We start from the raw sequence: 57671 nt of genomic DNA, 5'->3' as shown, positions 1-57671 counted from the left end.
AAGGAGACGATCGCGTCGGTGCTGGCGCAGAAATACCGTGTGCTGAAAACGGATGCGAACTTTAACAATGAGCTGGGACTGTCACTTACTGTTTTCCGCCTGCGCGAGGAGGATGAGATGGCGGTTCTCGAGATGGGAATCGACGATTTCGGCCAGATGCACCGTCTGGCGAAGATCGCGCGCCCGGAGACTGCAGTCATCACGAATATCGGCTGGTGCCATCTGGAAAATCTGAAGACGCGAGATGGTATTTTACAGGCAAAAACCGAGATCTTTGATCATCTGCGTGAGAACGGGCACATTATCATCAATGGGGACGATGATAAGCTGTCTACTGTTGGAACGGTTCACGGCATCAAGCCGGTTCATTTCGGATTGGATGAAAAGAACGAATATTATGCCGATGAGATCGAGAGCCAGGGCTTCCGCGGCATTTCCTGCCGGATTCATACCCCGCAGGGGAGCTTTTCTGCACTGATTCCGATTCCGGGACGCCATATGGTTTACAATGCGCTGGCCGGAACCGCAGTCGGATGCACGTACGGGCTGACGCTGGAGCAGATCAAACAGGGAATCGAGACACTGCAGTCGGTGAGCGGAAGATTCCACATCATCGAGACAGGAAAATACACCGTTGTCGATGACTGCTACAACGCAAACCCGGTTTCGATGAAGGCATCTCTCGATGTTCTGAAAGAGGCGAAGGGAAGAAAAGTGGCTGTACTCGGCGATATGGGCGAGCTTGGAACCGATGAGGCAGCACTTCACGCCGAAGTCGGCACACACGCCGGAACCTGCGGCATTGACGCCCTCTACTGTGCGGGACCGCTCTGCGAGCATCTTGCAAAAGCGGCAAAAGAGGCAGACCCGAAACTGGAAATCCGCCATTTCGCAGACCGCGAGAGCCTGATGGCAGAACTGCCGAAGCTCTTACAGGACGGCGATCAGATTCTGGTAAAGGCATCGCATTTTATGGAATATGGAAAGATTGTGGAGATGCTTGAAACAGCACAGAAATTATGATAAAATTTTAAACTGGAAAGTACCCATGACAGGGTGGTAGCCTCCCGAGCTAATGAATACATAGGAAGGGAGGTGGCGTAAATGACAGCATACGAAATTATTATGGTTTTTCTGGGAATCTTAGCTTTACTGATTTCCTTCGGAGGCTTCATCATTGCGTTGCTTACCTTTCTCGATAAGAGAAATAAGCGAAAATAAAAATGCCTACCCCGTCGGCAAACGGGATAGGCGGTGTTCGTAAGAACATTTAACCCTTTTCTCGAGAGCATCCACTTTGGAGTGGGTGCTTTCTTTTTATATATTTATTATATCGCAGGGGTCTGGCATTTTCAAGCATTTTCTTTCAATTGTTCTAATAGAATGTTTTTCGTATAATTTCCAATCTCTTTTTTCTCTTCCTTCGTAAGCTCGCCCGGAATGATCGGCTTGCCGTACGTTACGGTAACGTGGGTACCGCGGATCTTCGGGAAATGTGCTTCCAGAATTTCTCTGGATCCGGAAATCGAAAGCGGAATGATCGGGCAGCCGGTTTTCGTTGCCATCTTGAATGAACCGTTGTGGAACTCGCCGAGCTCCAGCTCGCTCTCCGTCTTGCCGCGGGTACCCTCCGGGAAGATACAGATGGAAGTGCCGCTCTTGATCTCCTCACATCCGGAGAGAATCATCTGCAGACCCTGCTTGATGTCGGAACGGTCGAGAAACAGGCAGTGGATGAGTTCCATCCAGTTCTTTAACAGCGGAATGCGTGAAAGTTCTTTTTTGGCGACAAATCCGCAGGAACCCGGAACCGTTGTATAGGTTACAAGGATATCGAAATAGCTGCGGTGATTGCCGATGTATAGAACAGCCCGGTCCTTCGGAATATTTTCCTGACCTTTTACGGTGATCTTCGTGCCGGAAAAAAACAGAATTACGCGAAAAATCCAGCGGATCAGGGAGCGGCTTACCTTGTCACAGACCTCCGGCTTTTTCTTCCGGATCAGAAGCAGAACAAGAAGCACCGGGATCGACAGAATCAGATACAGAAAAGCGGTCAGAATGACCAGAATAAAACGAATCATGAATCTTTTTCTCCTCTTGGTAAAAATAGTGATATTCAGTTATTGCGTACTTTTCAGTATACGTCATATATGGGGCGGGTTGCAATAACTTTCGTCTTTTTCGGAAAAAGATTTTGCGTCATAGAAGACTGCGGCCCGTCATACAATGGATAGAAAGAGCGGGAAGCGGCGTTTGGAATGATGAAGAAAAAGAGACGGGGAAGAGTTCTTCTGGCGGCGGTGATCCTGATGCTCCTAGCATCGTGCCGGATCACAGATGTGAGCGAGGGCGAGCGGAAAGAACTGTCGTATGCGATTGTAAAGCCGGGCGATTTTCCGCCGGAAATCGATCAGATTTTGCGTAAGAAAAAAGAATCCGCGTTCCAGATGGCGTACGAGAGCGGGGACGATCTCTACATACTGCGCGGCTACGGAAAGCAGAAAAGCGGAGGCTTTTCCATACAGATCGAAGAAGTATCGAAATCGGAAAACGCCGTTTTCGTGCGGACAAAACTCGTCGGACCTGCCGCAAAGGAGGAGCAGAAAGGCGCCGCCTCCTGCCCTTACGTCGTGCTGAAAACGAAAGCGGCGGCGGGAATCTCAGTCGTATTTGAGGATTAGAGTGGGAGGAGCCTTATGGATTTTGTAAAAAAGATTCTGCATCAGATCAGCAGAAAAAGCGAAGCGGTGTCACAGATTACGTTTGATGAGGACTACAATGTGCCGGACGCACGGCCCGATGTGGGGCGGATGATTCAGAAAAAAGGCGAGGTGACGATCGGGGATGTGCAGATTTCGGAAGGAAAAGCGCGTGTATTCGGCGGCCTCACCTTTCATCTGCTGTACGTCTCCGACGGCGAACGGCGCCGGATCTGCCAGCTCTCCGGCGAGCTTCCGATCGACGAGACGATCCATCTCGATGGTCTGACAGGGGGCGACAAGGTCTGCATCACCTGGGAAGTGGAAGATCTGAACCTGCATCTCATCAACTCGCGGAAGCTGGGCGTGCGCGCGATCGTCACGCTGCACGCGTGGATCGAGGAACTGTGCGACCTTGCCGTGCCGATGGAAATCCGCGGGGAGAGCGACGTCGCGGTAAAAAGGCAGGAATACCGCGTGGTTGAGCTTGCAGTGCAGAAAAAAGATGTGCTGCGTGTCAAAAAGGAGCTTACGATTCCGTCCGGCAAGCCGGAATTGCACGAGATTCTCTGGCAGGATCTGGAAGTGCGCGGTCTCGATCTCCGCTCTGAGGAGGGGCGGGTCAGTGCGCAGGGAGAACTCTTTGTCTTCTGTCTGTACAGCGACGGCGAGGAGGATCACCCGCTGCAGTGGGTGGAGCAGGCGCTCCCGTTCCAGGCAGAAGTGGAATGCCAGGGCTGCATCTCCGAGATGATCCCGCGGATCGAAAGCACACTCGGCCAGACCACACTCGAAATCCAGCCCGATTCCGACGGCGAGGAGCGGGTCCTGCAGGCGGAGGCCGTACTCGAACTTGACATCTGTCTGTATCAGGAAGAAACCGTATCACTTCTGCAGGACGTTTACCATCCGCACCGAGAATGCATTCCAAAAGTGCAGGAGGAGACTTTGGAGAGCCTTCTGATCCGCAATTCCTCCAAATGCCGCCTGACCGACAAACTGCAGATGCGCGTGCCGAAAAATAAAATTCTGCAGATCTGCCACAGCGACGGCAAAATCAAGATCGACGAGGAAAGAATCGTAGAAAACGGCATCGAAGTAACCGGCGTGGTGGAACTCAGGGCGCTCTACGTGGTCAGTGACGACGAAATGCCGTTCTACGCCGCCGAAACCGCCATACCCTTCCGCCACACCATCGAAGTCCCGGGAATCGGACCGGACTGCCGCTACGAACTCCAGTCCTCCATTGACCAGCTCTCCACAACCATGCCGGACAGCAGCGACATCGAAGCCAAAGTCGTACTGAACCTGAACGCCCTCGTCTTCCGCCGCAGAAAAGAGATGGTAATGCAGTACGTCGAAGAAAAAGACCGAGATCCGGAAGAACTGCAGAGCCTCCCGGGCATCACCTGCTACTTCGTCAAGCCGGGGGATACCCTGTGGGATATCGCAAAGAAATTCTATACGACGACAGATAAGATCAGGGAATTAAATGAACTGAAAACCGAAACACTCACACCGATGCAGCAGCTATTAGTGGAGCGGGTATAGCGGAAAAGACAGCCTACTGCCTTAAGAATGGAGTCAATCCATCAGGCAGCAGGCTGTCTTTTTGCGAGTTCCATGCCGATCTGCATTGCAGAAAGAACAGGTACACTTTTGTGCCGGGAAGAAAAGCAGGAATTACAACCTTGCTTCTCAAAGAAATCAACAATAACGGAAAGAAACTGTCCTTTACTTATGACGCAGTAGGAAATATTGTTACGATTTCCGAGAATGGTGTTCAGAAAGTAAAATATATGTATAATGCTTTGAGTGAACTGACCCGTGTGGATTCTGCATGGGAAAATAAGAGTATTACGTATACCTACGATGCCGGAATGAATATGACGTCCAGAAAAGAGTATTCCTATACAACGGGAACACTGGGCAATGCGGTAAAGACAGATCTGCTTACCTACCGTGCTTCAGGATGGAAAGATCAGCTTATTTCCTATAATGGCAGCAGCATTTCCTATGATGCGGTCGGCAACATTACAGCTTATCAGGGAAGAACACTGACCTGGTACAGAGGAAGCCTGCTGCAGAGTCTGACCTTAAACGGAAAGAAAGCAGTTTACCATTACGACAGCGAAGGATACAGAGTCCAGTGGAAAGACCTGAACGGAATCAGCCATAAGAACTACTGGTGCGGAAACAAACTGATGGGAACGAAGTATGGAGATGTACTGGTTCAGTTTGTTTACGGTGCGGATAAATCCCCGCTGATGCTGAAAAAGGGAGAAAAAGAGTATTATTACTTGTACAACAGCCAGAATGATGTCATAGGACTGATTGACAGCGATGGAAAACAGGTAGTAAACTATTCTTACGATGCATGGGGAAAACAGACTGGTCTGACCGATATCAGCGGAGAAAATATCGGAAAACTAAACCCATTCCGTTATCGTGCTTACTGCTACGATGACGATACCAAACTCTATGTCACCGCCAGCCGTTATTATGATCCGGAATTGTGCAGATTCCTTTGTGCGGACAACTTTGATGCTGTAAAAGCGAAAATGTTTAGCATGAATGGAAAGAACCTTTATGTGTACTGTTGCAACAATCCGGTGAATGCGGTAGATGATGATGGTGATTTTGGAATTTTAATGCTGGCATTCCCAGGAATCGATCCCAGAAAAGTAGCATGGAATATCTTAAAAGATGTATTTGTATATGCGGTACAGTGCGGAATGGCGAATGAGAAAGTAACCTTAGAAGGAATTGCAGAGGTGGCCATAGAAAGTGCAATCAGTAGTGTTTTGGGAGATAGCCAAGGAATTATCTTTTCAGTAGTAGTAAGTGGTTTGAAAGGAGGATATTTAGAGTATCAGGAATCAGGAGATATGGCAAGAGCAATGGGGGCAGGATTTTACGATGCTATAATGACCTTGTTAGAACCTAAAACGTATAACGCATATGTAAAAAATGAAACTATTGAGAATGCATTGGGTGCTTTTACAGACTTTTTTCAGTCTCCATTACTGAGCTATCCCAAAAGCGGTGTTTTGGATGGAGTGTTTGGAAAACCCAAGAAACAGGCAAATAAAAATGGATCAACACTTAAGAAAAACAGCAACATCAACTTTAGTACAAAAAAAGTTGGGGGGAAAAAGAAGAACTGGCAGAGTAATAAGCCTGCAATTTCCAGAAAAATGCAAAATATAGGACTTCCAGCGCTTAGATAGAAAAGTTTTAAGATGCCTTTGCGCGAAGAAAAATAGTTTTGTACAAAGGCAAAGCGTAAGAAATAACGAGGAGAAGATTGTATGAAAGTAGTATGGGGAAAATTTGGTACCGGCGTAGACCTGATTGTGTGTGCTATTAGTAGTTATTGGTGGGTGAGCCTGTGGGTAAATGAAAAAGATGCGTTCCACGCCTATTCATTAAAAACAAGTATCATAGTGTTTCTAGGAATAATGTTCTTTTTAAGCATAGCAGCTTATGGAACTGTGACATTTCTACTAAAACGAATTTATATTTATGAATGGGGAATAATGTTATCTTTTTGGGGCTATGAAAAAAAGATAGAATGGGAAGATTTTACTGTGATACAAAGATACAATGATCATTTTTTCTTCAACATATCGAAACAGAAAGATGACAGTTTGTTCTGGTGTACCTATCACCCATTTACCAGTATCATGATATTCGACAAGTTCCGCGGACCGGGCTGGGGAATCATACCGCTCAGCGCCGACGAATTTTGTGAACTCCTCACTTCATACGGTGTCAAGTATACGGAAAGTAAATAACATACAAAAAGAGTGGAAGTGGCCGTAAGATCCACGAATTACCAGCCACTTCCCTTTTTATATGCAAATTTAGAAAAAGAAAGAAGGAAATGCCAATGAAATCAATTTATCGCACGATCCTTGCCGTAGCAGGCAGCTTCCTTGCGGCACAGTTTGGAGGCTGGGATGCTGCGCTGGAAACGCTGGTCTGCTTCATGGCAATTGACTGGATCACAGGAGGTGTTCTGCTTCCTGTTGTTTTTAAAAAGAGTCCGAAATCTGAAAACGGAACGTTGGAGAGCCGTGCGGGATGGAAAGGACTTTGCAGAAAAGGGATGATGCTGTTCTTTGTGCTGGTTGCAGAAAAACTGGATCGGTTTACACAGACGAATTACCTGCGGGATGCCGTCTGCATTGGATCTATTTTAAATGAAGCAGTTTCAATTCTGGAAAATGCAGGGCTGATGGGTGTGAAAATCCCTGAGATTCTGCGGTCAAGGATTGATGTGCTGAGAAAGGAGGAGCAGAGTAAATGAGGATTGACAGAAGCTATTGCAGTAACCAGAATACCTGGCCGGAAAATCATCCGCAGTGTATTGTGGTACACAATACAGACAATTTTGCCGCCGGAGCCGATGCCCGCGCGCATGCAAGAGCGCAGTACCAGGGAAATTTTCAGATTATGTCGGCGCATTATTACGTAGATGACGGGGAGATCGCTTATCAGGCTGCGCCGCACAGCAGAGGATGCTGGCATGTCGGGAGAAATTATGGAAGTAAAAATCTATTCGGCAGATATGGAAACCGGAACAGCATCGCGGTTGAGATGTGCGTGCAGAAAGGATATGATTACGAAACCGCATTTTTACATACGGTGGAGCTGGTGAAAAACCTGATGAACGAGACGGGGATTCCATCAGATGCAGTTTACCGGCATTACGACATCTGCAGCAAAAACTGCCCGTCCCAGATTCAGAAGCGGGGAGACTGGGAGCGGTTCCAGCGTCTGATTCGGGAAACAGAAGACGGCAGTGAGAAAAGTGAATACAATCCCGGCATCTACCGTGTAACAGACCCGGCGCTCAACATCCGCACAGGTCCCGGAGTAGAATACCCGGTGGTGGGAGTCATCAAAGACCAGGGAAGCTATACGATCACAGAAATCAGAAACAAAAGCTGGGGCAGACTGCTGTCGGGAGCGGGATGGATCAACTGCCATAAAGCATATTGTTTTTACGGGGGAAGAGTATAAAATCCCATCTTTGCAAAACGATGTCATCGGACGGATTGACAGCGATGGAAAGCAGGGAGTAAACTATTCTTACGATGCAGGGGGAGAACTGGTAAATACCATGGATACAAGTGGTGCGAATATTGCACAGTCGAAAGAAATAACGAGGAGAAAATTGTATGAAAGTAATATGGGGAAAATTTGGTACAGGTGTAGATTTGATTCTGTGTGTTATTGTTAATTACTATGTGGTGAGTATATGGGTAAATGGAAAAGATGAGTTTCATGCATATTCATTAAAAACAAGTATTATATTTCTAATAGAGGTAATGCTCGTTTTAAATATGGGGAAAACAGACCGGTCTGACCGATACCAGCGGAGAAAATATCGGAAAGCTCAATCCATTCCGCTATCGTGCTTACTGCTACGATGACGACACCAAGCTCTATGTCACCGCCAGCCGCTATTACGATCTGGAATTGTGCAGATTCCTTTGCGCAGACAACTTTGATGTTGCAAAAGCGGAAATGTTCAAAAAGTTAAATTAGTAGGTGGCAAATATGAAGGCAGGATATCGTAAATTTTATAAATATTTTAGTATATTGGTATTTATGGGCTGCGGATACCTTATGCTGAATTTTTGGGAAGAGGGAAAAGGTCAAATTAGTTCTTATAACATGCAAGATAAAGCACTTATGATATTGTGGTTTATGATTTATACTTTTGGTACGGCTGCTGGAATTATAAATACTTTAACCAGTATTTACATTTATGAATGGGGAATGCAGATCTCATTTTTGAAATATAAGAAAAAAATCGAATGGGAAGAATTTTCTGTTATACGAAGATATCATAATCATTTTTTCTTCAATATGTCAAAACAAAAAGATGCAGGTCCGTATTGGGCAATGTTTCATCCCTTTACCAGTTTTGTAATATTCGATAATTCGCGAAATCGTTCTGTTCATACCATGCCGCTTAACGCCGACGAATTTTGTGAACTGCTCACTTCATATGGTGTTCAGTACACGGAAAGAAAATAAAGATCGAAGGAATTAAAGAGAAAATATGAGAGCAGGATATCGTAAGTTTTTTATGTTTGCACAAGTTGCTACATTAATAGGCATCGGGTATCTTATGACAAGATTTTGGGAAGATGCAAAAAATCAATGTGAATTATATAATTTGCCTCAAAAGCTTTGGGTAATATTTGGAATAATGTTTATTTGTGGGATAGTGTCATGGGGAAGTGTAGATGCTTTAACACGTATTTACATCCATAAGTGGGGAATGGAACTTGCCTTTTTGGGATATAAGAAAAAAATTGTATGGGAGGATTTTTCCGTTATACAAAGATATAAAAATCATTTTTTCTTTAACGTATCAAAACAAAAAGATAGTGGTCTGTTTTTTTCAACATATCATCCATTTACTAGCTTTGTGATATTTGATAAGTCACAATTTAGTTGTGTCCGTACTATGCCAATCAGTGCCGACGAATTTTGTGATCTCCTCACTTCATACGGTGTCAAGTATACGGAAAGTAAATAAAGTATGAGAAGAGTGGAAATGGCGGTAAGATCCTATGAATTACCAGCCACTTCCCTTTTTATACGCAAATTTGGAAAAAGAAAGAAGGAAATGTTTTAGAATTACAGTTCGTTGATACCAGTGAACTATAACAGAAAGTGTTCTGCTTCCCTGTTGTTTTTACGGAGAAAAGAGTGTAAAATAAATACAGACATCATTACATTGGTGGAGGATAAACAGTTGCTTGAATGGATTAATGTCTTTAAAGTGAACCGGAAAATTAAATCCCGTCTCTGGCCGTGGATCAAGATTATTTTAAGCATTGTTCTTTTCTTTGCGGTATTTTACGGTGACATCTATGTTCATATTCTGGATGGAACAAATCTGGGACGAATTGTGGAAGCAATGATTCTGGTTGTGTTTTCGTTTCTGGACTATCTGATCTGCTTTATTTCCGTAGCCGAAATGGACTGCCTGAAAGACCGGCGGTATGCGGCGGCGAAAGAGAGCGGTGAATTTTACACGATTTCCCAAATCGAAAGCTCCCTGTTCAACTACGTGCCGCGTACCTATACGATTTATTACCAGCGGGGAAGCAGAAGACTTACCTTCGGCGTACGGACAAGAACGACAGGAAATCTGCTGGAAATGGGCAGCAGAGAATATTTCATAGGACCGACAGGAAAGCGCGAGCAGATTGTGAAAGACCTCGATACGCTGATGAAAGAAGTAAAAAAATACGCAAGATTTGACAAAGTCCTGGTACAGGCAATCAATGGAGAACCGGTAAAGAAATGATGCCGGTTCTTCTTGCTTTTACGTAAAAATGCAGGTAAGATAAAAACAGCATGAGTGTAATACACATGCGTGAAAAATCATCAACAGAGAAGGTATGAAAATGGAGGAAACAAAAGATGAATTATCTGAAGGAACGGGATGGTGACCTGTTCTCCAATGCGGATCTGAAACGGCTGATTGTGCCGCTTCTGATTGAACAGCTTCTTGCCATCGCAGTCGGCATGGCGGATTCAATTATGGTATCCAGTGTCGGCGAGGCGGCGGTGTCGAGTGTGTCGCTGATTGATACAATCTTTATTCTGCTGATCAACATGTTCACCGCGATTGCAACCGGCGGAGCGTCGTGTGCGGCCAGTATATCGGAAAGAAGCGGCCACACAAAGCATGTGAGGCAGCTGACCAGCTTCTGCTGGTGACAACGGCGCTGTCAGTTGTGATCATGGCGGCGGTCTATCTTTTAAAGCCGTTTATTCTGCATGTTGTGTTTGGAAACATTACGGCAGAGGTAGAAAGAAACTGCAATATTTATCTGATGATCGTAGCGGCCTCCATTCCGTTTCTGGCGGTTTACAACGGCTGTGCGGCCATTTTCCGTGCGCAGGGTGATTCGAAAACGCCGATGAAAATATCCATCGTCATGAACCTGATCAATATTTCGGGAAATGCGCTTCTGGTCTATGCGCTGAAATTCGGCGTGGACGGCGTTGCGATTCCGACGCTGCTTTCACGTATGTACGCGGCTGCGGCAGCATTTGTTCTCGTACATAATAAGCGGTATCCAGTGCGGTGCTCTTATCCGGTGAAATTAAAACCGGATTTCCATATGCTGAAAAAAATCCTTGGCATCGGCATTCCGAACGGCCTCGAGAACAGTATGTTCCAGCTCGGCAAAATTATGGTCTTAAGTATGATCACACAGTTCGGAACAGCGTCGATCGCGGCAAATGCGGTGTCCAACACGATTGCTGTCTTCCAGACACTGCCCGGTATGGCGATCGGAAATGCAGTGCTGACCGTAAGCGCACAGTGCGCGGGAGCGGGAGACTATGAGCAGGTAAAATACTATGCGAAAAAGCTGCACATCATCATTTATGGCCTGATGATCGTCTGCTGTCTCGGTGTCATCGCGGCACTTCCGGCGGTGCTTCACGTTTACAGTCTGTCTGCGGAGGCAACAGCCATGACGGAAGATATCATCGTTTACCACGGCATCTGCTGTATGATAATCTGGCCAATTGCCTTCAATCTGCCGAATGTACTCCGCGCGTCCAATGATGTGGCATTTTGCATGATTCTCTCGATTCTTTCCATGTGGATCTGCAGAATCGGCATGAGCTATGTGCTCGGTGTGCGTATGGGATTCGGCGTCTTCGGTGTCTGGGTCGCCATGACGATGGACTGGGTTGTTCGTGCCATTTTCTTTGTCCTTCGCTATCGAAGCGGGAAGTGGCAGCATCAGACGTGATGAAAAATACGGAATGTTTTGGGGAGAGAGAAAGAAAAAACGATACATCTGGAGGAAGTTATTATTATGAAAAACGCAAAGAAACTGATTCCCGGAGCGGCGATTGCGCTGGTGATTGCCGCTGCGGCGAAATTCCTGGAAAGCCTGGAGGAGAGCGCCGGACTGCACTTTATCGGGGCATCGGTCATCGCCATGTTTATCGGTATGATTGTGAATGCCTTTTACAAGCCGAACAGCGTGACAGCGCCGGGAATTAAATTTACATCGAAGAAGATCCTGAAATTTGCGATTATTCTGCTCGGTGCGAGCCTGAATATCCGCACGGTGCTGACGGTCGGAAGATTTTCCCTGACGGTTATGGTATTTACCCTGGCAACGTGCTTTGGCCTCGGCGCACTGATCGGAAAAGCACTTGGACTGAACTGGAAGACGAGCAGCCTCATCAACGCCGGCACGGGTATCTGCGGCGGTTCCGCGATCGCGGCAATCGCGCCGGTCATCGAGGCGACCGATATGGACATTGCCTATGGCCTCTCCGCAACGTTTTTATTTGATACGGTCATGATTGTCGTATTCCCGATCCTCGGTCACTGGATGGGCCTTTCGGATGCCGCGTTTGGCCTCTGGGCCGGAACTGCGGTCAACGACACATCAAGCGTCGTTGCCACCGGTTACGCATTCAGCGAGGCCGCCGGTGATTTCGCAACCATGGTAAAATTGACACGGACCCTCGCCATCATTCCGGCTGTTCTGGCATTCGCCGCCATCAACGTACATCTGAAACGGAAGGCGCAGGCAGCAGAAGGAACCGCCGTAAAGGTAAGCATCAAATCCATTTTTCCATGGTTTATCTTAGGTTTTCTCGCCATGTCAGCACTGACCTCCTTAGGTCTTATCCCGGCAGGCACAGCAGCCGCATTAAAAACCATCAGCAAATTTCTGATGGTGGCCGCCCTTGCGGCCATCGGCCTGAACACCGATTTCAAATCCCTCTGCCGCTCCGGCGCAAAGCCGATGCTGCACGGATTCATCATTTCGCTGCTGGTAGTCCTGGTAGCGATTGCAGTCGAATTTGCGATCGGCATTGCGCCGCATGGGGTACTGTAAAGAAACAGAGAATTAAAAATCCAGGCATCCGTATAGGATGCCTGGATTTTTTAAATCAAAACGGGTTTGTCGTTTCCTTCAAAAACGTTTTCAAAACCTGCAGCACCCCGTTCTCCCAGTACGGCGGGCAGGTGTGTTTTGCTGAGGCGATGACTTCCGCTCGGGCGTTGGAGACGGCGTAGCTTTCGCCGGCGTTCTGAAGCATCTCGATGTCGTTTAGGTTGTCGCCGAAGCAGCAGACTTCGTCTGGGGTAAGGCCAAAGTAGTTCATCAGAAATGAGAGACCGGTCCATTTGCTGACGCCGCGGGCGTTGCAGTCCAACCATTCCTTACCGGCGACAGCGAGTTTTGCCTGATGTTTCCACGCCGGGATGAAATTTGGGGAGCAAAGCTCTTCACAGGAGGTTGGATGGTAGATCGTGAATTTGATAATGTCCTCGTTTTCTACCTTCGACAGATCCGGTACTTCGCGGACATCGAAGCCGTAGGAGTCGCGGAGCCAGTGAAACATGCGGCTTCCGGCATCTTCGGCGAGGCAGTAGTCCGGGGTGGCGGCAAAGCAGTCGCAGGACGGAAGTTCGTCGTGTACCATGCGGCACATGGATTTCCAGAGTGCCGTTTCCATCGGATATGTTTTCAGAATCTTTTCCGGTGTGCGCACGACAGTTCCGCCATCGGAGATGTAGAGCAGGCGGTCCTTGATCGGAGCGAAAAGCTTCTGTTCACTGGAAAACTGGCGGCCGGAACAGACAACAAAATGGATGCCCTGGTCGACAAGCCTGGAAACAACAGTCATATATTCCGGGTCGATCAGAAGTGTGCCGTCTTTGACGAGCGTTCCATCGACATCGGTTGCGATCAACTTTATCATAATAGAAAATCTCCTTATCTTGTCACAGAAAAAATTCAAACTATAGCAAGACCAGAAAATAACGCAAAAAAGGCAGTGCTGCAGGGCGCGAATTACAAGGAACGGATTTGAAGGCGTACCGGGGTACGACGAAAATCCGTGACGCAGTAATTCACGTTCTGCAGTGCTGAATTTTTTGCATTATTTTCTGGGATTGCTATAAACATGATTATATCGTGAATTGCTTCGGGGTGCAAGCCGGAACCGGAGGAACGCAAAACTCCACGTTGACGAAACGCAGAAATAAGGCGTAAAATAAAGAAAAATATATATCCACAGGGGGATTTTTATTATGGCATTTATTCAGGTAAGCTTCATGTCAAAAACTTTAATGCGCACCGTACCGCTGCAGGTTATTCTGCCGGTCGACAAATTTACCTTTGGGCAGCCGGAGCGCGAGGAAAAACCGTTTAAAACGCTGTATTTGCTGCATGGCATTTTTGGAAATGAGACAGACTGGGTTCATGGAACCAGAATCCAAAGATGGGCAGAGGAGAAAAACCTTGCCGTTGTCATGCCGGCCGGCGAGAATGCGTTTTATGTGGATCAGCCGTCCATCGGTGCCATGCACGGACAGTTTATCGGAGAAGAACTGGTTGAGATTACAAGAAAAATGTTTCCACTGTCCAGAAAAAGAGAAGACACCTTTATCGGAGGCCTTTCCATGGGTGGTTTTGGCGCACTCAGAAATGGCCTGAAATATCACGATACCTTCGGGGCTGTGATCTGCCTGTCCGGTGCACTTCATGTGCTGGAAAATCCGGAAGAGAGCAGAGCGGACAGCTTTGCACATGAAGAAGGTTATTTCGGAAATCTGGTCGAAGCAGCAAAGAGTGACAAAAACCCGGCTGTTCTTATCGAGCAGTTAAAGGAAGCACGGAAAAAAGATCCGTCTGTCAATGTGCCGACCGTATTCCAGGCGTGCGGAACAGAGGACGGACTTCTGGAAGTAAACCGTCTCTACCATAAACGGATGGAAGAGAGCGGCATGGACATTGTCTACTATGAGAGCAAGGGTGGCCATGAATGGGATTTCTGGGATGAGTGGATCAAAAAGGCACTGGACTGGCTGCCACTTGAGGAAAAGACGGAAGGCCTGAACAGCGGAAACGTAAATGTTTAAAGAAAAAGAAAAATCCGGCGGATCAGACCGTATATACAAAAAAAGGGAGACAGGCAATGCCAGAGACGAGAAATGACGAATTGTACCGTGCGTTAAAACACAACGGTTACCCGGACGACTTCTGCCGGGAAATTGCATACCGCCAGATGAACACCGATTTTACCGCCACGCGGATGCTCGGCTATCTCTACCGCGTCACAAGCCCGCGCGCCGAGGACGTTGTCGATGAGATGCTGGCTATTTTGAGTGACCGCAAAGCATGGATTGAGAAAAAACAGTCCGAGGAAGCCCAGGCGGCAATCAGCAGAATGTATCGGGAAGGCCTGTAACCTGGGCGGGCGTTTATGCAGAAAAAGCAGAAGGAACGGGCTTGCATTCTTTTCCGGTTTCTGCTACAATCAGTGCAGTGAAAAAGCGACGAAAAGAAACAGTAGCGACAGAGCGCATTCAGAGAGAAAGCGGCAGGTGAAAGCTTTTTGCAGAATCTATCGTGAACCGGTCTTGGAGCTGTGCACCGAAGAGAAGAAAATCCATCAGGGAAAATTTATTTCGTAGGCTGCACCGGGATCTCCCGTTACAGAGAAGGTACAGAGAGCAGAGATCACGCGTATTACAAAATACAAAAATCGTGGGGTACAAATGCTTTGTGTCAGAGTGCAGGAGTTTTCCTGAATTTAGGTGGTACCGCGGATAAAAAAATTCGCCCTAAACTGCAGCTTGCGGTTTAGGGCTTTTTTCTGTTTGAAAACTGCGCATCGCATTCTCGTTGCTTCAGTGATGAGTTAGATGCGCAAAATGTTGAATAAAAGCTTAAAATCGGACAGGCTGGAATGTTCTCGCGTCTGGAAGACTTCAGATGTTGAAAACCCAAAGAATAAGGAGGAAATCAGAAAATGAAACTTGAAAAATTAGTAGGAGAGCGCTTCAAAGAAAGACCTGCTGACTGTGTCATCGACAGCCATGCTATTATGGTAAAAGGCGGATACATCAAATATATGGCAAACGGAATCTATTCTTCCTATCTGCCGCTGCGCCGCATTGTGCGCAAAATCGAGCAGATCCTGCGCGAGGAAATGGACAAAATCGACGGCCAGGAAGTGCAGTTCCCGGTTGTCATGCCGGCTTCTCTGTGGGATGAGTCCGGCCGTTACGATAGCATCGGCGATGAACTGCTGCGTTTCACCGACCGCAACAATGCCAAAATGGTACTCGGCATGACCCACGAGGAGGCAGCCGTACACCTTGTACGCGAGTATGCACAGAGCTACACCAAATATCCGTTTATGATCTATCAGATCCAGACAAAATTCCGTGATGAGGCCCGTCCGAGAGCCGGACTGATCCGTGTGCGTGAGTTTACGATGAAGGATGCTTACTCCTTCCATACCAGCCAGGAAGATCTGGAGCAGTATTACGAGAAATGCCACGCAGCATACGAGCGTATCTTTGAGCGTGTCGGCGTGCCGGAGGTGGTATCTGTCAAATCCGATTCCGGTATGATGGGCGGAAACATTTCCCATGAGTTCATGCTTCTGACTCCGGTCGGAGAGGATTCCATCGTTCTGTGTGATTCCTGCGATTACAGAGCCAACATGGAGGCAGCTGAGAACATTTCCGATATCGCAAGAGACGCAGAATCCGCTGCACTCGAAAAGGTTTATACACCGAACGTCCACACCATTGAAGACGTCTGCAATTTCTTCGGAGACGAGACAAAGAACTCCTGCAAAGCCGTTGTTTATCAGCAGAATGTTGATGATAAATACGTTGTCCTTTTCATCCGCGGCGATCTCGAAGTCAACGAGACGAAGCTGGTCAACTTCCTCGGCGAGCAGGTTCACGCAGCCGTGATCACCGAAGAATGCGGACTGAACGCAGGCTATATCGGACCTGTGGACCTGAAGGTGAACGGAGATGCCGTTGTTCTCTATGATAAATCCCTCGAGGGAAGAAACAACCTTCCTGCGGAGCCAACGAAGCAGAGCATCATTACAAAGGACTCGACATGGAGCGCGACGTTCCGAATGCCGAGTATCACGATTTTGCAAAAATCCAGGAGGGCGGCATCTGCCCGAAATGCGGCAAAAAGACCGTAAAGATCTCCAGAGGTATCGAGGTCGGAAACATTTTCCAGCTTGGAACCAAATATACAAAATCCATGAATATGACCTATGTCGATGCAAACGGCGAGAGCAAGACCCCGATCATGGGATGCTACGGTATCGGTGTCGGCCGTCTGGCAGCATCGGTCTGCGAGGCACATCACGATGAGTACGGCCCGATCTGGCCGAAAGCTATCGCTCCGTGGCAGGTACACCTCTGTGCGGTCCGCGTCGATGACGAGGAAGTAAGAGCATACGCGGACAAGCTGTACGAGGATCTGCAGAACGCAGGCATCGAAGTGATCTACGACGACAGAAGCGTCAGAGCCGGCGTAATGTTTGCCGATGCCGACCTGCTCGGTATTCCGCTGCGCATCATCGTAAGCCCGAAAAATATGAAACAGGGCGTTGTCGAGGTTGCATCCCGCGATAAGACTCTGAAAACACAGATTCCGCTGGAAAATGTGATGGAAGAGATTAAACAGTATCTGTAATGATTCAGAACCATGCGAAAGGGAAGAAAAATCGCGATGGGGTTCGGAAGAAGTTCGACAGGAGAAAACACGATATGGAACTCTGGGATATCTATGATGAAAACAAACAGCCGACCGGCCGCACGATGAAGCGGAATGACTGGCATATGAAGCCGGACGAGTTTCACCTGACGGTGCTCGGCGTAATCGCAAGACCGGACGGAACCTTCCTTATCACAAAACGTGTCATGACGAAAGCCTGGGCACCGGGCTGGTGGGAGGTTTCCGGCGGCGCGGCACAGGCAGGAGAGAGCTCGTTGGAGGCCGTGCGCCGTGAGGTCAGAGAGGAAACCGGACTCGATGTGAGCAAGGCAGACGGCGGCTACCTCTTCACTTACCGGCGTATCAACCCGGATGAGGGAGACAACTACTTTGTCGATGTCTATCGCTTCGTGATGGATGTCAAAGACGAGGATCTTCACCTTCAGGAGGAAGAAACGGACGGCTACCGTTTTGCTACGCTGGACGAAATCAAAGGATACGCCGCAGAAGGCAAATTCCTGCATTACGACAGCATCCGCCAGGCATTTGAACTGTAACAGAGAAATGAGATAAGAAAAACGCGTTCCCGCCGGAAACCACAGAGGTTTCCGAAAACGGGAACGCGTTTTTATCATTTACAGGATTCTTTCTTGCCGTAGGCATGCCTGAAAAAGGCTTTTCGTAAGCGTTTGACCGTAAGCGCGCAAGCGGTTCCTTGCGGTTAATCGCGATTGAATACTTCGCGGTTGAGCGCCTTTTCCTGATGGCTGACAATCGTTGTGCAGACAGCATCGCCTGTGATGTTGACTGCGGTGCGCAGCATATCGAGAATACGGTCGATACCCATGATAAGAGCGATACCCTCCGTTGGCAGTCCGACGGAATTCAGTACCATAGCCAGGGTGACAAGTCCGACGCTTGGGATACCGGCGGTACCGATGGAAGCCAGTGTTGCGGTAACAACAACCGTTGCGAGGTTTGCCGGAGTCAGATGAATACCGTACGCCTCTGCGATGAAGATGACAGCGACACCCTGCATAATGGAGGTACCATCCATGTTGATGGTTGCGCCGAGCGGAATGGTGAATGAAGAGATCTGTTTCGAGACACCCATCTTTTTGTTCAGCGTATCAATCGACATCGGGATTGTCGCGTTGGAGGTTGCGGTGGAAAATGCAAATCCCATAACCGGAAGGAATTTTTTCACGAATTTAATCGGATTCAGCCGTGTGAATACGAACAGAAGAACCTGATAAATGATGAAGCACTGCAGTGCCAGCGCCAGTGTTACATTTCCCATGTATTTCAGCATCGGTGCGAACGCAGAAAAGCCGACCGTTGCAAAGGTACGTGCAATCAGACAGAAAACGCCGACCGGGGCCACCTTCATGACCGTCATGGTCATTTCCATCATGACATCGTTAAACTGGCTGATAAAGTTGGAAACGACCGAAGCGCGGTTTCCGAGCTTTGCCAGCATTACGCCGACAAACAGGGCGAATACGATGATGGGAAGCATATCGCCGTTTGCCATGGAACCAATCGGGTTCTTCGGGATGATGTTGAGCAGTGTATCCACCAGGCTGACGCTGGAATCTGCTGCTGTCGAGGACAGGTTGGCTTTCTGAACCGCACTCATGTTAAGTCCGAGACCCGGGTGAATGAGCAGGGCGGTTCCAAGTGCGATGCAGACGGCAAGTGCTGTGGTAACAAGGTAAAAGCCGATCGTTTTTACGCCGACCTTTCCGAGGGTTTTGCTGTCTCCGATGGACATACTTCCGCAGACGAGGGAGCAGAAGACAAGCGGTACGACAAGCATCTGCATCAGGCGGATAAAGCCCTGTCCGATGACATACAGCACACCTTCTACGATGACGGTGTCCTTGATATAGCTGGACGGGATCCAATAGTGAATCACCACGCCGAGCAGCGCACCGGCCAGCAGGGCAATAAAAATCTGGGTGGAAAGCCCGGGCTTCTTTTTTGACTTTTCCGTTGTTTCTTTTCTGTTTCGGACCATTATTCGATTCCTCCGGTTTCTTCGAGATATTCTTTCAGTGCCGTTTTCCAGTCGAGCGGCTCAGGAATACCGGTCAGGCGGAGCATCATGTTGTCCAGAACAGAATAGGTCGGGCGGACATCATTGCGTGCGACAACCGGGTAGAGATCAAGGTCACCGGTTTTTCCGGTATACTCGAGGATGGTTCTTGCAAACTCATAGCGGCTGCAGCTTCCGGGGCAGACAACGTGGTACAGACCATACTCCTCGCTGTCGATAAAGTGGCAGATCACGCGCGCAAGCTCAAAAGCACTGGTCGGAGCCGCATACTGGTTGTTTGGAACCTCCATCGTGCCGCCTTTTGCCGCATTGCGGAGTACTTCATCCACAAAATCGCGGCCGATCCCGTAAATCCAGGAGCTTCGGATGATGACAAAGCGGTTCAAAAGCTGTGTCAGGATTTTCTCTCCGGCCTCTTTTGATTTTCCGTAGATCGTACGCGGATGCACGGTATCAAACTCGTTGTACGGGATGCGGGATTCCTTGTCGAAAACATCATCCGTTGAGATCTGAATAACCTTTGCGTCGATATCATTGGCGGCAAGCGCTACGTTGCGCACACCGATGGCATTGACACGATAGGCTTCGTCGATGTTTTTTTCACACTCGGCAACGTCGGTCATACCGGCACAGTTGATGATAACGTCGGGACGGTTGACATAAACGAACTGTGTGACTTCATCGATTTTGGTAATATCAACCTCGTGAATATCCGTCGGAAGAAGCTGATATTCCACACCCTCCAGCAGTTCCAGAAGGGCAGTACCGATGTGGCCTTCGGCACCTGTAATCCATATTTTTTTCATAGGTTCTCTCCTGTCCTTGATTTATATACAGAAAAACTGTAATTGTATTTATTTTACCTGTGGACTTTACAGAAGTCAATAAATTATGGAAAGTCTCTGTGCAGAACCGGAAAAAAGTGGTATCATTTCTGTATATGTCTGCAGTGTAAGACTGCATATCTGCTACAAAAGAAGGAGGAGTATTTTTGAAAAAGAACAAATATGAAATCGACATGTGCAACGGCACGATTATGGATAAGCTGATTTCCTTTTCGCTGCCGCTGATGGTGTCGGGAATTTTACAGCTCATGTTCAATGCGGTTGATATTATTGTAGTCGGACGGTTCAGCGGAAGCCAGGCGCTTGCGGCTGTCGGATCGACAACGGCACTCATCAACGTGTTCATCAACCTGTTTATGGGAATTTCACTCGGTGCGAATGTACTGGCGGCGCGGTATTATGCGGCGGGGCGCGACCGGGAGATGTCGGAAACGGTACATACATCGATCATGCTGGCGCTGATCAGCGGCGTTGTGATGGCGTTTGTGGGCGTATTTTTTGCAAAAGGCGCGCTGGAGCTGATGGATACACCGGCGGATGTCATTGATCAGTCGGCATTGTATATGAGAATTTACTTTATGGGAATGCCGTTTTTCATGCTGTACAACTACGGTGCGGCGATTCTGCGTGCCGTCGGCGACACGAAGCGGCCGCTGTATTTCCTGATTGTATCGGGTGTGATCAACGCTGGTCTGAATATGTTCCTCGTGATCGTGTTCAGTCTCGGCGTGGCAGGTGTGGCGATTGCAACGGTGGTTTCGCAGGCGATCTCCTGCGTGCTGGTTCTGCGGTGCCTCTATAAGAGCGAGGGAAGTTATCAGCTCCGGTTCTCGAAGCTGTGCCTGAAAAAGGATTACATCATCCCGATTTTCCAGGTCGGCATCCCGGCGGGTATTCAGAGTACCGTCATCAACTTCTCGAACGTGCTGCTGCAGTCATCCGTCAATTCCTTCGGTTCGATTGCAATGGCAGGCTACACGGCGGCCAACAATGTGCTGGGATTTTTATACACCTCAGTCAACTCCGTCACCCAGGCGTGCATGAGCTTCACAAGCCAGAACTATGGTGTCGGAAAATACAAACGAATGGATAAGGTGCTGATCGACTGCCTGATTCTCTCCAGCGGCATCGCACTGGTGATGGGTGGCGGCGCGTATCTGTTCGGTACGGAAATCCTGCAGATTTACACCGGGGCCCCGGAGGTTATCCGCTGCGGTATGGAAATTCTGTCGATCACGACGGTTCCGTATTTCCTCTGCGGCATCATGGACCTCTTCCCGGGAGCCCTGCGCGGTATGGGATGCTCGGCGGTGCCGATGATTCTGTCCGTCATCGGAACGGTCGGAACGCGAATCGTGTGGATCTTCGGCATTTTCCCGCAGCACCGCTCGCTGTATGTGCTGTTCATTTCGTATCCGGGATCGTGGATCATCACGATTATCCTGCAGGTGATCTGCTATCTGATTGTGCGGAAGAAAGTCCACAGCCGGGCAGCAGCCGTATAAAAAAGAGAAAAAAGACAAAAAGCCAGAAAAACCGCGGATAAATCCATTTTTAGGTGGAATTATCCGCGGTTGTGTGATAAGATGGCCGTATGCGAAGAGGCAGGTAGAAGATACAGGGACACCTGCCTCTTACTCTGTGAAAAAGGAGAGAAGAGAGAACATATGAAAAAGTTTTATGCATGGTATCAGAAGCATATTACAGGTGCGATCTTTACCGGACTGATTCTCGGTATCTTAACCGGACTTCTTCTGGCGGACCGCTTTACGCCGATTCTGACCGTAACCGGCGTCATCGGCGGCATCTACATGAACGCCTTGAATATGATGATTTTCCCGATGGTATTCTGCTCAATTGTCATGGGCATCTGCAGCATCGGAAATGCAAAAACGACAGGTAAGATCACCGGCTACTCGATGATTTTCTTCCTGTGTACCACCGCGATTGCAAGTGCAGTCGGCATTATCATTCCAAGACTGATCCGCCTCGGAAAGGGAGTCCATTTTGAGATGGCAACTTCCGATATCCAGGCGACCGAGATGACCAGCATCCTCGACACGATCAAAAACCTGATCCCGTCCAACCCGGTGAAAGCATTTGCGGAGGGCAACATGCTCCAGGTACTCGTGTTCGCTGTCGTTGTCGGCTTTACGCTGATTGCGGTCGGAGAGAAGGGACAGCCGCTCTTAAACGTGATCGACTCCCTGAATGAGGTCTGCTTAAAAGTCATCAGCACCGTTATGTACTTCACCCCGATCGGTGTCTTCTGTACGATCGTGCCGGTTGTCGAGGCAAACGGAACCAAAACCATCGTTTCCCTGGCAACCCAGCTCATCATTCTGTATGTGGCATTCTATGGATTTGCGATCGTCGTCTACGGCGGCGCTGTAAAACTCATCGGAAAGACGAGTCCGGTCAAGTTCTTTAAGGCGATCATGCCGGCAGCCCTGAATGCATTCGGAACATGTTCCAGTTCCGCGACGATCCCAATCAGCAAGCGCTGTGTCGAGAAAGAACTCGGCGTTTCGAACCAGATCAGCAGTATCGCAATCCCGCTCGGTGCCACTGTCAACATGGATGCGGTATCGATCCTGATGTCGTTTATGATCATGTTCTTCGCAAATGCCTGCGGCATCAACGTCAGCATTTCGATGATGGTGATCATTCTGCTTGCCAACGTCCTGCTTTCTGTCGGAACACCGGGTATCCCGGGCGGCGCGATCGCATCATTCGCAGCACTCGCCACGATGGCAGGTCTTCCGGCCGGCGTCATGGGCGTTTACATCAGCATCAACACACTGTGTGACATGGGTGCCACCTGCGTCAACGTCATCGGCGATATGGCAGGCTGCGTTGTGCTGCAGGAGAAAATCAAACTGGAAGAAAACTAAAAAATGTTACATAGAAAAAGAGGGATTCCTTTCACGGGAGTCCCTCTTTTGCAATGCGTAAAATAAATTAAATATAGTCCGAAACATATGGAATATGGTGGAAGAGCAGGTCGTCCAGGCATTCCACAGTCTGCGGCGTTGTTTCGATGCGCGCCATCTCATACAGCTTGGAAGCCGTCTTGTAGCCGAGCAGCAGTGTCGTGAGCGATGCGATCGTCATTTTCATCACATGGTCCGGCTCGCGGTCGGTCGGCACACAGTGTCCTTTTTCAAAGAAGAATGTGAAGCTGTCATTGTTCCACGGAAGCAGCTCATCCTCGATCTCAAAACGGATACACACATCCGGCTCGTCCGGGTCGCAGGCGTAATGTTCCATAAACTGCACGACATCGATGATACGCCCCATCGAGTACGGGCGAATCGTTTCTTTGATATCGCTGTCCTCAAGCTCGAACGCGATGGGTTCACTGTAGTAGTTATTTCCTTTGACCTCATCGATCATGGAATCGTGCGCATGAATATACTCCCAGAGTCCCAGCTGCGCCTCACGGTTCAGATAGATCATCTCTTTGATATGCATGATATCGGAGCTGATCAGATAGACCATGTAGCCGTACGGCACATCATCAGCGGAATAGTAGATCGCAACGACGGTATCATCCTCATCCCAGCGGAAATATTCTTCCCACGCCAGATTGTTGCGGTAGAGGCAGCCGTGCGTCTTCGAAGCAAATTTGGTATGTAGTTCCTTAAAATCCTTGTCATCCCATGCCACGCGGCGCACATAGCCAGGGGCTTTGAGTTTCCGCGGCACCTGCGTGTCCTTGATGGTGTACGTCATCTTATTGGAAATGATTTCCCATCCGAGATTCCGGTAGAGCGGAATAGAGTAGGGATAGAGAAGCGCAAAGGAACGGTGGTTTTCCCGCATGCGCGTGAGACTCCGGATCATCAGCTTTTTCATGATGCCCTGGCCGGTGTATTCCGGGTAGGTGCAGACGCTGGTGACAAAACCGACGGGATAGCGGACACCGTAGATATTCATGTCCAGCGGATAAACCGCGAACTGTGATACCAGATCCTCCTCGCAGAAACAGCCGAGCACATCGGCACGGACGAGAACCGGGAATTTGGACTGCTTGATTTCATCGTCTTTCCATCCGCTTTCGGAAAGCTCCTGCTCTGTAACCTGAAAGGCGTAGCGCAGAAGTGCATTGTACTGCTCTGCGTCGTCGATGGTCAGCGGGCGGAAGGTTAAGTTCGAATCTTTCGTTTGAATCATGGATTACTCCCTCATTTTATTGTGAATCAAAGTATAGTGAATCAGATACTTTATTTTTTCGTAAATATTCTATCATAAGAAATGGAATTTGTGCAGTTAAAAATAAAGCCCATTCCGCAAATTTGGTAAAAAGATCAAAATAGTGTTAGAAATCGGATAAAAACTTCAAGAAACAGACAAAAAAATCTAATAAAATGAAAAACATACAGGGATAGTCTGCGCGAAAAAGTAGACATACGATTTCCAGGGTGACTGCGTTGAGATCGACGTGTTCAATCCGGAGACAAGAAAATATGTCTGGGACGTATGCAAGAAGAACTACTACGATTACGGCATCAATGCTTTCTGGCTGGATAACTCCGAGCCGGATTACGGTGTTTACGATTTCGATCATTACCGCTATATTGAAGGACCGGCGCTCTCCTGCAGCAACATCTATCCGCAGTTATACAGCCGTGTCTTCCATGATAAGAAGAAAAAACCGACCGCGTAAAACCGGTCGGTTTTTTTGAATAAATTTCCATTACAGGACGGTTTTTGTACACTTTTTTCTTGACGAAACGGGAAACAATCGTTACACTATTATGTATAACTGTAATTAGAATGGGAAAATGTAGCAAAACGCGGAAGCACACAAAGGGGTAATGAAGTTTTGTGTGTACCGGGGAGAAGAGAGGGAAACAGATGAATCAGACCGAATTGCCGGAATGTGAAAAAATAAATAAGAAAGAGCCTTCTAAGGATGTTCAGATGACACAGGAACAGGCAGAACGTCTGGTGGAACATCTGAAGAATATTTTCATGTATGTGCGGGTTCTCCGTCCGGATGAGATCGGAGATTTTATTATCGATGAAGAGAATGGCAAGCTGTGTGAATGCTACGCAGTATGGAACAAAGCGATGCCGTGCCTTAACTGTATTTCCGAAAAAGCCCTGCGGGAGAAATCGCAGAAATCAAAACTGGAATGCATTGCGTCGAATGTGTATCAGGTCATTGCAAGATACGTGGAGATCGAAGGAGAACCATGCGTGATCGAGATGATCAACCGTCTCGACGATGAAACACTGATGGACTCCGAAGGACGCCAGAATCTGGTAAGCAAGCTGAACAGCTACAGCGAAGAGCTGTATCGTGACGCGCTGACCGGAGTATTCAACCGCCGCTACTTCGAAGACCAGATCCGGGACGCCAGCTTTTGCTGCGGCGTAGCCATGATCGATCTCGATGATTTCAAATTATACAACGATACATACGGCCACAATGCCGGAGATATGGCGCTTGACACCATTGTAAAGACCGTCAACCGCTGCACCCGACGTACCGACCGTCTGATCCGCTTAGGAGGGGACGAATTTCTGCTGGTTCTGCCGGAGATGGATGAGGAAAACTTTGTACAGAAATTAAAACAGATTCAGTCACAGATCCATGAGGCACAGGTGCCGGGCTACTCGAAGATGCGTCTTTCCGTCAGCGTAGGAGGTGTTCTGACAAGAGATGAGACGATCGGCGAAGCTGCGATGCGTGCCGACCAGCTGATGTATCTTGCAAAACAACGGAAAAACATGGTTGTCACCGAGAAAGACCAGATCCTGGGTTGTCAGGACGATGTTGTCCGTCAGGAAAACCGCAGAGAAAAACAGCGCATCCTGATCGTGGATGATTCCGAGATGAACCGTATCATCCTCTCGGAGATTCTGCAGGATGAATACGATATCATCGAGGCTTCCACCGGCGAAGAGTGCCTGCGTCTGCTGGAAGAATACGGAACAGGCCTTGCGCTGATCCTTCTGGATATCGTCATGCCGGGCATGGACGGTTTCGGAGTGCTTGACTACATGAACCGCAACCACTGGATCGAAGAGGTTCCGGTCATCATGATATCGAGCGAGGATTCCACCGCATTTGTGCGCCGTGCGTATGAGCAGGGCGTATCCGATTATATCAGTCGTCCGTTTGATGCAAAAGTTGTTTACCAGCGTGTCTTCAACACGATCAAATTATATGCAAAACAGCGCCGTCTCGTGACGCTCGTCACCGAGCAGATTTACGAAAAAGAGAAAAACAATCAGATGATGATCAGTATCCTGAGCCATATCATGGAATTCCGGAATGGCGAGAGCGGACTTCATGTCCACCACATCAACGTTCTGACCAGTATGCTCCTCGAGCGTCTGGTACAGAAGACAGACCGCTACCACTTAAGCTGGTCCGATCAGCTGATGATCACAACGGCATCCGCGCTGCACGATATCGGAAAGATGGGCATTGACGAGAACATTTTAAATAAGCCGGGAAGGCTGACGAAAGAAGAGTTCGAGGAGATGAAGAAACATACCCTGATCGGAGCGTCCATGCTGAAGAGCCTGGAACTGTATCAGGACGAGAAGCTGGTACAGATTGCGTACCAGATCTGTCGCTGGCATCATGAGCGGTACGACGGAAAGGGTTACCCGGACGGCTTAAAAGGTGAGGAGATCCCGATTGCAGCCCAGGTTGTATCGATTGCCGATGTTTACGATGCGCTGACAAGCGAGCGTGTCTACAAATCGGCATACACGCACGAGAAAGCCATCGAGATGATCCTGAACGGCGAGTGCGGTACCTTCAGCCCGCTGATGCTCGAGTGTCTGCTCGATATCAAAGATGCCATCTGCGAGGAGCTGAACAACATATCCGAAGAAAAACAGACTTCGATTCAGATTGAAAAGCTGAAAAAGAATCTGAAATCGGGGGGGGGGCAGAGCTGAGTTTTCTGAACTCTGATGAGAAGTTATCCACAGAAGATGCCTGGGAGAACAGGTATCATGCGGATTCGAAAGACGATCTTAAATAAAAATATACCAAAACCCATGGATTTCTGAAAAGATTCCATGGGCTTTTCGCACCTTTGTGCAAATTTTTGTTGTGATTCCGGAGGACAACTGCTATAATAACAGAAAATGTCAAAAAATACGACAAAAATACCGGAAGAGGGCTGTGCGAACAAGTACACACAAGTCTGGAAAGGATAAAAACATGAATCAGTTGGAAGTATTACGAGAGAGCCTCGGACAGTGCGATGAGATTATTCTGGATGCGCTGCTGATGAGAAACCGTATTGTCGAGGACATTATGGTATATAAAGAAGCAAATAACGTGCCGATTCTCCAGCCGGAGCAGGAAGCAAAACAGAAGGAATGGCTGGAACGCCGGATGCAGGAAAAACGCCATAAAAACGAAGTGGCGGATGTTTTCGAGAGCATCACAAGAAACAGTAAAAAGATTCAGGCAAGAAAGCTGTTCAATTATAATATTGTACTGATTGGCTTCATGGGAGCCGGAAAGAGCACCATTTCCGATTATCTCAAAACCGTGTTTGCCATGGATATCATCGAGATGGATCAGATCATCGCAGAGCGTGCCGGTATGAGCATCTCCGATATTTTTGAGACTTACGGCGAACAGTATTTCCGTGACTGCGAGACGAATCTTCTGATTGAAATGCAGTCGAGAACAAACGTTGTCATTTCGTGCGGCGGCGGAACTCCGATGCGTGAGTGCAACGTTGCGGAGATGAAAAAGAACGGCCGCGTTGTTCTTCTGACTGCAAAGCCGGAGACGATTTTAGACCGTGTCAAAGACAGCCACGACAGACCGCTGATCGAGAACAACAAAACCGTTCCGTTTATCGCAGATCTGATGAGCAAGCGCCGTGAGAAATATGAGGCCGCAGCCGACATTATCATCGAGACGGACGGAAAGAGCGAGCTGGAGATCTGTGAGGAGCTGATCCACAGCCTGCGGCAGATGGATGCAAAAGCGGAATAAAAGAGAAAAAGCAAAGAAAAAGAAGAAGCAAGAAAAAGCAAGAAAAAGAAAGAAAAAGAAAGAAAAAGAAAGGAAAAGAAGAAGGAGAATGCTGTGTGCGACGGCAGCCTCCTTCTTTTCCTTTTGATACCGAATTGTTGCGCACTTAAAAAATACAAAATGTGTAGGAAAAAAGATTGACAAAAAAGATATTTTTCGATATTCTGATAAAAGTTGGGCTAAAATCACGTGAAAAGATTGAAAAAACAAGGTATTATTTCGTGCTATTGTCCGAATAAGAGAAAAAATTCAGGATAATTATATGAAAAACAATGGCCCGTGTGCAGACATAGCCGGATCAGCCGGGGAGGGTCTGCGGAAAACAAAGGAGGAACACCAATGAGAAAAAGAAACAAAGTCGTTTCTCTGCTTTTGGCAGGATGCATGGCAGCCGGTCTTCTGGCCGGATGCGGAAGCAGCGGAGAGGCACAGGTAGCAACTGCTGACAATGCTACAGCGGCATCAACCAGTACTGGAGCAGCGGATTCAGCAGCACCGGAGACTGCAGGTGAAGTGGACGGACAGATCAATCTTCGCGCGGTATCCTTTGGAAACAATTTCGATGTGCAGGATATGGGATGGCGCTGGATGATGGCGGAGTGCTATGAAGGACTGATGCGTGACGTGGCAGATGAAAACGGAGACCGTTTCGAGTATGCCGGTGCAGAATCCATGGACGTATCCGATGACGGACTGGTTTATACCTTCCATCTGAGAAAGGATGCAAAATGGTCCGACGGACAGCCGGTTACCGCAGCAGATTATGAGTACGGCTGGAAACGTCTGTTAAATCCGGAATACGGATATTCCTATTCTTTCTTCCTGTTCAACGTAGTAGGAGCAGAGGAGTATTATAACGGACAGGGTTCTGCCGATGAGATCGGAATCAAAGCAGTTGACGATTACACCTTCGAGGTTACCTTAAAGGTAGCGGATCCGACCTTCCAGTCCAAGCTGGTAGCAACTCCGCTTTACCCGACCCGTCAGGATGTCGCAGAGGCAGCCGGAGACCAGTGGGGAAAAGACTGGACAAAATGTGTCTACAACGGACCGTTTGCCATGACAAACCTGGTAGAAAATAACTCCATGACATGGGTGAAGAATGACCAGTACTGGGATAAGGACAACGTAAAACTGAATCAGGTAAACTGGTACTGTGTAGCAGAGAACGCAACAGCAGCAACCATGTTCGATAACGGACAGCTGGACGTTTTCGATGCAGCAGGCGATTACATTGCAAAATATGACAAAGAAGTAGAAGCAGGCAATATGCAGACCATGACCACCGAGTACCCGGGAACTATGGTTCTGTGCTACGAGCAGTCTGAGGGCGGAAAATCCGGTCTGATGAAAAACGTAAACATCCGCAAGGCAATTTCCTACTCCATCAACCGTGAGGAGATGGTATCAGCTGTTTACGGAAGATACACCGCAGCTTACGGCTTCGTTTCCCCGGCGATCACGCTCGACGGAACTTCCTACCGCAAGCAGGCGTCGGAGACCATGAAAGAGGAATATGAGCAGTATGCAGGAGATGCAGACAAGTTAAAAGCACTGTTCCAGAAAGGCCTTGATGAGCTTGGTATCACCGACAAACCGGAAGACATCACCATTACACTGCTGTCCCAGGGTTCTGCTACCGAGAATCAGCTCGAGAGAGAGTACCTGCAGCAGTCCATTTCCCAGAATCTGGGCGTAAAGGTAGAGCTGAACACCGTTGGCGATTACCAGATGTTTGCAAACGAGCGCGATAACAAGAACTACGATATCTTTGTAGGCGGATGGTTCAGCGATTACAACGATCCGCTGGATTTCCTGAACGTCATGAAGACAGGCGTTTATGATTCCTACGGCCTCTATAGCAACAGCGAGTACGACAGCCTGATCGATTCTCTGACCGGAGAGAACGACAACGCAAAACGCCTTGAGATTTACCAGAAGCTGGAAGATCTGCTGGTTGCACAGGATTGTGGTGTTGCACCGCTGTACTACTCTGATAAACATTACTATTATCAGAACTGGGTAAAAGATTTCTACACATCCTCCTTCGGCGCAAGCCAGGAGCTTTACAGAGCATCTGTACAGAAATAAAAAAGCAGCAAAACAGAAGAAATGAGGGAAGAAGGGCTTATGAAACAATAGGCTCTTCTTTCGCTATCATAATAAAAATTCCGGTCGGAAAAGACCGGACAGGGAGAGGATTTTTATGCCAAAATATTTACTGCGCCGTTTTGCAGAAATGCTGATCACACTGTTTCTGATTGCAACGGCCACGTTTTTCCTTCTGGAAGCGGTTCCGGGAGATCCGCTGACGGAGCGTGCGAGCAAGCTCTCGCCGACCGTAAAGGAAAACCTCTATAAGCGCTACGGCCTCGACAAGCCGATGATGGAGCGCTATGTGATCACAATGAAGGGAATCTGCAAGGGAGAGTTCGGGGAATCTGTTGTCTATGCGGGACAGACGGTACAGAAGCTGATTCATGACCGTCTTCCGGTATCCGCCCGCCTTGGTATCCAGCAGGTGCTGGTCGGTATCACGATCGGTCTGCTGCTTGGAATTCTTGCGGCAATGAGGAGGGGAAGCTTCTGGGACTATATGGTGATCGCCCTGTCGGTCCTCTTGATTTCCATTCCGAACCTGATCTTTGGTCTGATGCTTCAGAAAATTTTCGCAGGTAACCTGAAGGTTCTGCCGACGATCGGCTGGCCTGCGGGAAAGGATCTGTGGTTCGGAGGATGGGAATACACGATTCTTCCGACCCTGACAGGATGCTTTTCTTATATTGCAACGTATGCGCGTCTGCTGAAAACCTCGATGCTCGATGTGATCAATCAGGATTACGTGCTGACTGCTGAATCGAAGGGCTTAAGCCGCGGACAGATTATCCGCCGCCATATCCTTCGGAACTCGTTTATCCCGGTTATCACACAGCTTCCGATGTCGGTTGCCATGTGTATCACAGGCTCCTTCTTCATCGAGAGCATCTTTTCCATCCCGGGAATCGGACAGTATTATGTGACGGCGGTCAATAACCAGGATCTTTCCATTATCATGGGAGAGACGGTTATTATCGCAGCACTTTACATCGGTGTTCTCTTTATCACGGACCTGCTGTACGTGGTCGTTGACCCGAGAATCAGTCTGACAGGAAAGAGCAGATAAGGAGGATATTATGGCAGCATTAACACCGGAAAAATTTAAAGTAATAGGATACACCGAGGAAGATGCGAACCGGATTGACCGCCCGACCATTTCCTACTGGCAGGACGCCTGGAGACGGCTCCGCAAAAATCCGATCGCAATGGGATCTCTTGTTGTGCTCGGCATTCTGCTTGTCATGGTCATCATCGGACCGCATATCAAAGGATATGATTATGTATCCATGAATATCGCCGAGAAAAACCAGGGCGTATCGTCAAAATACTGGTTTGGAACCGACAACCTGGGACGTGACCTCTTCTCAAGAGTCTGGGTCGGCGCGCGGGCATCACTGATCATCGCGATCGTTGCAACGGCAATCAAACTCATCATCGGAACGGTATATGGCGCGCTGATGGCACATTTCGGCGGCTGGGTCGATGAGGTTCTGATGCGGATCATCGAGGTTATCAACTCGATTCCGTCTCTGCTTCTTACGATTCTGATCATGATGATTCTTGGAAATAACCTGTTTGCACTTCTGGTCGCGCTTAGTGTCACCGCATGGTGTAACACGGCACGTCAGGTGCGCGGTATGATCAAACAGCTCCGTGAGACGGAATACGTTTACGCGGCGGAGGTGCTCGGTGCAAAACCGCTCCGCATCATCTTAAAACACTATGTACCGAATATGCTGGGTATCCTGATTCTGGATACGGCGACGGCAATCCCGATGTTTATTTTTACGGAGGCAGGTCTTAGCTTCCTCGGCATCGGCCTCAAGGCACCATCGATCAGCCTTGGTGTCCTGATTTCGATGGGACAGCAGAACATGGATTTCTATCCGTCACAGCTTCTGTTCCCATGTCTCGTGCTCTGTATCATCGTTATGGCATTCAACCTTCTGGGAGACGGCCTTCGCGATGCCCTTGATCCGAGACTTCGCCAGTAATAAGTGGAGATAACGATATGAACGAACAAAACAATCCGATTCTGGAAGTAAAAAACTTAAGAGTCTCTTATCACACCTATGCCGGTGAAGTAAAGGCAGTCCGCGGTGTACAGTTTTCTCTCGAGAAAGGTCAGGCGCTCGCAATTGTGGGCGAATCCGGCTGCGGAAAATCTGTAACGGCGAAATCCATCATGGGCCTCATCAAGGCCCCGCAGGGTGAGATTAAAGAGAACAGTGAAATTCTCTATCATGGAGAGAATATTCTGAAATACAACAAAAAACAGTGGCAGCATTACAAAGGCGGCGAGTGTGCAATCGTTTTCCAGGATGCGCTGGCTTCCTTAAATCCGACGATGCGTGTCGGAAAACAGATTATGGAAAATCTGATGGGCCACAAAAACATGACAAAACAGGAAGCGGCAAAGGAGGCTGTCGAGATGCTGCGCATGGTCGGCATCCCGGAGCCGGAAAAACGTGTCAGACAGTATCCGCACGAATTTTCCGGCGGTATGCGTCAGCGTGTTATGATCGCGATTGCATTTGCCTGTGATCCGAAAATTCTGATCTGTGACGAGCCGACGACCGCGCTCGATGTGACAATTCAGGGACAGATTCTCGATATTATCAAGAATCTGCAGAAGAAAAATCAGACATCCGTCATCATGATCACACATGATCTCGGTGTTGTGGCAAATATCGCACAGAAGATTGCTGTCATGTATTCCGGCATCATCGTGGAGAGCGGAACGTGTGAGGACATTTTCTATCGTCCGCGTCACCCGTATACCTGGGCGCTGATCCGTTCCGTACCGCGTCTGGATCTGAAAAACAAGCAGGAACTCGCGACAATTCCGGGAACTCCGCCGGATCTTTTAAACCCGCCGGTCGGATGTCCGTTCTGCACGCGGTGCAGCTACTGTATGCCGATCTGTAAGGAAGAGATGCCGGAGGTAACGGAATTCGGCGGCGAGCATAAGGCTGCCTGCTGGCTCCATCACCCGATGGCACCAAAAGTAGAAATGCCAAATCTGGAAGGAGGAGAACTGTAATGGAAAATAACGAAAAAGAAGTGCTTTTTTCCGTTTCCCATCTGAAAAAATATTTTCAGGTCGGAAACCATGCGACCTTAAAGGCCGTGGATGATGTCTCCTTCGAAATTTACAAGGGTGAGACACTTGGAATGGTTGGCGAGTCCGGATGTGGAAAGACGACGTGCGGCCGTACCTGCATCGGCCTGTATGACAAGACCGACGGACAGGTGCTCTACAAGGGAACCGATGTCCATGCATTAAACGGAAAAGAGCGGTTTGCCTTCAAAAAACAGGTGCAGATGGTGTTCCAGGATCCGTATGGATCGCTCGACCCGCGTATGACCGTTGCCGATATCATCGGTGAGGGAATCGATATCCATCATCTTGCGAAGAATAAAAAAGAGCGCCAGGAGATGATCTACAAATATCTGGAGCTGGTCGGACTGAACCGCGAGCATGCGAACCGTTTCGTGCACGAGTTTTCCGGCGGACAGCGCCAGCGAATCGGTATCGCGCGTGCGCTTGCCGTGCAGCCGGAGTTCATCGTTCTCGATGAGCCGATCTCCGCACTCGACGTTTCGATTCAGGCGCAGATCGTCAACCTGCTTGTGGACTTACAGAAGAAGATGGGTCTGACCTATCTTTTCGTTGCGCATGATCTGTCGATGGTCAAACATATTTCCGACCGTGTGGCGGTTCTGTATCTGGGAACGCTCGTCGAGCTGACGACATCCGAGGAGCTGTACGCCAACCCGCGCCACCCGTACACACAGGCACTGCTCTCCGCGATTCCGATTCCGGACCCGAAAGTAGAGGCAGAGCGCGACCGCAAAAAAATCCGCCTCGAAGGCGAGGTGCCGAGCCCGATCAACACGAAGCCGGGCTGCAAATTCCAGGGAAGATGCAAGTACGCAAAGGACATCTGCCGACAGCAGATGCCGGAATTAAAAGACGTGGGCAACAATCACTTTGTGGCATGTCATTTCTGCGATGCGTTAGAAGAAAATAAGGAATTATAAAACATGGAAAAGATAAAGAACATCTGCCGTGATCTCGGCAAAGCATTTACAATCGGCCTGCTCTCCGGCGGCGCTGCGGCAGCTGTGCTGCTGCTGGGAGGATTCCTCTTTGGGGGATTCACGTTCCGCGCTGCCCTTGAGGCGGCGAAAGACGGCCTGCTGCTGATCGCGGCCCTCGGCATGTTCGTGATCGCTGGAATGCTGATGGTAAAAGGCAAAAACCCGGAGAAATTCACGCAGAAGGAAAAATGGCGCGTCCACTTTGCCGTGCTCGGATATAAGAGTGTGTTCGCAGTTCTCTGCGTTTCCTGGGTGCTGTGGGCGGCAGCGGCGGATTATCTTTTGTATCGGATGTGAAAATAGTTTCTATAAATAAAAAGAGAATTTTGCAGACTGTAAAAATGAGGTCCGGCAAAATTCTCTTTTTTCGTTTAGTCGTTATTCGTCTTCGAGACGGGAGATAACCATCTCCATGGATTTCTGATATTCTTCATCCGAAGAATTGTAGAACAGCATCAGATCGAGGCAGCTGCTCATTTTCTTCAGTGCTTCCGGGATGGAGTAGTCGATCGTTTTCACATATTCATCCCAGTGCTCCAGCTTCCACGTATCGCGCACGGAGTTGCGGTCGATCATGCGCTGGTGGCAGATCTCCGGTTTTGTGACAACCCAGATCACAACAAGCTTTGCCCCATGGTCAGCGAGCTTTTTGGAGAAGTCTTTCAGGAACTTCTCATCATGCACTTCGCGTGTGAATGGTGCGTTGATCAGCACAATATCGTCATACTCGAGTGCTTCCAGTCCGAAATTGACCGTTACTTCATATTCATAATCGCGGATATTCTCCTCGAAGAAATCAGAACTGCGGTTGATTTCCTGTCCGCCCGCTTTGAAAACGCGGTTCGACAGCGGAATGACCGTATCCTTGTCGAGATAAACAACGTGTTTCAGCTCCTTGGCGAGCTGTTTTGAAATGTATGTCTTTCCGCACGCCGGCGGCGAGGTTACGAGGATCATCTTTTTCATCATTTGTATGTCTTCCTTTCCAGTTGAATCAAAAAAAATCACTCCTAGTATTATAGAAAATTTGGGAAAAAATTGCAAGAGAAAAGACGGTTGTGCCGGAGAAAAAATTGTCTTATAATAAAATAAGATTTTTATGCCATCACGGAGAAAATAAATGGAGGAAAGACAATGAGCAGAGCAAATACACGAGTTGTGAAAATCGGCGACCGAGTCATCGGAGGCGGAAATCCGATTCTGATCCAGTCCATGACGAATACCAAAACAGAAGATGTGGAGGCAACCGTAAAGCAGATCCAGGCGCTCACGGAAGCCGGATGTGACATTATCCGATGCGCCGTCCCGACCATGGAGGCAGCCAAGGCGCTGTCCGAGATCAAAAAGCAGATCTCGATTCCGCTTGTAGCAGATATTCATTTTGACTATCGATTGGCGATCGCCGCGATCGAAAACGGAGCCGATAAAATCCGCATCAACCCGGGCAACATCGGCAGCCGCGACCGGATCCAGGCGGTTGTAGATGCAGCAAAAGAACGCCAGATTCCGATCCGCGTCGGCGTCAACAGCGGTTCACTCGAAAAAGAGCTGGTGGAAAAATACAACGGCGTAACGGCAGAGGGCCTGGTGGAGAGCGCGCTCGACAAAGTGCGGATCATCGAGGAGATGGGCTATGACAATCTCGTCATCAGCATCAAATCGTCTGATGTGATGATGTGTGCAAAAGCGCATGAGCTGATCACGAACCAGACGGATCATCCGCTTCATGTCGGCATTACGGAGGCAGGAACGCTGTATTCCGGCAACATCAAATCGGCAGTGGGACTCGGTATTATTTTATATCAGGGCATCGGAGATACGATCCGTGTTTCCCTGACCGGCGATCCGCTCGAGGAAATCAAATCCGCAAAACGGATCTTAAAGACCCTGGGACTTCGAAAAGGCGGCATTGAGGTCGTATCGTGTCCGACCTGCGGACGGACCCAGATTGACCTGATCGGACTGGCAAACCAGGTGGAAACACTGGTGCAGGGCTACGATCTTGATATCAAGGTTGCCGTCATGGGCTGCGTGGTCAACGGACCGGGCGAGGCAAAAGAGGCGGATCTTGGTGTTGCAGGCGGAAAAGGCGTCGGCATTTTAATTAAAAAAGGTGAAATCGTGAAAAAAGTACCGGAGAGCGAGCTGCTGTCCGTCTTAAAGGACGAGCTGGATCACTGGAGCAAGTAGAAAAGAAAGCAGGAATAGGAATGGAAAAACAGTTTCAGGAAGTATTTCCGGATTTGAGAATCGAAGGGGGCATGGCAGAGCTTCTCGATACCGTGGAGGTTTCACGGGTATCGATCAATAAGAAAAAAGATCTGCTGCGGATCTATGTGGTCAGCCATCAGTGGATTCACAAAAAATATATTTATCAGCTTGAGCGCCAGATCGAGGAGCAGCTCTTTTCCAACGTGCCGCTGCGCGTGAAGATTATTGAGCGGTTCTATCTGTCGCGCCAGTATACGCCGGAAAACTTTCTGGAGGTGTACCGTCCGAGTATCCTGCTCGAGCTGAAAAACCACAGTGTCTTTCTGAATCATCTGTTTTCGACTGCCGAGATTACCTTCCCGGAGACGAACAAAATGCACCTGGTGCTCGTGGATTCCGTTGTGGCAAAGGAGCGCGAGGAGGAGCTGGTCCACATTCTCGAGAAAATCTTCTGTGAGCGGTGCGGCTTCGACCTGATCGTGGAAACCGAGATGAGAAAGCCGGAGGGCGAGAGCAGCGCCATGAGAAATTCCGAGCTCCGCATCCGGGAGGAAGTGCGCCACGTTCTGGCGCATACCCATTACGGTGAGATGCTCGGCGAAAAAGAGCAGAACCGGATGGAAGAGCAGGCGGAAGCAGCAGGCGAACAGCCAAAAGCATCCGCAGCAGCCAAGGACGGCGAGGCGAAAAAAGAAAAAGCAGCAGACGGCGGAAGGGGAAAAGGTTTTTCCGGCGGTGGACGCGGTTCCTTCAAAAAAGGCAAGGGCAGTTTCGGCCGGAATGCGGACAATCAGCCGCGCAAATCCTCCAATCCGGATGTGCTGTACGGAAGAGATTTCGAGGATGAGAGCGTGGAGATTCTGAAAATCGGCGATGAGATCGGTGATGTTGTCATCCGAGGAAGAGTCCAGAGTGTGGATATGCGCGAGATCCGGAATGAGCGTACGATTTTCATGTTCACGATCACCGACTTTACGGATACCATCGGCGTCAAGATTTTCGTCCAGAACGCGGAAGTGCCGGAATTAAAGGATGCGATCAAAAAAGGCGCATTCATTAAAGTAAAAGGAAAAACGACGGTTGATGCGTTCGACCACGATCTGACGGTTATGTCTGTCTGGGGCATCAAGAAGATCACCGATTTCCGTACCGGCCGTCAGGATACGAGTCCGGTGAAGCGTGTGGAGCTGCACTGCCATACAAAGATGAGCGATATGGACGGTGTCACCGATGCTGCCCGTCTGGTACAGCGTGCCTATGAGTGGGGCCATCCGGCGATCGCGATCACCGATCACGGCGTGGTGCAGTCCTTCCCGGAGGCAAACCATGCGATCGAGGCGATCGACGGCGCTTACCGGAAAAAATACCAGGCAGAGCACCCGGATGCGACAAAAGATGAGCTGAAAAAAGTTTCGGCTCCGTTCAAGGTCATCTACGGCATGGAGGCTTATCTCGTCGACGACTTGAAAGATATCGTTGTCAACAGCAAAGGACAGGATATCCACGGAAGCTACGTTGTTTTCGATATCGAGACGACGGGATTTTCCCCGGTTGTCAACAAAATCATTGAGATCGGTGCCGTCCGTGTGGAAAACGGAGCGATTGTCGATAAGTTTTCCACCTTCGTCAACCCGAAAGTCCCGATCCCGTTCCGGATTGAGAACCTGACCGGCATCAACGACAACATGGTTCTTGACGCGCCGGACATCGAAACGGTGCTGCCGAAATTCCTGGAGTTCAGTGAGGGAGCCGTTATGGTTGCCCACAATGCTTCGTTCGATATGAGCTTTATCGAGCACAACTGCGTCCTGCAGGGGATCGAGCGGGAATTTACAACGGCGGACACCGTCGCCATGGCGCGTTTCCTGCTGCCGGGCCTGAACCGTTTCAAGCTGGATACCGTTGCGAAGGCGGTCGGCGTATCGTTGGAAAACCATCACCGTGCGGTGGACGATGCCGGCTGTACGGCGGAAATTTTCGTGAAATTCGTAAAAATGCTGGAGGAGCGCAATATTCTGACTCTGGATGACCTGAATGCGCAGGGAAAAGTATCGGAGGAGGCTGTGCGCAAGCTTCCATCGTACCATGCGATCATTCTGGCAAAGAACGAGACGGGACGTGTCAATCTGTACCGCCTCGTGTCGGAATCCCACCTGAAATACTACAACCGCCGGCCGAAGCTGCCAAAGAGCGTCTACCTGAAATACCAGGACGGTCTGATGATCGGATCTGCCTGCGAGGCGGGCGAACTCTACCAGGCAATCCTGCGCGGTGAACCGGATGCGGCGATTGCGCGTCTCGTGGACTTCTACGATTATCTGGAAATCCAGCCGATCGGCAACAACGCGTTCATGATCAAAAAAGAGGACGTTTCTGCCGTAGAGAGCGAGGAGGATTTAAAGGAGATCAACAGGCGCATCGTCAAACTTGGCGAGCAGTTCCATAAGCCTGTTGTGGCAACGTGCGACGTCCACTTCATGGATCCGCAGGACGAGATCTACCGCCGCATCATCATGACCGGAAAAGGTTTTGACGACGCGGATGAGCAGGCACCGCTGTTCCTGCGCACCACCGAGGAGATGCTTGAAGAGTTTTCGTATCTCGGAAGTGAGAAAGCGGAGGAGGTCGTCATCACCAATCCGCGCAAAATCTCCGACCTTGTCGAGAAAATCTCCCCGATCCGTGCCGGAAAATTCCCGCCGGTCATCGAGGATTCCGACAAGACACTGCGGAGAATCTGTTACGACCGCGCGCATGAAATCTACGGCGAGGAGCTGCCGGAGATCGTTTCCGCGCGCCTCGAACGGGAGCTGAACTCCATTATTTCCAACGGATATGCCGTTATGTACATCATCGCACAGAAACTAGTGTGGAAGTCGAACGAGGACGGCTACCTCGTAGGATCGCGTGGTTCCGTCGGTTCCTCGTTCGTTGCGACGATGGCGGGAATCACGGAGGTAAACCCGTTGAGCCCGCATTACTACTGCGAGTCGTGCCATTACAGCGAGTTCGATTCGCCGCGCGTCAAAGAGTACGTCGGCCGTGCCGGATGCGATATGCCGGACGCCGTCTGCCCGAACTGCGGCAAGCCGCTGAAAAAAGCCGGATTTGACATTCCGTTCGAGACGTTCCTTGGATTCAAGGGAAACAAAGAGCCGGATATCGACCTGAACTTCTCCGGTGATTACCAGAGTAAGGCGCACAAATACACAGAGGTTATTTTCGGCGCCGGTCAGACGTTCCGTGCGGGAACCATCGGTACGCTGGCGGATAAAACAGCGTTCGGTTACGTGAAGAACTATTACGAAGAGCGCGGCCAGCACAAACGGAACTGCGAGATCGACCGGATCGTGGAAGGATGCACCGGCATCCGCCGTACCACCGGCCAGCACCCGGGCGGTATCATCGTTCTGCCGTTCGGTGAGGATATCAACTCCTTCACCCCGGTGCAGCATCCGGCGAACGATATGACAACCGACATTATTACGACCCATTTCGATTACCACTCCATTGATGCCAACCTCTTAAAGCTCGACATTCTCGGACACGATGATCCGACCATGATCCGTATGCTCGAGGATATCACGCACCTTGATGCGCAGACGATTCCGCTCGATAACCCGGAGGTCATGTCGCTGTTCAAGAGCACCGAGGCGCTCGGCATCAAGCCGGAGGACATCGGTGGCTGCCCGCTTGGATGTCTTGGCGTGCCGGAGTTCGGTACCGATTTCGTTATTCAGATGCTTCTGGACACGAAGCCGCAGTCGTTCTCCGATCTGATCCGTATCTCCGGTCTGTCGCACGGAACCGACGTATGGCTCGGCAATGCGCAGACCCTGATCGAGGAGGGCAAGGCAACGATTTCCACCGCCATCTGTACCCGGGACGATATCATGATCTACCTGATCGACAAGGGACTCGAAAGTGAGCTTTCCTTTACGATCATGGAGAGCGTGCGAAAAGGAAAGGGCTTAAAGCCGGAGTGGGAAGAGGAGATGAAGGCCCACGATGTGCCGGACTGGTACATCTGGTCATGTAAAAAGATCAAGTACATGTTCCCGAAAGCCCACGCGGCGGCGTACGTCATGATGGCGTACCGCATCGCTTACTATAAAATTTTCTATCCGCTGGCGTACTATGCGGCGTACTTCTCCATTCGTGCGTCCGCATTCTCCTACGAGCTCATGTGCATGGGACGCGACCGGCTGGAATATTATATGAAAGATTACGAAAAACGGAAAGACACGCTGACTCAGAAGGAGCAGGCAACCGTCAAGGATATGAAGATTGTCCAGGAAATGTACGCCCGCGGCTTCGATTTCGTGCCGGTGGACCTCTATAAGGCACAGGCGCACCGCTTCCAGGTCTACGATGACAAACATCTGATGCCGGCGCTCGACTCGATCGAGGGTCTGGGCGACAAGGCGGCCGATGCCGTTGTCCTTGCGGCACGAAACGGAAAATTCCTCTCGAAAGATGATTTCCGCGACCGCACCAAGGTCAGCAAGACGATTATCGACTTTATGGCGGACCTAGGTGTCTTCGGAGATCTGCCCGAAAGCAACCAGTTTTCGCTGTTCGACTATTAAAAGGAGCGTCCCCTTTCCGTTGCAATCCCGTGCGTCTTGGGGTATAATCAGACGTTGTGGAAAAGAACGAAAACGATTTAGATAAAATAAGGTGAAAAACATTGAGAAGAAGATTGGAACAACTGCTGAACGGCAGATTTGAATATGAGGTTCCCCATCTGCTGCTGTCCGAGACGGAGGTGGCCCTGACGCTGGACGAGGGGCAGAATTTCCGCGGAGAGCTGAATATCGGAGCGGAAGACGGGAGAAGAGTAAAAGGAATTGTGACCACAGATCATCAGAGAATCGTTCTGGCGAAAAATCAGTTCCAGGGAACGGCGAGTACGATTGAGTACGGCGTGGATACCAGCGGATTAAAAGCAGGCGATGAAATCTGTGGAAACATCACCGTCAGCAGCAATCTGGAGGAACGCTGCGTGCGGGTACACGTCTCGATTGCGGGAAAGACAATGAACATTTCCGGACAGGAGATTCATTCCCTGGCAGATTTTGTGCATCTGGCAAGCCATGATTTCGGCGCAGCGTACCGCTTCTTTGTAAAAAAAGAGTTTGCACGTCTTCTTCAGAAAGAGGCACCGGAGCAGATGGCACTTTATCAGGGACTGTCCCACAAGCCGGTGACATTTCAGCATCTGGAGGAATTTCTGGTTGCCCTCGGTCAGAAAGAGCCGGTGATGCTTTCGGCGGAACAGCCGGAGAAAACTGTGCTTACCGTGGACCAGCCGCGCAAGGAAACACTGTATCTGTATAAAAATACCTGGGGCTACGTCCGCATGGAAATCGAGGTGCAGGGAGACTTTCTGGAAGTGGAAAAGAAAGTCGTCACTTCAGAAGATTTCATCGGAAGCGTCTACGGTGTGGAATACATTATCCATCAGGAGAAAATCGGAAACGGCCGCCATTACGGCAGAATTACGGTGCGTCAGGGAAAACAGGAGCTTCGCTTTGAACTGGAAGTGACAAACAGCGAAAAGCATGTGACCAGCAGGAAAAATACGGAGCGCGACCGTCAGATAACTGCCATCGCGCGCGGCTATCTCGATCTGGCAGTCCATAAACGCGACTACCGTACCTGGTATCAGGACACCTGGGAGGCCATCGAGCAGTTCGAAAAAGCCGGCGGAGACATGGCGTGGGTGACGCTGGGAAAAGCATGGCTGTACGAGAGCCATGAGGAAACCGGAAAAGCAAGAGAAACGCTTTCTTACGTAAAAGAGCATCAGGAACTGCTGGACACCGCGGAGAAAAAAGGAGCGTACCTGTATCTGGCATGGAAGCTGAAAATGGAAGTGGGCCATACCGGGCTGGTATCACGCCTTGGAACACTGATGCGGCAGGAGAGTGCAAGCTATTTTCTGCTAAAGCTTGCCATTGATGCCGACGATTCCTGGCAGCAGTCGCTGACCCGTCAGCTCTACGCGATGGAACTTTGCTATGAGTGCGGGTGCAAGAGCCCGCTTCTGTATCTGGATGCGGCACAGCTCTATCTCCGCCAGGAGGGACAGCTCCGCCGGATTTCGCCGTTCACCGTTCAGGTGCTGAAATTTGCGCAGAAAGAAGGCATTTTAAGCGGGGAACTGTTAAAACGGGCCGCTTATCTTACAGAGACGATGAAAACGTTCGATGAGAATGTCTATCAGATCCTGACTGCGGGCTATGAGCGTTTTCCATCCGATGAAGTGCTCGAAGCCATCTGCAAACTGGTGATGAAGGGCCGCCCGGTGCGGAAGGAATATTTCCCGTGGTATGCAAAAGCCGTGGAGCGGAACATCCGCATCACGCGCCTGTACGAGTACTATATCGAAACGATGGATGCGTCGTTCGACGAGGTTCTTCCGCAGGTCATCCGGATGTATTTCTCCTACAGCAACACACTGGCAGGCCAGAAGAAAGCGCTGATCTACGCCAACGTGATCAAAAACCGCGAAAAAGACCGCCATACATTCCAGAGCTACCGCCCGGCGATGGAGGTTTTCACGGCAAGACAGATCCAGAAAGGCCGCATGAACCGCGAATATGCTGCACTGTACCGGACTTTTCTGAAAAAACCGGAAGATCCCGACAGCGCAAAAGCGATCGCAAATGTGCTGTTTACCCATCATGTAACGTGTGAAAATCCGAAAATCACGCGTGTGATCGTCTGCCATCCGGCGATGGCGGGCGAAACGTCTTATCCGATGACGGAACAGGGTGCTTATATCCGTCTGTACGGCAAAAAAGCGCGGATTCTTCTCGAAGATGAGCAGCGCAGAAGATATGCGGTGACAGAAACCTGCCGCGTAGAGCCATTGTTTACGGATGAAGAGCTTGCCCGTGCCTGCGGCGGTTTTGCCATTGAAAATCCGGGTCTGCTGCTACACCTGTGCGGGGAGCAGGAAGAGGAGATGCAGCTTACTGCAGAAAATCTTGCCTGGTATCAGCAGGCAGCGCGCACGAGCGCATTTTCCAGTGCTTACCGGAAAACAGTGCGTCAGAAACTGCTGGAATACTATCTTGCCCATCCGGATGAGCGTGAGACCGAGGCGGCTGTTGCAGAGCTGGAGGACAGCGCTTACGCAAAGGTGGACCGTATTTCTACGATCGAGCTTCTGGTACGCTACGGCTGTTACAGCCGCGCCTTTGCCCTGACGGATCGGTACGGCTACGAAAAGATCCCGGTGTCGTGTCTCTTCCGTCTGGCGCATGCGATGATTCTGGAAAAAGAGTTTACAGAGGACGAGGAGCTTCTCTATCTGGCATCCTACGTGGTAAAACAGGGCATTTACGATGAAATTGTATTGTGCTATCTGAGAGATTATTTCACCGGTTCTATTGAGGATATGTGCAGTTTATGGGATAAAATCCGCGGCTTCCAGATGGAGAGCGACAAGTTGGAGGAGCGCATTCTGACCTGGTCCGTCTTTGTGCGCAGCCACCCGAAGTGGGAGCAGGAAATGCTGGAGAACTACATCCGACAGAGCGGAAAAGAGCATGTCATTCTGGCATACCTGACGTATCTTGCGATCGGCTATTTTATGGACGGAAAACCGCTTTCGGATCAGATGTTTGACTACTTGGACCGCGCCTGGAAACAGGGCTGGGAGCTGGACGAGATCTGCCATCTTGCGATGCTGAAACATCTTTCCACGAAGCCGCAGCTTTCTGAGGAGGAAGAAAAAGAGGCGCATACCCTGCTTCTGGCGTTTACGAAACAGGGACTCCGCTTTGCCTTCTACAAGGATCTGCCGGAGCACCTGACCGAAGGCTTCCAGATCGGCGACCGCATGTTCATCGAGGAGCGCCAGAGAGCGGAGGCAAAGGTGACGATTCATTACCGGACAAACGCCGAAGAAACATGGAAGAGCGAACCGATGCGCAATATGTATCAGGGCATTTTTGTGAAAGAGTTTCTGCTGTTCTACGGCGAGAAAATGGAGTATTACCTGACCTTTACGAACCGTCAGGGTGAGGGAAAAACAGAGGTGAAAACCGTCTCCATGACCGGCGAACCAAAAGCAGGAAAGACGCGGTACCAGCTTCTGAATCAGATGAAAGCAGCGCGCGCGGCAGGAGATTCGGAAAAAGCAGAAGAAGCATTCCAAAAGTATCTGCAGCAGGAGGCTCTGGTTCGGAACTGTTTTGCACTTGTGGATGAAAAGAAGCAGCAGGAGGATACGACATGGAACAGAAAAATTTGATTTTAGGATTTGATTTTGGAGAGAAATATTCCCAGTTCTGCTGCTATGACAGGGGAACCCATACGGCCGTCTCCATCCCGGTAAAAGAAGGAGAAGAGGCGGTGGAATTTCCGACCGCCATTGCCAAAAAACGGAATGAGGAAACGTGGAAAACAGGACCGGATGCAGAAAAATCTGCTCACGCGGAAAACGGCATCTGGCTGGACAATCTGTACGAGATCTGCATGGGATCCCGCATCTGCCAGATCGAAAACCGGGATTACACGCCGGGAGAAGTCCTTGGCACGTTCCTTCGCGAAGCACTGAAGATGATCGGCATCGAGCGCCCGGACCAGCAGATCCAGGCGATGATGATCACCACGGCCATCTGACCCGTCCATTTGTGGAAAATGTGCGTGAAGCATACAAGATAATCGGACTTCCGCGCGGCAGAGCCTACCTGCAGGAGCATGACGAGAGCTTTTACTGCCATGTGCTGAACCAGAAGCCGGAGCTCTGGAGCCGTAAAGTCGGTCTGTTTTTCCTGAAAGATGAGGAGGCATCGTTTTCTGAACTTTCCATCAGCCGTAAAACGAAGCCGGCAACTGTGACCGTAAAACGAGGGCCAAAAGCCGCACTTTCGATCGAGCCGATGGAGCGCGACCGCGATTTCTGCCATCTGATGGGAGAAGCGATGGGGAATGAAATTTATTCCAGCGTATTTCTGGTGAGCGAGGAGTTCGACCTTGCCTGGGCCGACAACTCTCTGCGTCAGTTAAAGAAAAACCAGAGAAGAATCTTCGGCGGAACGAACCTGTTTGCACAGGGCGCCTGCTTTTCCGCGCGCGAAAAAGTGGAGGAGCGCCGCTTAAAGGGCTATCTCTTCCTCGGAAATGACCTCGTGCGCTACAACATCGGCATGGAGATGACGATCAATGGTTCTCCGGCATACTATGCGCTGATTGCAGCCGGTGTGAACTGGTATGAAGCAGAAAAAGAATGTGAGCTGATCCTCGACGGAACGGAGGAGCTGGAATTTGTTGTAAGCTCCATGGAAAGCGGAAAACGAAACCGCTATACCATGAAGCTGGACGGGCTGCCCAAACGGCCGCCGAAGACAACACGGATCCGTCTGCGTCTGGAGTATGATTCTCCGGTTACGTGTCAGATCACCGCAGAGGATTTAGGGTTTGGCGATATGTTCCCGGCAAGCCACAAAATCTGGCACGAGACGATGGGGGAGGTGTAAACGATGAGCGGTTATATTTTATGTCAGGTCAAACGGGCGAAAAATCCGTATTATATTTCCAACATCAGCACAAATATATATTCCATCGAGGAACTGTGCTATTATCTGTACCACAACATCTATCTGCTGGACGAGACCATCATTAACGAGCAGCTGCTGGTGTGGATGAAAGAAGAACTCCACTTAAGAAGACTGTACCAGCGTCTCTACGTCCTTCTGGAGGAGAAAAAGAACATCGGTGAGTTTATCCTGCCGATCTTCAAGGAGATCAATTATCTTTCCCACGATCAGTTCCGTGAGATGAATGAGCGCCTGAAACGGTTCGAGGAGCAGCCGGAGATTGTGCGGAAAAAAATCAAGGGAGACTACCTTGTCGACCACGAAAAATATATCAATGCGATCCAGGTTTACCAGGAAACGCTGAAAGATACCGAGGAAAACGAAACCAACATGGGAAGCCAGTTCACCGGAAGTATTTACAACAACATGGGCTGTGCCTACGCAAGTCTGTTCCAGATGAATGAAGCACTTACGTGTTTTCAGAAAGCAAATGAGGAGCTGCACACGAAAGCAGCGTTAAAGAGCTGGCTGTTTGCGGTCTACATGAGCAAAGGACAGGACGCCTATGAGCAGATGTGCACCGAGCGGAAAGTGGACGCCGAGACGAAACGGGAGATGGACCGCCAGATCACCGAGGCAATGCAGGTCGAGCTCCCGCGCGATCTGGACGAAGCTCTTGCGGCGTGGACACGGGAATATCATAAAAATACCGGACTTTGAACAAAAAGAACAAAAAAATTACTTGACAGCAAAAAAGAATGGGACTATAATACAGCGCATAAGAAAAAAATAAATACTTCGAAACCGATGAAGTGGAGATAACGTTGGAAGCGCCCTCACAGAGAGCCCGGGCAGGTGGAAGCCGGACAGAAAGCGGATCAGCAAATGGACCACGGAGGGTACAGGGAAAAGCGGGAAACCGTCTGAGTATTCTGTAACGTGCAGGCATACGTTAGTTGCCAGGAATATGATCGTATTCTGCAGAGCGTGTGAGCAATCGCAAAACAAGGTGGCACCACGAGTATAAAAATATACCCGCCCTTGGCAAAGAACAAAGTGATTCTTTGCCGGGGGCGGTTTTTTGTATATCAGAAATTGGTTCTGAGGACCAGTGTTGATGACAGCCTTTGCAGACGCAAGGAGAGGAGATAACAAGATGAAACAGATGACGTTAGAAGAAATTTCAAAAGCAGCCGCATCGGGAGCTTTTCGGAAAATCCCGGTAAGCAGAGAAATTTATTCGGATATCCGTACACCAGTAGAAACACTGAAAGTCCTGCAGGGCGTCAGCAGCCACTGCTACATGCTTGAAAGCGTGGAGGATAAAAAACAGTGGGGAAGATACACCTTCCTCGGCTACGATCCGTCGCTGGAACTCACCTGTGTCAACGGAAACCTGACAATCACCGCCGATGCGGCAGAGATGAAAAAAGTAGAAGATATTCCGGAAAGCCACAAAGAACAGCTTCCGACCGGACAGATCCGGCTGACTGCAAAGACAGCCCATCCGGGAGCCGTCATCAAAACCCTGATTGAGAAAAATAAAAGTCCGAAGATCGCGACACTGCCGACCTTCACCGGCGGCCTCGTTGGATACTTCTCTTACGATTACATCAAGTACAGCGAGCCGACCTTAAAGCTGGACGCAGAAGATCAGGAACATTTCAAAGATGTCGACCTGATGCTGTTCGATAAGGTCATCGCCTATGATAATTATCGTCAGAAAATCGTACTGATGCTTAATATCGAAACCGAAAATCTCGAAGAAAATTACGAAAAAGCCGTACAGGAACTCGAAAAAATGGAAGAGCTGATCCGCTTCGGAAAACCGGCCGAGACGAAAGCAGGCCACCTGAAATCCGAGTTCCGCCCGCTCTTCGATGAGAAAGCGTACTGTGAGAAAGTTGAGCAGGTCAAACATTATATCCACGAGGGAGACCTCTTCCAGCTCGTTCTCTCCAACCGGCTCGAAGCTGATTTTGAGGGAAGCCTCCTCGATACGTACCGCGTCCTCCGCACGACGAACCCGTCGCCGTACATGTTCTACTTCTCGAGTGATGATGTCGAGATCGTCGGTGCATCCCCGGAAACTCTCGTAAAAGTCGAGGACGGAGAGGTCCGGACCTTCCCGCTTGCCGGAACGCGGCAGAGAGGAAAGAGCTATGAAGAAGACCAGCGGCTGGAAAAAGAACTCCTCGCCGATGAAAAAGAGCGTGCCGAGCACAATATGCTGGTCGATCTGGGAAGAAATGATCTTGGAAAGATCTGTGATTTCGGAACCGTGGAAGTAGAAAAATACATGTCAATCGAGCGTTACTCCCACGTCATGCACATCGGTTCCACCGTAAAAGGACAGCTTCGGAAAGACAAGACCGCAGTCGATGCCATCGATTCCGTTCTCCCGGCCGGAACCCTCTCCGGTGCACCAAAGCTCCGTGCCTGCCAGATCATCAACGAGCTGGAAAACAACAAGCGCGGCATTTACGGCGGTGCGATCGGCTATCTGGATTTCACCGGAAATATGGACACCTGCATCGCAATCCGGCTTGCGTTTAAGAAAAACGGAAAAGTGTTCGTCCGCTCCGGTGCCGGCATTGTAGCCGACAGCGTACCGGAAAAAGAGCATCAGGAATGCATCAACAAAGCAAAGGCCGTGATGGTCGCACTTGCGGAGGCAGAAGGAGGAAGCAACTTATGATACTGCTGGTAGATAATTATGACAGTTTTTCCTATAACCTGTATCAGCTCGCCGGTTCGATCAATCCGGACATGAAGGTCATCCGGAACGACGAGATGACGATCGACGAAATCTGCGCACTGGCACCGGCATCCATCATCTTATCTCCCGGACCGGGCCGTCCGGAGCAGGCAGGCCGATGCATGGAGATTGTAGAAAAATTAGGCGGCGAGATCCCGATCCTCGGTGTCTGCCTCGGCCATCAGGCAATCTGTGCCGCGTACGGCGCGACCGTCACCTATGCGAAACAGCTGATGCATGGCAAACAGTCCGAGACAACGCTGGATCTTACCTCGGAATTATTCCAGGGGCTGCCGGAAACCGTTCCGGTTGCAAGATACCATTCCCTCGCAGCTGATGAAGCGACACTGCCGGAAACCTTAAAGGTAACGGCAAGAACTGCAGACGGCGAGGTCATGGCAGTCGAGGACAGTGAGAAAAAGATCTACGGAGTCCAGTTTCATCCGGAATCCATTCTGACCCCGCAGGGCAGACAGATGGTAGAAAACTTCTTAAAAATTACAAGATAGATCACAGGACAGCAAAGAAAGAGAGAAACAGAATATGATTCGGGAAGCGATTGTAAAACTGGTAAATAAAGAGAACTTAACCTACGAGATGGCAGAGGGCGCCATGGATGAAATCATGGGAGGAAAAGCCGATCCGATCCAGATCAGCGCATTTTTAACTGCCATGACGATGAAAGGCGAGACAATCGAAGAGATCACCGCATGTGCCAACGGCATGAGAAAGCACGGTGTTCACATGGAACATGACAAGGATGTTCTGGAAATCGTCGGAACCGGCGGAGATAAATCCAATTCCTTCAACATCTCCACAACAGCATCCCTTGTGATCTCTGCAGGCGGCGTCGCAGTTGCGAAACACGGAAACCGCGCCGCATCGAGCAAATCCGGCGCAGCCGACTGTCTCGAAGCGCTCGGCGTCAAAATCGACCTGGAGCTGGAGAAAAACAAAGAAGTTCTGGAAAAACTTGGAATCTGTTTCCTGTTCGCACAGAAATACCACATGTCCATGAAATACGTGGCACCGGTCCGCAAGATGCTCGGCATCCGGACCATTTTCAACATCCTCGGACCGCTGACCAACCCGGCAGCAGCCACGATGCAGGTGATGGGTGTCTACGAGGAAGCACTTGTCCGCCCGATGGCAGAAGTTCTCTCCAATCTTGGTGTCAAACGCGGCATGGTTGTCTACGGCCAGGACTGCCTCGATGAAATTTCCTTAAGCGCACCGACAAGCGTCTGCGAGATCAAGGACGGAACGTTTGAGGAATACGTCATCACACCGGAAGAGTTCGGCATGACCCGCTGTACCAAAGAAGAGCTGGTCGGCGGAACCCCGCAGGAGAATGCTGAAATTACGAAAGAAATTCTTGCAGGAAAGAAAGGCCCGGCAAGAGACGCTGTTGTCCTGAATGCCGCCGCAGCCCTTCATGTAGCAAAAGAAATCCCGATGCAGGACGCTGTAAAACTGGCAGAGGAGCTGATTGACAGCGGAAAAGCACAGAAAAAACTCGAAGAGTTTGTGTCACTCGCCAATAAATTGGCAGAAGAGGAATAAACATATGATACTGGAAACGATTGCAGAAGCCACAAGAAAACGTGTCGCTGCAGAAAAAGAGAAGTGTTCTCTTGCAGAAATGAAAGAAAAAGCAACGGCGATGAACCCGGACACCGGATTCCCGTTTGAACAGACGCTGAAAAAGCCGGGCATGTCCTTTATCTGCGAGGTAAAAAAAGCCTCCCCGTCGAAGGGCATCATCGCAGAAGATTTCCCCTATCTGGAGATCGCAAAGGAATATGAAGCGGCCGGTGCCTCCGCCATTTCCTGCCTGACTGAGCCGGAATACTTCAAAGGCGACAAGCGTTACTTAAAAAAAATTGCAGAAACCGTATCCATCCCGGTTCTGCGGAAAGATTTTACCGTGGATCCCTATATGATCTACGAGGCAAAGGTGCTCGGAGCCACCGCTGTCCTTCTGATCTGTGCGCTGCTGCCGGAGGAAACCTTAAAAGAATATCTGGAAACAGCGCATTCCCTCGGCCTTTCCGCTCTTGTGGAAGCCCACGATGAGGCGGAGGTTGCACAGGCCATGCGCGCCGGAGCAAGGATCATCGGCGTCAACAACCGCAACTTAAAAGATTTCACGGTCGATATCCACAACAGTGAGCGGCTGCGGGAGCTTGTCCCGGAAAACATTGTTTTCGTATCCGAGAGCGGCATCAAAACGCCGGAGGATGTCGGAAGACTGTATCAGAATAAAACCGATGCCGTTCTGATCGGCGAAACGCTGATGCGGAGCAGCAACAAAAAAGCAGAGCTTGAAAAACTCTCTTCAATGTGTTAAAGTGGTAACGTAAGTGCGCAAAACAAAACAGAGCGCACGGGGAGTCAAACGTTATGGAAGAACAGACCAGAATCAAAATCTGCGGGCTCACACGGCTGGAAGACATCGATGCGGTGAATGAACTGAAGCCCGAATATGTCGGCTTTGTCTTTGCAAAAAGCCGCAGACAGATTACAAAAGAACATGCCGTGACGCTGCGGCGCTATCTGGATCCCGAAATCCAGGCGGTCGGCGTCTTTGTGAACGAGCTTCCGGCGATTGTCGCAGGATACCTCGAAGAGGGCGTCATCGATCTGGCACAGCTCCACGGAAATGAGAGTGAAGAATATATCCATTCGCTCCGGTTCCGCACCGGCGGGGAACTGATCAAGGCATTTTCCATCAAAACCAGGGAGGACGTCGAAAAGGCGAAAAAAAGCAGCGCCGATTACATCCTTCTCGACCACGGAAAAGGCGGTACCGGCGAATCGTTCGACTGGTCACTGATCAGAAACATGGACCGCCCGTATTTCCTTGCGGGAGGCCTGAACGCCGAAAATGTGGAACAGGCGATTTTACAGACACATCCCTTCGCCGTCGACATCAGCAGCGGTGTCGAGACAGACGGCGTAAAGGACCCGGAAAAAATCACAGAATGCATAAGGAGGATAAGACATGTCTGACGGAAGATTTGGTATTCACGGAGGCCAGTACATACCGGAAACTCTGATGAATGAAATTATCAATTTGGAAAAACAGTACAATTATTATAAAAACGATCCGGAGTTCTGCCAGGAGCTCGATGACCTGCTGAAAAATTACGCGGGCCGCCCGTCCCTTCTCTACTACGCAGAGAAAATGACAAAGGATCTCGGCGGAGCAAAAATTTACCTCAAACGAGAGGATCTGAACCACACCGGAGCCCACAAAATCAACAACGTGCTCGGACAGTGCCTCCTCGCAAAAAGAATGGGAAAAACCCGTGTCATCGCAGAGACCGGAGCCGGCCAGCACGGTGTGGCAACCGCAACGGCAGCAGCGCTGATGGGACTTGAGTGTGAGATCTTCATGGGAAAAGAAGACACCGACCGTCAGGCCCTCAATGTATACCGGATGGAGCTTCTCGGTGCAAAAGTAAATGCCGTTACTACCGGAACTATGACCTTAAAAGATGCCGTCAATGAGGCGATGCGCGAGTGGGTATCACGTGTCGATGACACCCACTACGTTCTCGGTTCCGTTATGGGCCCGCATCCGTTCCCGACCATCGTCCGCGATTTCCAGGCTGTCATCAGCAAAGAGGCAAGAGAGCAGATCCTCGAAAAAGAAGGAAAACTCCCGAAAGCCGTCATGGCATGCGTCGGCGGCGGAAGCAATGCGATGGGTATGTTCTATAACTTCATCAATGACAAAAATGTCCGCCTGATTGGATGCGAGGCAGCAGGACGCGGCGTCAACACCGCAGAGACTGCAGCAACCATTGCAACCGGAACACTCGGCGTCTTCCACGGTATGAAATCCTACTTCTGCCAGGATAAATATGGTCAGATCGCACCGGTTTACTCGATTTCCGCAGGCCTTGACTACCCGGGCATTGGACCGGAGCATGCATATCTGCATGACATCGGCCGCGCCGAATACGTTCCGGTAACGGACGATGAGGCAGTAGAAGCTTTTGAATACCTCGCAAGAACCGAGGGTATCATCTGTGCGATCGAGAGTGCCCATGCAGTAGCCCATGCGATGAAGATCGCAAAAGAATTTGATCCGGAAGACTCCATCATCATCTGCCTGTCCGGACGCGGAGACAAAGACGTAGCAGCCATTGCAAGATACAGAGGGAGGGATCTTCATGAGTAAAGTAACAGAAGCATTTTCAAACAGCAAAGCATTCATTCCGTTTCTGACAGCCGGAGACCCGAACATTGAAAAAACAGAGAATTATATTCTGGAGCTCGAAAAAGCAGGCGCAGACCTGATCGAGATCGGAATCCCGTTCTCGGATCCGATTGCCGAGGGCGTTGTCATCCAGGAGGCAGACCTCCGTTCCTTAAAAGCCGGAACTACCACCGATAAAATTTTCGATATGGTAGCCTCCGTGCGCAAAAAAACAGACATTCCGCTGGTGTTTATGACCTACTTAAACCCGGTGTTCCATTACGGATACGAGCCGTTCTTTACAAAATGCGAGGAAGTCGGCATCAATGGCATCATCATCCCGGATATGCCGTATGAGGAAAAAGGCGAATTAAACGATATTGCGCGCAGCCATCAGGTAGATGTCATTTCCCTGATTGCGCCGACGTCTGAGCAGCGCATCCAGAAAATTGCCGCAGACGCCGAAGGTTTTATCTACCTCGTATCGTCTCTGGGCGTTACCGGTGTCAGAAGCGAGATCAAGACAGACCTCGATTCCATGATCGCCGCAATCCGCAAAGTAACCGATATTCCGGTAGCCGTAGGCTTCGGCATCAACACGACCGATCAGGCGGCCAACATTGCAAAAATTGCGGACGGTGTCATCGTCGGAAGCGCTATCGTCAAAATGATTGCGAAGTACGGCACTCATGCGGAGCAGCACATCTATACGTATGTCCGCATGATGAAGGAAGCTGTCATGACAGCAAATAAATAAAACCCGCGTCATTGCGTGTTTGAAAAAACTGTGTTAAGATGAGAGCGTGTCTGAAACAAACCGTTTTGGACACGCTTTTTCAACGTAAAATACCTGACCGGCTTTCGAAAAAGCCGGATAGAATATGGAGGAAAAACGTGTTAGATGTATGTTTACTGGGAACAGGCGGTATGATGCCTCTGCCAGGCAGACGCCTGACCGCCCTGATGACCCGATACAACGGAAGCAGCCTTCTGATCGACTGCGGCGAGGGAACCCAGGTTGCCATCAAGGAAAAAGGCTGGACCTTTAAGCCGATTGATGCCATCTGCTTCACCCATTACCACGCAGACCACATCAGCGGCCTTCCAGGACTTCTCCTGACGATGGGAAACACTGACCGGAGAGAACCGCTGACCATGATCGGCCCAAAAGGCCTGGAGCGCGTCGTCAATTCGCTGCGCGTCATCTGCCCGGAGCTGCCGTTCCCGATTGTATTTCACGAGGTGACAGCGCCGGAGGAAGTGATCGAGATGAACGGCTACAAAATCACAGCCTTCCGCGTGCAGCACAATATCACCTGCTACGGCTATTCGCTGGAAATCTCCCGCAAGGGAAAATTCGATGTGGAGCGCGCTAAAGCACAGGAAATTCCGATTAAATGCTGGAATCCGCTGCAGAAAGGCGAGACTGTCACCCTGGATGGAAAGACGTATACGCCGGACATGGTCCTCGGCCCTGCCAGAAAGGGACTGAAGGTGACCTACTGCACCGATACCCGCCCGATTCCGTCGATCTCCGAACATGCGAAAGGCTCCGACCTTTTCATCTGCGAGGGAATGTACGGCGAGCCGGAAAAACAGGCAAAAGCAAAAGAATTTAAGCATATGACCTTCTACGAGGCGGCAAAACTGGCAAAAGATGCCGAGGTTGCCGAAATGTGGCTGACCCACTTTTCCCCGTCGCTCGTCGGCCCGCAGCGGTACATGGATGAGGTACAGAAGATTTTCCCGGCCGCAGAGCTTGGAAAAGACGGAAGATCAGTAGAACTGTTATTTGAAGAGGAAACGAAAAATGAGTGAAAAAGATACCCTGATTCTTGCAATTGAGAGCTCCTGCGATGAAACCGCAGCCTCCGTCGTGAAAAACGGAAGATGTGTGCTGTCTAACATTATTTCATCCCAGATCGCCATCCATACCCTGTATGGCGGTGTTGTGCCGGAAATTGCATCCAGAAAACATATCGAAAAAATCAACCAGGTTGTAGAAGCGGCCTTAAAAGAAGCCGATGTCACTCTGGATGATATCGATGCGATCGGTGTTACGTACGGCCCTGGTCTTGTCGGCGCACTTCTCGTCGGCGTGGCAGAGGCAAAAGCGATCGCCTATGCAAAAAAGAAACCGCTGGTCGGCGTTCACCATATTGAAGGCCACGTCTCGGCGAACTATATCGAACACCCGGATCTGGAGCCGCCGTTCCTGTGTGAAATCATCTCCGGAGGCCATACCCATCTTGTCATTGTAAAAGATTACGGTTCTTTCGAAATCCTCGGAAGAACGAGAGACGACGCAGCCGGAGAAGCCTTCGACAAGGTAGCCCGTGCCATCGGACTCGGCTATCCGGGCGGACCGAAGATCGACAAGCTGGCAAAAGAAGGAAACCCGCACGCCATCGACTTCCCGCGTGCCCACATGGAGGATGCGCCGTATGACTTCAGCTTCAGCGGCGTAAAATCTGCCGTTTTAAACCATCTGAACAAATGCCGGATGACAGGCGAACCAATTGTCGAAGCAGACATCGCTGCGTCCTTCCAGCAGGCCGTTGTGGACGTTCTGGTGGATAATGCCATCCGTGCGGCCAAAGATTACCATATGGACCGTCTGGCGATCGCCGGCGGCGTTGCATCGAACGGGGCACTCCGCGCGGCGATGGAAGCAGCATGTGAAAAAGAGGGCATCCGCTTTTACCGTCCGTCCCCGATCTTCTGTACCGACAATGCGGCCATGATCGGTGTGGCAGCTTACTACGAGTACCAGAAGGGAACCCGCCACGGCTGGGACCTGAATGCCGTACCGAACCTGAAGCTTGGAGAACGATAAGAAAAAGAAACTTCCGCAGCAGAACGGAGAAGAGAGATCTGCTGCGGAGTTTTTGCATTTGTAGAAAACGGAGGAAAAGATGAGCGAGAAGAAAGAAAAATACACTGTGGTTGTCCTGGCAGCCGGAAAGGGAACCCGGATGGGCGGAAGCGTAGCAAAACAGTTTCTGGAAATCGGAGGAAAACCAGTCGTGGTTTACGCGCTGGAGGTTTTTGAACATTCGCCGGAGATTGACCAGATCATTCTTGTGACAGGTGCGGATAAAATAGAATACTGTCAGAAAGAGATTATCGAAAAATATGGAATTAAGAAAACTGTTTCCGTATGCGCAGGCGGAAGGGAACGGTATGAATCTGTCTGGAAAGCATTGCAGACGCTGAAAAGCCTGGAAAGCGAACAGGAGCAGAAGACCGATTACGTTCTGATTCACGATGGTGCCCGCCCGTTTTTAAACCAGGAAATGCTGGAACGTCTCTGCGCATGTGTAAAAGAAGAAAAAGCCTGTGTCCTTGGCATGCCGGTCAAGGATACCATCAAGCTTACCGATGAAAACGGAAAAATCAGGGAAAGCCCGCGAAGAGATCTCGTATGGCAGGCACAGACCCCGCAGGCCTTTGCAGCAGAGCTTCTGTTTCCGGCATTCGAAAAACTGATGCAGCATTCCACAGAAGGAATCACCGACGATGCCATGGTTGTGGAGCAGGAGATGGGAATCGCATCAGTGATGGTAAAAGGCGGCTATGAAAATATAAAAATCACAACACCGGAGGATCTGCTCGTTGCAGAGAGCTTTCTGGCAGAAAAATAGAAAAAAGCAAAATACAGAAAGCAAACTATAAATAGATAAAAATAAATGTGTGAATTGCAAAACGGGGAAAAACAGCGAAAACGAAAAAGAAATTGAAAAAAATGTAAAAAAAATTCAAAAAAGTGGTTGACATTCTGAAACACTGCTGATATAATAACGAATGTCGCTGAGCGAGAGAGATAAAAACGCAAAGCTGACAAGCCAAAAACTGAGATGATTTCGGGAGTTACCGAGATTTGAATTCACACACGGAGAGGTATCGAAGCGGTCATAACGAGGCGGTCTTGAAAACCGTTTGTCCGAAAGGGCGCGTGGGTTCGAATCCCACCCTCTCCGCTCAAAACTCAGTTAATTGAATATCTGATTATGAATCAGGCAAACTATGGAGAAGTACCCAAGCTGGCTGAAGGGGCTCCCCTGGAAAGGGAGTAGGTCGTTAATAGCGGCGCGAGGGTTCAAATCCCTCCTTCTCCGCTCGACTTTGAAAAAAGTTGAAAAAAGTTCTTGACAAATGCAAATGAGTTTGATAAAATAAACGAGTTGCTGACCGAGAGAACAGTGAAGAACCTTGATAATTAAACAATGAAACACATCCTCGAAAGTTCTGAATAAGTAATTCAAAACGATCGAAAGATCCTTTAAAACAGTAAAAGGGATAAATTAGCTAGTATGTTGATTTTGAACTTGGAACAAACATTTTATCAGAGAGTTTGATCCTGGCTCAGGATGAACGCTGGCGGCGTGCTTAACACATGCAAGTCGAGCGAAGCGGCTGAATTGATTCTTCGGATGATTTTCGGTTGACTGAGCGGCGGACGGGTGAGTAACGCGTGGGTGACCTGCCCCATACCGGGGGATAACAGCTGGAAACGGCTGCTAATACCGCATAAGCGCACAGAGCTGCATGGC

At 49.7% G+C, this 57671-nt stretch carries 48 protein-coding genes, 2 tRNA genes, 1 rRNA gene, 3 pseudogenes and 1 other annotated feature (1 of these 55 running past the window's edge); of the genes and pseudogenes, 48 read left to right on the top strand and 6 right to left on the bottom strand.

Annotation, left to right across the window (positions count from 1 at the left end; genetic code table 11):
* Both DW965_RS08695 and DW965_RS19900 read left to right on the top strand, forming a co-directional pair.
* A protein-coding gene (locus tag DW965_RS08695) for a UDP-N-acetylmuramoyl-tripeptide--D-alanyl-D-alanine ligase (protein WP_119198284.1) crosses the window boundary here: on the top strand, positions 1 to 1023 show its 3' portion. It extends 357 nt beyond the left edge of the window; only the last 1023 of its 1380 coding nucleotides appear in the window; the start codon falls outside the window, past its left edge; the stop codon is at positions 1021 to 1023.
* An 81-nt stretch (positions 1024 to 1104) separates the two neighbouring features.
* Positions 1105 to 1221 (top strand): putative holin-like toxin, encoded by a 117-nt coding sequence (locus DW965_RS19900; protein ID WP_226906323.1) that lies wholly within the window; start codon positions 1105 to 1107, stop codon positions 1219 to 1221.
* Between the two features lie 131 nt (positions 1222 to 1352).
* On the opposite strand, the gene DW965_RS08690 is transcribed toward DW965_RS19900, so the two are convergent.
* Complete coding sequence (locus DW965_RS08690) at positions 1353 to 2084, bottom strand: lysophospholipid acyltransferase family protein (RefSeq protein ID WP_055228029.1); 732 nt, start codon at positions 2082 to 2084, stop codon at positions 1353 to 1355.
* 177 nt (positions 2085 to 2261) lie between these two features.
* On the opposite strand from DW965_RS08690, the gene DW965_RS08685 reads away from it, so the two are divergent.
* The 12 genes and pseudogenes from DW965_RS08685 to DW965_RS08630 all read left to right on the top strand — a co-directional run bounded on the left by DW965_RS08685 (position 2262) and on the right by DW965_RS08630 (position 12610).
* The gene (locus DW965_RS08685; RefSeq protein WP_117509843.1) at positions 2262 to 2684 is read left to right on the top strand and encodes a protease complex subunit PrcB family protein; all 423 of its coding nucleotides are present in this window, start codon (positions 2262 to 2264) and stop codon (positions 2682 to 2684) included.
* Between the two features lie 15 nt (positions 2685 to 2699).
* Positions 2700 to 4253 (top strand): DUF3794 and LysM peptidoglycan-binding domain-containing protein, encoded by a 1554-nt coding sequence (locus DW965_RS08680; RefSeq protein WP_117761625.1) that lies wholly within the window; start codon positions 2700 to 2702, stop codon positions 4251 to 4253.
* A 110-nt stretch (positions 4254 to 4363) separates the two neighbouring features.
* Entirely contained in the window at positions 4364 to 5932 is a 1569-nt protein-coding gene (locus tag DW965_RS08675; RefSeq protein WP_118750068.1) for an RHS repeat domain-containing protein, read from the top strand.
* Between the two features lie 81 nt (positions 5933 to 6013).
* Entirely contained in the window at positions 6014 to 6499 is a 486-nt protein-coding gene (locus tag DW965_RS08670; RefSeq protein WP_055219954.1) for a hypothetical protein, read from the top strand.
* A 95-nt stretch (positions 6500 to 6594) separates the two neighbouring features.
* Positions 6595 to 7014: a phage holin family protein gene (locus DW965_RS08665; RefSeq protein WP_119198283.1), complete on the top strand. Its 420-nt coding sequence runs from the start codon at positions 6595 to 6597 to the stop codon at positions 7012 to 7014.
* Entirely contained in the window at positions 7011 to 7730 is a 720-nt protein-coding gene (locus tag DW965_RS08660; protein ID WP_119198282.1) for an N-acetylmuramoyl-L-alanine amidase, read from the top strand. The genes DW965_RS08665 and DW965_RS08660 overlap by 4 nt, the downstream gene beginning before the upstream one ends.
* Before the next feature lie 158 nt (positions 7731 to 7888).
* Positions 7889 to 8143, top strand: a complete 255-nt coding sequence (locus DW965_RS08655) for a hypothetical protein (RefSeq protein WP_118659403.1) — start codon at positions 7889 to 7891, stop codon at positions 8141 to 8143.
* Between the two features lie 127 nt (positions 8144 to 8270).
* Positions 8271 to 8753 (top strand): hypothetical protein, encoded by a 483-nt coding sequence (locus DW965_RS08650; protein WP_117761627.1) that lies wholly within the window; start codon positions 8271 to 8273, stop codon positions 8751 to 8753.
* A gap of 25 nt (positions 8754 to 8778) precedes the next feature.
* Positions 8779 to 9261 carry a hypothetical protein gene (locus DW965_RS08645; RefSeq protein ID WP_055219945.1) on the top strand — a complete coding sequence of 161 codons (483 nt, stop codon included), beginning with the start codon at positions 8779 to 8781 and terminating at the stop codon, positions 9259 to 9261.
* Positions 9262 to 9480: 219 nt separating this feature from the next.
* Positions 9481 to 10038 (top strand): hypothetical protein, encoded by a 558-nt coding sequence (locus tag DW965_RS08640; RefSeq protein WP_117802370.1) that lies wholly within the window; start codon positions 9481 to 9483, stop codon positions 10036 to 10038.
* A 116-nt stretch (positions 10039 to 10154) separates the two neighbouring features.
* Positions 10155 to 11503, top strand: a pseudogene (locus DW965_RS08635) (MATE family efflux transporter).
* Positions 11504 to 11569: 66 nt separating this feature from the next.
* On the top strand, positions 11570 to 12610 hold the full coding sequence (locus DW965_RS08630; RefSeq protein WP_117802372.1) for a YeiH family protein: 1041 nt from the start codon (positions 11570 to 11572) through the stop codon (positions 12608 to 12610).
* Positions 12611 to 12665: 55 nt separating this feature from the next.
* Here the strand turns inward: DW965_RS08630 and DW965_RS08625 are convergent, their stop codons facing one another.
* The gene (locus DW965_RS08625; RefSeq protein WP_117804931.1) at positions 12666 to 13481 is read right to left on the bottom strand and encodes a Cof-type HAD-IIB family hydrolase; all 816 of its coding nucleotides are present in this window, start codon (positions 13479 to 13481) and stop codon (positions 12666 to 12668) included.
* Between the two features lie 331 nt (positions 13482 to 13812).
* Here DW965_RS08625 and DW965_RS08620 point away from each other — a divergent pair, with 331 nt between their 5' ends.
* The 4 genes and pseudogenes from DW965_RS08620 to DW965_RS08605 all read left to right on the top strand — a co-directional run bounded on the left by DW965_RS08620 (position 13813) and on the right by DW965_RS08605 (position 17817).
* Entirely contained in the window at positions 13813 to 14643 is an 831-nt protein-coding gene (locus tag DW965_RS08620; protein ID WP_055219937.1) for an alpha/beta hydrolase, read from the top strand.
* Between the two features lie 56 nt (positions 14644 to 14699).
* Positions 14700 to 14972 carry a hypothetical protein gene (locus DW965_RS08615; protein WP_022461797.1) on the top strand — a complete coding sequence of 91 codons (273 nt, stop codon included), beginning with the start codon at positions 14700 to 14702 and terminating at the stop codon, positions 14970 to 14972.
* A 79-nt stretch (positions 14973 to 15051) separates the two neighbouring features.
* Positions 15052 to 15354 (top strand) — a binding site (T-box leader).
* 182 nt (positions 15355 to 15536) lie between these two features.
* Positions 15537 to 17239: pseudogene (locus tag DW965_RS08610) on the top strand (proline--tRNA ligase).
* A 74-nt stretch (positions 17240 to 17313) separates the two neighbouring features.
* Positions 17314 to 17817 (top strand): NUDIX hydrolase, encoded by a 504-nt coding sequence (locus DW965_RS08605; protein ID WP_119198281.1) that lies wholly within the window; start codon positions 17314 to 17316, stop codon positions 17815 to 17817.
* Between the two features lie 164 nt (positions 17818 to 17981).
* Here DW965_RS08605 and DW965_RS08600 read toward each other — a convergent pair whose 3' ends face one another.
* Both DW965_RS08600 and rfbD read right to left on the bottom strand, forming a co-directional pair.
* The gene (locus tag DW965_RS08600; RefSeq protein ID WP_118666554.1) at positions 17982 to 19280 is read right to left on the bottom strand and encodes a dicarboxylate/amino acid:cation symporter; all 1299 of its coding nucleotides are present in this window, start codon (positions 19278 to 19280) and stop codon (positions 17982 to 17984) included.
* Positions 19280 to 20125, bottom strand: a complete 846-nt coding sequence (gene rfbD / locus DW965_RS08595; protein ID WP_118666555.1) for a dTDP-4-dehydrorhamnose reductase — start codon at positions 20123 to 20125, stop codon at positions 19280 to 19282. The genes DW965_RS08600 and rfbD overlap by 1 nt, the downstream gene beginning before the upstream one ends.
* A 212-nt stretch (positions 20126 to 20337) precedes the next feature.
* Here rfbD and DW965_RS08590 point away from each other — a divergent pair, with 212 nt between their 5' ends.
* Positions 20338 to 21669 (top strand): MATE family efflux transporter, encoded by a 1332-nt coding sequence (locus DW965_RS08590; RefSeq protein ID WP_119198293.1) that lies wholly within the window; start codon positions 20338 to 20340, stop codon positions 21667 to 21669.
* A gap of 162 nt (positions 21670 to 21831) precedes the next feature.
* Positions 21832 to 23058 carry a dicarboxylate/amino acid:cation symporter gene (locus DW965_RS08585; protein ID WP_055219933.1) on the top strand — a complete coding sequence of 409 codons (1227 nt, stop codon included), beginning with the start codon at positions 21832 to 21834 and terminating at the stop codon, positions 23056 to 23058.
* Positions 23059 to 23125: 67 nt separating this feature from the next.
* Here DW965_RS08585 and DW965_RS08580 read toward each other — a convergent pair whose 3' ends face one another.
* Complete coding sequence (locus tag DW965_RS08580) at positions 23126 to 24340, bottom strand: GNAT family N-acetyltransferase (protein ID WP_022462381.1); 1215 nt, start codon at positions 24338 to 24340, stop codon at positions 23126 to 23128.
* Between the two features lie 256 nt (positions 24341 to 24596).
* Here DW965_RS08580 and DW965_RS08575 point away from each other — a divergent pair.
* The 9 genes and pseudogenes from DW965_RS08575 to DW965_RS08535 all read left to right on the top strand — a co-directional run.
* A pseudogene (locus tag DW965_RS08575) lies at positions 24597 to 24833 on the top strand (TIM-barrel domain-containing protein); the annotation flags it as partial.
* 191 nt (positions 24834 to 25024) lie between these two features.
* Complete coding sequence (locus DW965_RS08570; RefSeq protein ID WP_330421047.1) at positions 25025 to 27088, top strand: diguanylate cyclase; 2064 nt, start codon at positions 25025 to 25027, stop codon at positions 27086 to 27088.
* Between the two features lie 268 nt (positions 27089 to 27356).
* Complete coding sequence (locus tag DW965_RS08565; RefSeq protein ID WP_117761637.1) at positions 27357 to 28148, top strand: shikimate kinase; 792 nt, start codon at positions 27357 to 27359, stop codon at positions 28146 to 28148.
* A 378-nt stretch (positions 28149 to 28526) separates the two neighbouring features.
* Positions 28527 to 30278: a peptide ABC transporter substrate-binding protein gene (locus DW965_RS08560; RefSeq protein WP_117761638.1), complete on the top strand. Its 1752-nt coding sequence runs from the start codon at positions 28527 to 28529 to the stop codon at positions 30276 to 30278.
* A 115-nt stretch (positions 30279 to 30393) separates the two neighbouring features.
* Positions 30394 to 31350, top strand: coding sequence for an ABC transporter permease (locus DW965_RS08555; RefSeq protein WP_022462669.1), 957 nt, complete (start codon positions 30394 to 30396; stop codon positions 31348 to 31350).
* A 10-nt stretch (positions 31351 to 31360) separates the two neighbouring features.
* On the top strand, positions 31361 to 32278 hold the full coding sequence (locus DW965_RS08550; protein WP_022462668.1) for an ABC transporter permease: 918 nt from the start codon (positions 31361 to 31363) through the stop codon (positions 32276 to 32278).
* Between the two features lie 17 nt (positions 32279 to 32295).
* On the top strand, positions 32296 to 33327 hold the full coding sequence (locus tag DW965_RS08545) for an ABC transporter ATP-binding protein (protein ID WP_117761639.1): 1032 nt from the start codon (positions 32296 to 32298) through the stop codon (positions 33325 to 33327).
* Positions 33327 to 34328 carry an ABC transporter ATP-binding protein gene (locus DW965_RS08540; RefSeq protein ID WP_022462666.1) on the top strand — a complete coding sequence of 334 codons (1002 nt, stop codon included), beginning with the start codon at positions 33327 to 33329 and terminating at the stop codon, positions 34326 to 34328. The genes DW965_RS08545 and DW965_RS08540 overlap by 1 nt, the downstream gene beginning before the upstream one ends.
* Positions 34329 to 34331: 3 nt before the next feature.
* On the top strand, positions 34332 to 34685 hold the full coding sequence (locus tag DW965_RS08535; RefSeq protein WP_055219923.1) for a hypothetical protein: 354 nt from the start codon (positions 34332 to 34334) through the stop codon (positions 34683 to 34685).
* Between the two features lie 81 nt (positions 34686 to 34766).
* Here the strand turns inward: DW965_RS08535 and DW965_RS08530 are convergent, their stop codons facing one another.
* Positions 34767 to 35357, bottom strand: a complete 591-nt coding sequence (locus DW965_RS08530; RefSeq protein ID WP_330421046.1) for an AAA family ATPase — start codon at positions 35355 to 35357, stop codon at positions 34767 to 34769.
* 165 nt (positions 35358 to 35522) lie between these two features.
* On the opposite strand from DW965_RS08530, the gene ispG reads away from it, so the two are divergent.
* From ispG to DW965_RS08435, 19 genes are all read left to right on the top strand, one after another.
* Positions 35523 to 36578: a flavodoxin-dependent (E)-4-hydroxy-3-methylbut-2-enyl-diphosphate synthase gene (ispG, locus tag DW965_RS08525; RefSeq protein ID WP_119198280.1), complete on the top strand. Its 1056-nt coding sequence runs from the start codon at positions 35523 to 35525 to the stop codon at positions 36576 to 36578.
* 20 nt (positions 36579 to 36598) lie between these two features.
* Entirely contained in the window at positions 36599 to 41188 is a 4590-nt protein-coding gene (locus DW965_RS08520; protein WP_119198279.1) for a PolC-type DNA polymerase III, read from the top strand.
* 101 nt (positions 41189 to 41289) lie between these two features.
* On the top strand, positions 41290 to 44865 hold the full coding sequence (locus tag DW965_RS08515) for a DUF5717 family protein (protein ID WP_147398780.1): 3576 nt from the start codon (positions 41290 to 41292) through the stop codon (positions 44863 to 44865).
* Entirely contained in the window at positions 44847 to 45236 is a 390-nt protein-coding gene (locus DW965_RS08510) for a hypothetical protein (RefSeq protein WP_119198277.1), read from the top strand. The genes DW965_RS08515 and DW965_RS08510 overlap by 19 nt, the downstream gene beginning before the upstream one ends.
* Before the next feature lie 20 nt (positions 45237 to 45256).
* Positions 45257 to 46093, top strand: a complete 837-nt coding sequence (locus DW965_RS08505; protein ID WP_147398779.1) for a DUF5716 family protein — start codon at positions 45257 to 45259, stop codon at positions 46091 to 46093.
* Positions 46094 to 46096: 3 nt separating this feature from the next.
* The gene (locus DW965_RS08500; RefSeq protein WP_055219913.1) at positions 46097 to 46873 is read left to right on the top strand and encodes a hypothetical protein; all 777 of its coding nucleotides are present in this window, start codon (positions 46097 to 46099) and stop codon (positions 46871 to 46873) included.
* Positions 46874 to 47309: 436 nt separating this feature from the next.
* Positions 47310 to 48851: an anthranilate synthase component I gene (trpE, locus tag DW965_RS08495; RefSeq protein WP_119198275.1), complete on the top strand. Its 1542-nt coding sequence runs from the start codon at positions 47310 to 47312 to the stop codon at positions 48849 to 48851.
* Positions 48848 to 49420 (top strand): anthranilate synthase component II, encoded by a 573-nt coding sequence (locus DW965_RS08490; protein ID WP_022462657.1) that lies wholly within the window; start codon positions 48848 to 48850, stop codon positions 49418 to 49420. The genes trpE and DW965_RS08490 overlap by 4 nt, the downstream gene beginning before the upstream one ends.
* Before the next feature lie 34 nt (positions 49421 to 49454).
* Entirely contained in the window at positions 49455 to 50474 is a 1020-nt protein-coding gene (trpD, locus tag DW965_RS08485) for an anthranilate phosphoribosyltransferase (RefSeq protein ID WP_055219910.1), read from the top strand.
* Between the two features lie 4 nt (positions 50475 to 50478).
* The gene (trpC, locus tag DW965_RS08480; RefSeq protein WP_055219907.1) at positions 50479 to 51261 is read left to right on the top strand and encodes an indole-3-glycerol phosphate synthase TrpC; all 783 of its coding nucleotides are present in this window, start codon (positions 50479 to 50481) and stop codon (positions 51259 to 51261) included.
* Positions 51262 to 51314: 53 nt separating this feature from the next.
* Complete coding sequence (locus DW965_RS08475; RefSeq protein WP_055219905.1) at positions 51315 to 51923, top strand: phosphoribosylanthranilate isomerase; 609 nt, start codon at positions 51315 to 51317, stop codon at positions 51921 to 51923.
* A complete protein-coding gene (gene trpB, locus DW965_RS08470) occupies positions 51916 to 53100 on the top strand; it encodes a tryptophan synthase subunit beta (protein ID WP_022462653.1) in 1185 nt (394 codons plus the stop codon). The genes DW965_RS08475 and trpB overlap by 8 nt, the downstream gene beginning before the upstream one ends.
* The gene (gene trpA, locus DW965_RS08465) at positions 53093 to 53875 is read left to right on the top strand and encodes a tryptophan synthase subunit alpha (protein ID WP_055219903.1); all 783 of its coding nucleotides are present in this window, start codon (positions 53093 to 53095) and stop codon (positions 53873 to 53875) included. The genes trpB and trpA overlap by 8 nt, the downstream gene beginning before the upstream one ends.
* Positions 53876 to 54012: 137 nt before the next feature.
* Complete coding sequence (locus DW965_RS08460) at positions 54013 to 54936, top strand: ribonuclease Z (RefSeq protein ID WP_117761647.1); 924 nt, start codon at positions 54013 to 54015, stop codon at positions 54934 to 54936.
* Positions 54929 to 55954, top strand: coding sequence for a tRNA (adenosine(37)-N6)-threonylcarbamoyltransferase complex transferase subunit TsaD (tsaD, locus tag DW965_RS08455; RefSeq protein ID WP_022462650.1), 1026 nt, complete (start codon positions 54929 to 54931; stop codon positions 55952 to 55954). Before DW965_RS08460 ends, tsaD begins: the two co-directional genes overlap by 8 nt.
* Positions 55955 to 56033: 79 nt before the next feature.
* A complete protein-coding gene (gene ispD / locus DW965_RS08450) occupies positions 56034 to 56762 on the top strand; it encodes a 2-C-methyl-D-erythritol 4-phosphate cytidylyltransferase (protein ID WP_117761648.1) in 729 nt (242 codons plus the stop codon).
* 250 nt (positions 56763 to 57012) lie between these two features.
* Positions 57013 to 57098: transfer RNA gene (locus tag DW965_RS08445), tRNA-Ser, on the top strand.
* 48 nt (positions 57099 to 57146) lie between these two features.
* A tRNA-Ser gene (locus DW965_RS08440) sits at positions 57147 to 57236 on the top strand.
* 224 nt (positions 57237 to 57460) lie between these two features.
* Positions 57461 to 57671, top strand: a 16S ribosomal RNA gene (locus tag DW965_RS08435); the annotation flags it as partial.

The sequence above is a fragment of the Blautia sp. AM47-4 genome, assembly GCF_003479865.1.
Classification (GTDB): Bacteria; Bacillota; Clostridia; order Lachnospirales; family Lachnospiraceae; genus Fusicatenibacter; species Fusicatenibacter saccharivorans.
The sequence above is the reverse complement of the archived record's forward strand: the minus strand, read 5'-3'. Positions and strand labels throughout refer to the sequence as shown.

What these genes read in the sequence shown, in the direction of transcription:
- DW965_RS08540 (WP_022462666.1), top strand. Translation starts at nt 33,327, where the DNA reads ATGGAAAATAACGAAAAAGAAGTGCTTTTTTCCGTTTCCCATCTGAAA.
- DW965_RS08490 (WP_022462657.1), top strand. Translation starts at nt 48,848, where the DNA reads ATGATACTGCTGGTAGATAATTATGACAGTTTTTCCTATAACCTGTAT.
- DW965_RS08690 (WP_055228029.1), bottom strand. Translation starts at nt 2,084, where the DNA reads ATGATTCGTTTTATTCTGGTCATTCTGACCGCTTTTCTGTATCTGATT.
- DW965_RS08660 (WP_119198282.1), top strand. Translation starts at nt 7,011, where the DNA reads ATGAGGATTGACAGAAGCTATTGCAGTAACCAGAATACCTGGCCGGAA.
- DW965_RS08625 (WP_117804931.1), bottom strand. Translation starts at nt 13,481, where the DNA reads ATGATAAAGTTGATCGCAACCGATGTCGATGGAACGCTCGTCAAAGAC.
- DW965_RS08600 (WP_118666554.1), bottom strand. Translation starts at nt 19,280, where the DNA reads ATGGTCCGAAACAGAAAAGAAACAACGGAAAAGTCAAAAAAGAAGCCC.
- trpB (WP_022462653.1), top strand. Translation starts at nt 51,916, where the DNA reads ATGTCTGACGGAAGATTTGGTATTCACGGAGGCCAGTACATACCGGAA.
- DW965_RS08645 (WP_055219945.1), top strand. Translation starts at nt 8,779, where the DNA reads ATGAGAGCAGGATATCGTAAGTTTTTTATGTTTGCACAAGTTGCTACA.
- DW965_RS08580 (WP_022462381.1), bottom strand. Translation starts at nt 24,340, where the DNA reads ATGATTCAAACGAAAGATTCGAACTTAACCTTCCGCCCGCTGACCATC.
- ispD (WP_117761648.1), top strand. Translation starts at nt 56,034, where the DNA reads ATGAGCGAGAAGAAAGAAAAATACACTGTGGTTGTCCTGGCAGCCGGA.
- ispG (WP_119198280.1), top strand. Translation starts at nt 35,523, where the DNA reads ATGAGCAGAGCAAATACACGAGTTGTGAAAATCGGCGACCGAGTCATC.
- DW965_RS08620 (WP_055219937.1), top strand. Translation starts at nt 13,813, where the DNA reads ATGGCATTTATTCAGGTAAGCTTCATGTCAAAAACTTTAATGCGCACC.
- DW965_RS08565 (WP_117761637.1), top strand. Translation starts at nt 27,357, where the DNA reads ATGAATCAGTTGGAAGTATTACGAGAGAGCCTCGGACAGTGCGATGAG.
- DW965_RS08530 (WP_330421046.1), bottom strand. Translation starts at nt 35,357, where the DNA reads ATGATGAAAAAGATGATCCTCGTAACCTCGCCGCCGGCGTGCGGAAAG.
- trpE (WP_119198275.1), top strand. Translation starts at nt 47,310, where the DNA reads ATGAAACAGATGACGTTAGAAGAAATTTCAAAAGCAGCCGCATCGGGA.
- DW965_RS08680 (WP_117761625.1), top strand. Translation starts at nt 2,700, where the DNA reads ATGGATTTTGTAAAAAAGATTCTGCATCAGATCAGCAGAAAAAGCGAA.
- DW965_RS08585 (WP_055219933.1), top strand. Translation starts at nt 21,832, where the DNA reads ATGAAAAAGTTTTATGCATGGTATCAGAAGCATATTACAGGTGCGATC.
- DW965_RS08500 (WP_055219913.1), top strand. Translation starts at nt 46,097, where the DNA reads ATGAGCGGTTATATTTTATGTCAGGTCAAACGGGCGAAAAATCCGTAT.
- trpD (WP_055219910.1), top strand. Translation starts at nt 49,455, where the DNA reads ATGATTCGGGAAGCGATTGTAAAACTGGTAAATAAAGAGAACTTAACC.
- DW965_RS08560 (WP_117761638.1), top strand. Translation starts at nt 28,527, where the DNA reads ATGAGAAAAAGAAACAAAGTCGTTTCTCTGCTTTTGGCAGGATGCATG.
- DW965_RS19900 (WP_226906323.1), top strand. Translation starts at nt 1,105, where the DNA reads ATGACAGCATACGAAATTATTATGGTTTTTCTGGGAATCTTAGCTTTA.
- DW965_RS08545 (WP_117761639.1), top strand. Translation starts at nt 32,296, where the DNA reads ATGAACGAACAAAACAATCCGATTCTGGAAGTAAAAAACTTAAGAGTC.
- DW965_RS08520 (WP_119198279.1), top strand. Translation starts at nt 36,599, where the DNA reads ATGGAAAAACAGTTTCAGGAAGTATTTCCGGATTTGAGAATCGAAGGG.
- DW965_RS08665 (WP_119198283.1), top strand. Translation starts at nt 6,595, where the DNA reads ATGAAATCAATTTATCGCACGATCCTTGCCGTAGCAGGCAGCTTCCTT.
- DW965_RS08655 (WP_118659403.1), top strand. Translation starts at nt 7,889, where the DNA reads ATGAAAGTAATATGGGGAAAATTTGGTACAGGTGTAGATTTGATTCTG.
- trpA (WP_055219903.1), top strand. Translation starts at nt 53,093, where the DNA reads ATGAGTAAAGTAACAGAAGCATTTTCAAACAGCAAAGCATTCATTCCG.
- DW965_RS08630 (WP_117802372.1), top strand. Translation starts at nt 11,570, where the DNA reads ATGAAAAACGCAAAGAAACTGATTCCCGGAGCGGCGATTGCGCTGGTG.
- tsaD (WP_022462650.1), top strand. Translation starts at nt 54,929, where the DNA reads ATGAGTGAAAAAGATACCCTGATTCTTGCAATTGAGAGCTCCTGCGAT.
- DW965_RS08650 (WP_117761627.1), top strand. Translation starts at nt 8,271, where the DNA reads ATGAAGGCAGGATATCGTAAATTTTATAAATATTTTAGTATATTGGTA.
- DW965_RS08570 (WP_330421047.1), top strand. Translation starts at nt 25,025, where the DNA reads ATGAATCAGACCGAATTGCCGGAATGTGAAAAAATAAATAAGAAAGAG.
- DW965_RS08615 (WP_022461797.1), top strand. Translation starts at nt 14,700, where the DNA reads ATGCCAGAGACGAGAAATGACGAATTGTACCGTGCGTTAAAACACAAC.
- DW965_RS08605 (WP_119198281.1), top strand. Translation starts at nt 17,314, where the DNA reads ATGGAACTCTGGGATATCTATGATGAAAACAAACAGCCGACCGGCCGC.
- rfbD (WP_118666555.1), bottom strand. Translation starts at nt 20,125, where the DNA reads ATGAAAAAAATATGGATTACAGGTGCCGAAGGCCACATCGGTACTGCC.
- DW965_RS08555 (WP_022462669.1), top strand. Translation starts at nt 30,394, where the DNA reads ATGCCAAAATATTTACTGCGCCGTTTTGCAGAAATGCTGATCACACTG.
- DW965_RS08535 (WP_055219923.1), top strand. Translation starts at nt 34,332, where the DNA reads ATGGAAAAGATAAAGAACATCTGCCGTGATCTCGGCAAAGCATTTACA.
- trpC (WP_055219907.1), top strand. Translation starts at nt 50,479, where the DNA reads ATGATACTGGAAACGATTGCAGAAGCCACAAGAAAACGTGTCGCTGCA.
- DW965_RS08590 (WP_119198293.1), top strand. Translation starts at nt 20,338, where the DNA reads ATGTGCAACGGCACGATTATGGATAAGCTGATTTCCTTTTCGCTGCCG.
- DW965_RS08670 (WP_055219954.1), top strand. Translation starts at nt 6,014, where the DNA reads ATGAAAGTAGTATGGGGAAAATTTGGTACCGGCGTAGACCTGATTGTG.
- DW965_RS08685 (WP_117509843.1), top strand. Translation starts at nt 2,262, where the DNA reads ATGATGAAGAAAAAGAGACGGGGAAGAGTTCTTCTGGCGGCGGTGATC.
- DW965_RS08475 (WP_055219905.1), top strand. Translation starts at nt 51,315, where the DNA reads ATGGAAGAACAGACCAGAATCAAAATCTGCGGGCTCACACGGCTGGAA.
- DW965_RS08550 (WP_022462668.1), top strand. Translation starts at nt 31,361, where the DNA reads ATGGCAGCATTAACACCGGAAAAATTTAAAGTAATAGGATACACCGAG.
- DW965_RS08510 (WP_119198277.1), top strand. Translation starts at nt 44,847, where the DNA reads ATGGAACAGAAAAATTTGATTTTAGGATTTGATTTTGGAGAGAAATAT.